Annotated in this window: 43 protein-coding genes and 1 pseudogene (2 of these 44 running past the window's edge); 29 read left to right on the top strand and 15 right to left on the bottom strand. The window is 72.5% G+C overall.

The window, feature by feature from the left end; all coding sequences use genetic code 11:
• The 4 genes from gatA to H297_RS0100715 form a co-directional block, all read left to right on the top strand.
• On the top strand, positions 1-665 hold the 3' portion of the coding sequence (gene gatA / locus H297_RS0100730; protein ID WP_027735482.1) for an Asp-tRNA(Asn)/Glu-tRNA(Gln) amidotransferase subunit GatA. It extends 832 nt beyond the left edge of the window; the window shows 665 of its 1,497 coding nt (coding positions 833-1,497); the start codon falls outside the window, past its left edge; it ends in the stop codon at positions 663-665.
• The gene (locus H297_RS0100725) at positions 662-904 is read left to right on the top strand and encodes a hypothetical protein (RefSeq protein ID WP_027735481.1); all 243 of its coding nucleotides are present in this window, start codon (positions 662-664) and stop codon (positions 902-904) included. The genes gatA and H297_RS0100725 overlap by 4 nt, the downstream gene beginning before the upstream one ends.
• A gap of 26 nt (positions 905-930) precedes the next feature.
• Positions 931-2,439: an Asp-tRNA(Asn)/Glu-tRNA(Gln) amidotransferase subunit GatB gene (gene gatB, locus H297_RS0100720; protein WP_027735480.1), complete on the top strand. Its 1,509-nt coding sequence runs from the start codon at positions 931-933 to the stop codon at positions 2,437-2,439.
• 239 nt (positions 2,440-2,678) lie between these two features.
• Positions 2,679-3,104 carry a YjdF family protein gene (locus tag H297_RS0100715; protein WP_027735479.1) on the top strand — a complete coding sequence of 142 codons (426 nt, stop codon included), beginning with the start codon at positions 2,679-2,681 and terminating at the stop codon, positions 3,102-3,104.
• A gap of 39 nt (positions 3,105-3,143) precedes the next feature.
• Here H297_RS0100715 and H297_RS0100710 read toward each other — a convergent pair whose 3' ends face one another.
• On the bottom strand, positions 3,144-4,115 hold the full coding sequence (locus tag H297_RS0100710; RefSeq protein ID WP_027735478.1) for an MBL fold metallo-hydrolase: 972 nt from the start codon (positions 4,113-4,115) through the stop codon (positions 3,144-3,146).
• A gap of 286 nt (positions 4,116-4,401) precedes the next feature.
• Here H297_RS0100710 and H297_RS0100705 point away from each other — a divergent pair, with 286 nt between their 5' ends.
• Entirely contained in the window at positions 4,402-5,718 is a 1,317-nt protein-coding gene (locus tag H297_RS0100705) for an AAA family ATPase (RefSeq protein ID WP_027735477.1), read from the top strand.
• Positions 5,715-6,371, top strand: coding sequence for a hypothetical protein (locus H297_RS0100700; RefSeq protein WP_027735476.1), 657 nt, complete (start codon positions 5,715-5,717; stop codon positions 6,369-6,371). The genes H297_RS0100705 and H297_RS0100700 overlap by 4 nt, the downstream gene beginning before the upstream one ends.
• Before the next feature lie 70 nt (positions 6,372-6,441).
• Here the strand turns inward: H297_RS0100700 and H297_RS0100695 are convergent, their stop codons facing one another.
• From H297_RS0100695 to H297_RS33730, 5 genes are all read right to left on the bottom strand, one after another.
• Positions 6,442-7,197, bottom strand: a complete 756-nt coding sequence (locus H297_RS0100695) for an AIM24 family protein (RefSeq protein ID WP_027735475.1) — start codon at positions 7,195-7,197, stop codon at positions 6,442-6,444.
• A gap of 18 nt (positions 7,198-7,215) precedes the next feature.
• Positions 7,216-7,902: an AIM24 family protein gene (locus H297_RS0100690; RefSeq protein WP_027735474.1), complete on the bottom strand. Its 687-nt coding sequence runs from the start codon at positions 7,900-7,902 to the stop codon at positions 7,216-7,218.
• 13 nt (positions 7,903-7,915) lie between these two features.
• Positions 7,916-9,826 carry a TerD family protein gene (locus tag H297_RS0100685; RefSeq protein ID WP_027735473.1) on the bottom strand — a complete coding sequence of 637 codons (1,911 nt, stop codon included), beginning with the start codon at positions 9,824-9,826 and terminating at the stop codon, positions 7,916-7,918.
• A gap of 184 nt (positions 9,827-10,010) precedes the next feature.
• Positions 10,011-11,522: a M81 family metallopeptidase gene (locus H297_RS0100680; protein ID WP_051351378.1), complete on the bottom strand. Its 1,512-nt coding sequence runs from the start codon at positions 11,520-11,522 to the stop codon at positions 10,011-10,013.
• Positions 11,519-12,721 carry an ROK family transcriptional regulator gene (locus tag H297_RS33730; protein ID WP_078513650.1) on the bottom strand — a complete coding sequence of 401 codons (1,203 nt, stop codon included), beginning with the start codon at positions 12,719-12,721 and terminating at the stop codon, positions 11,519-11,521. The genes H297_RS0100680 and H297_RS33730 overlap by 4 nt, the downstream gene beginning before the upstream one ends.
• A 270-nt stretch (positions 12,722-12,991) precedes the next feature.
• Here H297_RS33730 and H297_RS33725 point away from each other — a divergent pair, with 270 nt between their 5' ends.
• The 7 genes from H297_RS33725 to H297_RS33710 all read left to right on the top strand — a co-directional run bounded on the left by H297_RS33725 (position 12,992) and on the right by H297_RS33710 (position 25,115).
• The gene (locus tag H297_RS33725; RefSeq protein WP_486589358.1) at positions 12,992-14,881 is read left to right on the top strand and encodes a peptide ABC transporter substrate-binding protein; all 1,890 of its coding nucleotides are present in this window, start codon (positions 12,992-12,994) and stop codon (positions 14,879-14,881) included.
• A complete protein-coding gene (locus H297_RS0100665; protein ID WP_027735471.1) occupies positions 14,878-15,828 on the top strand; it encodes an ABC transporter permease in 951 nt (316 codons plus the stop codon). Before H297_RS33725 ends, H297_RS0100665 begins: the two co-directional genes overlap by 4 nt.
• A 74-nt stretch (positions 15,829-15,902) precedes the next feature.
• A complete protein-coding gene (locus H297_RS33720; protein ID WP_037792640.1) occupies positions 15,903-16,763 on the top strand; it encodes an ABC transporter permease in 861 nt (286 codons plus the stop codon).
• Positions 16,764-16,791: 28 nt separating this feature from the next.
• Positions 16,792-18,906, top strand: a complete 2,115-nt coding sequence (locus tag H297_RS0100655; protein ID WP_027735470.1) for an ABC transporter ATP-binding protein — start codon at positions 16,792-16,794, stop codon at positions 18,904-18,906.
• 312 nt (positions 18,907-19,218) lie between these two features.
• Positions 19,219-21,492, top strand: a complete 2,274-nt coding sequence (locus tag H297_RS33715) for an MMPL family transporter (protein ID WP_078513648.1) — start codon at positions 19,219-19,221, stop codon at positions 21,490-21,492.
• 193 nt (positions 21,493-21,685) lie between these two features.
• Positions 21,686-21,883 (top strand): hypothetical protein, encoded by a 198-nt coding sequence (locus tag H297_RS0100645; protein WP_027735469.1) that lies wholly within the window; start codon positions 21,686-21,688, stop codon positions 21,881-21,883.
• A gap of 31 nt (positions 21,884-21,914) precedes the next feature.
• Positions 21,915-25,115, top strand: coding sequence for a helix-turn-helix transcriptional regulator (locus H297_RS33710; RefSeq protein WP_078513646.1), 3,201 nt, complete (start codon positions 21,915-21,917; stop codon positions 25,113-25,115).
• Between the two features lie 132 nt (positions 25,116-25,247).
• On the opposite strand, the gene H297_RS0100635 is transcribed toward H297_RS33710, so the two are convergent.
• The 4 genes from H297_RS0100635 to H297_RS0100620 all read right to left on the bottom strand — a co-directional run bounded on the left by H297_RS0100635 (position 25,248) and on the right by H297_RS0100620 (position 28,071).
• A complete protein-coding gene (locus H297_RS0100635; protein ID WP_027735468.1) occupies positions 25,248-25,544 on the bottom strand; it encodes a DUF6191 domain-containing protein in 297 nt (98 codons plus the stop codon).
• A gap of 26 nt (positions 25,545-25,570) precedes the next feature.
• Entirely contained in the window at positions 25,571-26,743 is a 1,173-nt protein-coding gene (locus tag H297_RS0100630) for a PQQ-dependent sugar dehydrogenase (RefSeq protein WP_486589357.1), read from the bottom strand.
• Positions 26,744-26,861: 118 nt separating this feature from the next.
• Positions 26,862-26,996: a hypothetical protein gene (locus H297_RS43925; protein ID WP_486589356.1), complete on the bottom strand. Its 135-nt coding sequence runs from the start codon at positions 26,994-26,996 to the stop codon at positions 26,862-26,864.
• A gap of 79 nt (positions 26,997-27,075) precedes the next feature.
• A complete protein-coding gene (locus H297_RS0100620; RefSeq protein WP_027735466.1) occupies positions 27,076-28,071 on the bottom strand; it encodes an aldo/keto reductase in 996 nt (331 codons plus the stop codon).
• A 140-nt stretch (positions 28,072-28,211) separates the two neighbouring features.
• Here H297_RS0100620 and H297_RS0100610 point away from each other — a divergent pair, with 140 nt between their 5' ends.
• The 8 genes from H297_RS0100610 to H297_RS0100575 all read left to right on the top strand — a co-directional run bounded on the left by H297_RS0100610 (position 28,212) and on the right by H297_RS0100575 (position 40,075).
• Positions 28,212-29,189: a 2-hydroxyacid dehydrogenase gene (locus tag H297_RS0100610; RefSeq protein ID WP_027735465.1), complete on the top strand. Its 978-nt coding sequence runs from the start codon at positions 28,212-28,214 to the stop codon at positions 29,187-29,189.
• A gap of 350 nt (positions 29,190-29,539) precedes the next feature.
• Positions 29,540-32,806 (top strand): EAL domain-containing protein, encoded by a 3,267-nt coding sequence (locus H297_RS0100605; protein ID WP_027735464.1) that lies wholly within the window; start codon positions 29,540-29,542, stop codon positions 32,804-32,806.
• A 271-nt stretch (positions 32,807-33,077) separates the two neighbouring features.
• Positions 33,078-34,940 carry an acetolactate synthase large subunit gene (locus H297_RS0100600; RefSeq protein ID WP_027735463.1) on the top strand — a complete coding sequence of 621 codons (1,863 nt, stop codon included), beginning with the start codon at positions 33,078-33,080 and terminating at the stop codon, positions 34,938-34,940.
• Between the two features lie 31 nt (positions 34,941-34,971).
• The gene (gene ilvN / locus H297_RS0100595) at positions 34,972-35,496 is read left to right on the top strand and encodes an acetolactate synthase small subunit (RefSeq protein WP_027735462.1); all 525 of its coding nucleotides are present in this window, start codon (positions 34,972-34,974) and stop codon (positions 35,494-35,496) included.
• Positions 35,497-35,594: 98 nt separating this feature from the next.
• Positions 35,595-36,593, top strand: a complete 999-nt coding sequence (gene ilvC, locus H297_RS0100590) for a ketol-acid reductoisomerase (protein ID WP_027735461.1) — start codon at positions 35,595-35,597, stop codon at positions 36,591-36,593.
• Positions 36,594-36,809: 216 nt separating this feature from the next.
• Positions 36,810-38,399: a phosphoglycerate dehydrogenase gene (serA, locus tag H297_RS0100585; RefSeq protein ID WP_027735460.1), complete on the top strand. Its 1,590-nt coding sequence runs from the start codon at positions 36,810-36,812 to the stop codon at positions 38,397-38,399.
• A 177-nt stretch (positions 38,400-38,576) separates the two neighbouring features.
• The gene (locus H297_RS0100580; protein WP_027735459.1) at positions 38,577-39,296 is read left to right on the top strand and encodes a DNA polymerase beta superfamily protein; all 720 of its coding nucleotides are present in this window, start codon (positions 38,577-38,579) and stop codon (positions 39,294-39,296) included.
• Positions 39,293-40,075 carry a DNA polymerase beta superfamily protein gene (locus H297_RS0100575; RefSeq protein ID WP_027735458.1) on the top strand — a complete coding sequence of 261 codons (783 nt, stop codon included), beginning with the start codon at positions 39,293-39,295 and terminating at the stop codon, positions 40,073-40,075. Before H297_RS0100580 ends, H297_RS0100575 begins: the two co-directional genes overlap by 4 nt.
• A gap of 17 nt (positions 40,076-40,092) precedes the next feature.
• Here H297_RS0100575 and H297_RS0100570 read toward each other — a convergent pair whose 3' ends face one another.
• Positions 40,093-41,274, bottom strand: a complete 1,182-nt coding sequence (locus H297_RS0100570) for a helix-turn-helix domain-containing protein (RefSeq protein WP_027735457.1) — start codon at positions 41,272-41,274, stop codon at positions 40,093-40,095.
• Between the two features lie 252 nt (positions 41,275-41,526).
• Here H297_RS0100570 and H297_RS0100565 point away from each other — a divergent pair, with 252 nt between their 5' ends.
• The 7 genes from H297_RS0100565 to cimA all read left to right on the top strand — a co-directional run bounded on the left by H297_RS0100565 (position 41,527) and on the right by cimA (position 52,389).
• Positions 41,527-42,453 carry a proline dehydrogenase family protein gene (locus H297_RS0100565; protein WP_027735456.1) on the top strand — a complete coding sequence of 309 codons (927 nt, stop codon included), beginning with the start codon at positions 41,527-41,529 and terminating at the stop codon, positions 42,451-42,453.
• 78 nt (positions 42,454-42,531) lie between these two features.
• Entirely contained in the window at positions 42,532-44,163 is a 1,632-nt protein-coding gene (gene pruA, locus H297_RS0100560) for an L-glutamate gamma-semialdehyde dehydrogenase (RefSeq protein ID WP_027735455.1), read from the top strand.
• A 907-nt stretch (positions 44,164-45,070) separates the two neighbouring features.
• Positions 45,071-46,123: a 3-isopropylmalate dehydrogenase gene (locus H297_RS0100555; protein ID WP_037792446.1), complete on the top strand. Its 1,053-nt coding sequence runs from the start codon at positions 45,071-45,073 to the stop codon at positions 46,121-46,123.
• 334 nt (positions 46,124-46,457) lie between these two features.
• Positions 46,458-47,564, top strand: coding sequence for a branched-chain amino acid aminotransferase (locus H297_RS0100550; RefSeq protein ID WP_027735453.1), 1,107 nt, complete (start codon positions 46,458-46,460; stop codon positions 47,562-47,564).
• A 180-nt stretch (positions 47,565-47,744) separates the two neighbouring features.
• Positions 47,745-49,391, top strand: a complete 1,647-nt coding sequence (locus H297_RS0100545) for an alkaline phosphatase D family protein (RefSeq protein ID WP_027735452.1) — start codon at positions 47,745-47,747, stop codon at positions 49,389-49,391.
• Between the two features lie 103 nt (positions 49,392-49,494).
• A complete protein-coding gene (locus H297_RS0100540) occupies positions 49,495-50,397 on the top strand; it encodes an FkbM family methyltransferase (protein WP_037792444.1) in 903 nt (300 codons plus the stop codon).
• Positions 50,398-50,775: 378 nt separating this feature from the next.
• Positions 50,776-52,389, top strand: a complete 1,614-nt coding sequence (gene cimA, locus H297_RS0100535; RefSeq protein ID WP_027735450.1) for a citramalate synthase — start codon at positions 50,776-50,778, stop codon at positions 52,387-52,389.
• Between the two features lie 34 nt (positions 52,390-52,423).
• Here the strand turns inward: cimA and H297_RS0100530 are convergent, their stop codons facing one another.
• From H297_RS0100530 to ureA, 4 genes are read right to left on the bottom strand one after another with little or no spacing between them, the layout of a single operon-like run.
• On the bottom strand, positions 52,424-53,077 hold the full coding sequence (locus H297_RS0100530) for a TetR/AcrR family transcriptional regulator (protein WP_027735449.1): 654 nt from the start codon (positions 53,075-53,077) through the stop codon (positions 52,424-52,426).
• A 55-nt stretch (positions 53,078-53,132) separates the two neighbouring features.
• The gene (locus H297_RS0100525; RefSeq protein ID WP_027735448.1) at positions 53,133-54,167 is read right to left on the bottom strand and encodes an agmatine deiminase family protein; all 1,035 of its coding nucleotides are present in this window, start codon (positions 54,165-54,167) and stop codon (positions 53,133-53,135) included.
• A gap of 38 nt (positions 54,168-54,205) precedes the next feature.
• Positions 54,206-55,906, bottom strand: coding sequence for an urease subunit alpha (locus H297_RS0100520; protein ID WP_027735447.1), 1,701 nt, complete (start codon positions 55,904-55,906; stop codon positions 54,206-54,208).
• Positions 55,903-56,688, bottom strand: a complete 786-nt coding sequence (gene ureA, locus H297_RS0100515) for an urease subunit gamma (RefSeq protein WP_027735446.1) — start codon at positions 56,686-56,688, stop codon at positions 55,903-55,905. The genes H297_RS0100520 and ureA overlap by 4 nt, the downstream gene beginning before the upstream one ends.
• Positions 56,689-56,841: 153 nt before the next feature.
• On the opposite strand from ureA, the pseudogene H297_RS33705 reads away from it, so the two are divergent.
• A pseudogene (locus tag H297_RS33705) lies at positions 56,842-57,671 on the top strand (cytosine permease); it runs 630 nt beyond the window's last position.

The raw sequence follows: 57,671 nt of genomic DNA, 5'->3' as shown, positions 1-57,671 counted from the left end.
GGGTGATGCAGCGCTTCGACGAGTCCGTCGAGCTGCTCCGCGAGCTGGGCGCCGAGGTGGTGGAGCTGTCCTGCCCCTCGTTCACCAAGGCGCTGGCCGCCTACTACCTGATCGCGCCGTCCGAGTGCTCCTCGAACCTGGCCCGGTTCGATGCGATGCGTTACGGAATGCGTACGGGCGACGACGGTTCGCACTCCGCGGAGGAGGTCACGGCGCTGACCCGCGAGGCGGGCTTCGGTGACGAGGTCAAGCGGCGGGTGATGCTCGGGACGTACGCGCTCAGCTCGGGCTACTACGACGCCTACTACGGCTCGGCGCAGAAGGTGCGTACCCTGATCACCCGGGACTTCGAGAAGGCGTTCGAGCAGGTGGACGTCGTGGTCTCGCCGACCACGCCGACCACCGCCTTCCCGCTCGGCGAGCGCGTCGACGACCCGATGGCGATGTACCTCGCCGACGTATGCACGCTCCCGTCCAACCTGGCGGGCAACTCCGCCATGTCCGTCCCGTGCGGGCTCGCGCCGGAGGACGGGCTCCCCGTGGGGCTGCAGATCGTGGCCCCCGCCATGGCCGATGACAGGCTCTACCGTGTCGGTGCGGCCCTGGAGGCCGCCTTCCAGGCACGTTGGGGTCACCCGCTGCTAGAGGAGGCACCGTCGCTGTGAGTTCGAAGCTGCAGAAGGCCAAGGGTTTCAAGAAGTCCAGGACCGGGCTGTACTTCTCCATCGCCACGTCGCTCATCGGGGTCCCCGGCACCGTCAAGCGCGCCAAGGAGGCGAAGAAGGAAGGGGACACGCTGCAGCTCATCGATGTGGCGGTCTCCGCGGCCGGCATCGTCACCGGCGTCGTGCTGCTCGTGCGCGAGCTGCGCCGTCTGGACGTCGACGACATCCTCGACGACTGACGCGGGCAAGAAAGGTTTAGTTTTCCGTGACCGTCACCGAACTGGTGTCGTACGACGAGGCGCTGGCCTCCTACGACCCCGTCATGGGCCTTGAGGTCCACGTCGAGCTCGGCACCAGGACCAAGATGTTCTGCGGCTGCTCGACCGAGCTGGGCGCCGACGCCAACAGCCAGGTGTGCCCCACCTGCCTGGGCCTGCCCGGCGCGCTGCCCGTCGTCAACCGGACGGGCGTGGAGTCCGCCGTCCGTATCGGTCTGGCCCTCAACTGCCGGATCGCCGACTGGTGCCGCTTCGCCCGGAAGAACTACTTCTATCCGGACATGCCGAAGAACTTCCAGACCTCCCAGTACGACGAGCCGATCGCCTTCGACGGCTATCTGGACGTCCAGCTGGAGGACGGCGAGGTCTTCCGCGTGGAGATCGAGCGCGCCCACATGGAGGAGGACACCGGCAAGTCCACCCACGTCGGCGGGGCCACGGGGCGCATCCACGGCGCCTCGCACTCGCTGCTCGACTACAACCGGGCCGGCATCCCGCTCATCGAGATCGTCACCAAGCCCATCCAGGGCGCCGGTGAGCGGGCCCCCGAGGTCGCCAAGGCCTACGTGGCGGAGCTGCGCGAGCTGATCAAGGCGCTCGGCGTCTCCGAGGCCCGCATGGAGATGGGCCAGATGCGCTGCGACGTCAATCTCTCGCTGCGCCCCAAGGGCGTCGAGAAGTTCGGCACCCGCAGCGAGACGAAGAACGTCAACTCGCTGCGCAGCGTCGAGCGGGCGGCCCGGTTCGAGATCCAGCGGCATGCCGCGGTCCTCTCGTCCGGCGGCACCATCATCCAGGAGACCCGCCACTTCCACGAGGAGGACGGCTCCACCACCTCGGGCCGGGTCAAGGAGGAGGCGGAGGACTACCGCTACTTCCCCGAGCCCGACCTGGTGCCCGTCGCACCCTCGCGCGAGTGGGTCGAGGAGCTGCGCGGCACGCTGCCGGAGCTGCCGCGGGTGCGCCGGATGCGGCTGCGCGAGGAGTGGGGCATCTCCGAGCACGAGATGCAGTCGGTCCTCAACGCGGGTGCCGTCGATCCGATCGTCGCCACCGTGGACGCGGGCGCGCCCGCCGACCAGGCCCGCAAGTGGTGGATGGGGGAGTTGGCGCGCCGCGCCAACGAGGACGGCGCCGAGCTGACCGCGCTGCCCATCACCCCCGAGCACGTCGCCCGGGTCTGCGCGCTGGTCGCCGAGGGCTCGCTCAACGACAAGCTGGCCCGGCAGACCATCGAGGGCGTGCTGGCCGGCGAGGGCACCCCGGACGAGGTCGTCGACAAGCGCGGCCTGGCCGTCGTCTCCGACGAGGGGGCGCTGGGCGCGGCCGTGGACGAGGCGATCGCGGGCAACCCCGACATCGCCGAGAAGATCCGCGGCGGCAAGGTGCAGGCCGCCGGTGCCCTGGTGGGTGCCGTCATGAAGGCGACGCGCGGCCAGGCGGATGCCGGCCGCGCCCGTCAGATGATCCTGGAGCGGCTGGGCGTCGAGGGCTGAGGCGAACCTCCCCGGAAGGGGTGGGCCGCCGCCCGGAGGGGCGGGGCACGGTCGGGCGACCGTGCCCCGCCCCTTGCGCTGTCCGAGCCGCTACCCTGGCCGCGGGACGGACGAAAACACGGTCCGGTCGGTAGTCCGGGCGCCGTCCGCACCGCCCCGTGCGGTGCGGCGGTCAGTAACCTCCCCTCCCAGGGTGTCCGGTCCGTCCCGTTCGCAGCGGAACAACCATGGGAGGACCGATGCCGAGCACGTTCACCGTGTTCTTCGACGCCCCTTTCTGGGTCGGCGTCCTGGAGATCGCAGGCCCCGACGGCGTGCGGGCGGCGCGCCATGTCTTCGGCGCCGAACCGACCGGCCCCGAGCTGGCTCAGTTCGCGCGCGTCGAGTTCGGCGCGCTGCTGGAGCGCGCCATGGCCGCGCCTGCCGTGCCGGAGCAGGCCGTGCCGCGTCCCCGCGTCACCAACCCCAAGCGCCTCGCGCGCGCCGCCGCCCGCGCCCAGGCGGCGCGCCCCGTGAGCACGGCGGCGCAGGAAGCCCTGTCCCGCTCCTGGGAGGCGGCCAGGCGTGACGCCGGCGCGGCGGCGCGAACCGACCGGGAGGCGGAGGCGGCGCACCGCCGCGAGCGGGTTCGCGCGAAGGCGAAGGCCCGCCACCGGGGACGTTGACGGCCCAAGGCATCGGAAGCGTCCGCAGCGCTCGTCGTCTCAGGGCTTTCCGGAGGCGTCGAAGGCGGCCATGTCGGGGATGAGCTCGGCGAGGGGACGGGGCGGCGTGCCGTCCAGCGTGCGGTACTCGGTGCCGATGGTGATCACCAGCCGCTCGACCAGCCCGAGCTCGGGCCACCTCCCCTCCCGGGCCACGGTGCGGGCGGCTTCGAGCGCGGGAACGCCGGCGGCGTGCAGGGCGTGGGCGCGGTCCCGCAGATGGCTCAGGTAGTCCTGGTGGGCGCGGAGCCCCGCGCGGTCGAGCACCGGGCCGTGACCGGGCACGATGGTGCCGGCGCCGGTGTCGAGGACGGCTTGGCAGGCGTCGATGATGTTTCCCAGCGGTCCCGCCCAGTGCACGGCGTGGTCGCCGGGCTCCTGCGCGGTACTGCCGAAGACGATGTCACCGGTGAACACCACGCCGTGGTCGGGCAGATGGACGGTCAGGTCACCCGTGGTGTGCGCGGACGGCAGGCTGGTCAGCAGTACCGGATGCCCGCCCACGGTCAGCTCCAGCTCGCCCTCGAAGACGGTGCTGGGGCGGATCACCTGGGTGCGGGACCAGTCGAAGTGGCCGAAGTGCTCGGCGAGGTAGCTGCCCACCGTGGAGTCGGGGCCCGCGGACTCGATCAGCCCCCGCAACTGCTCCGGAGTGGGTTCGAGGTCGATGTGGTGCCGCGCCTCACGGGTGGCTATCACCTCGGCACCGGGCAGCACGTCGGCACCCCACAGATGGTCGCCGTTGGCGTGGGTGACCACGACGCGCCCGATCTCCGCCCCGCCCGTCACCTCGCGGGACGCGGCGAGGAACGCCTCGGCCATCGGCCGGTCGTACGGCGTGTCGATCCACAGCGCCTCCGCCGCACCGGCCAGCAGCCCGCAGTTGGCCAGCCCCCACCCCCTTCGCGGTGGGTTCCACAGGTGGAGGCCGTCGCCGAGGTCACGCAGGTGGGAGGGGGAGAGCATCGTCATGGGCGCGATTATGCGATGTCGCCCGCCCCCGGGTCACCTTCGTGATCACCCCGGACGCCACCGACGCGCGGCGCCGCGCCTCGGCCAGCGGCGGGTACGGGCTGTTGCGCTGCCGGTCGGTGCCTCCGCGTGCCGGTCGAGTACGGAGCGCCGCACGCTGCCGCGTACCGGCACCGTGCGTGCGGCGGTCCGAACTCTGCGCGGGGAGGCGGGCCTGGGCCGCGGGCGCCGTGCACGCCGCTAGTGTGGGCTCGCGCGGACCGTGTGCGCACGTCGGAGGGTGGAGATGATCACGCAGATCCGGGTGGACGGCTTCAAGTCGTTCGTGGGTTTCCAGCTCGACGTGCCACCGTCACTGATCATGCTGGGGGCGAACGGGGCGGGGAAGTCCAACCTGTTCGACGCGCTGCGACTGGCCGCCGGCACGGTGCTGAACGGATTCGAGGAGACTGTCGCAGGCGATCTCCGGCTTTCGCCGAAGGGGCTGTTCCACCGGGGCGGTGAAGAGGGGCAGGCGCAGTGGGACACGTTCACGATCGAGGTGGGAATGGTGGTTCCGTCCTCGGACGGGCCGTTGCCGCTGCGCCTGCGGTTGACCGTGGCGCGTGAGCAGCGGGAACCGGGGCTGCCGAGCGTGCCCGGTCTGGTGCGCGGCAAGAGCGCGGTGTGGGTCAGTGGCCTGCGGTCCACCGCATGGGTGCGGAACATCGGGCTGGGCGAGGACGTGCTGCCCGCCCTGCGCACGGCGCGGGAGCGGTTCCTGGCGCGTACGGGAACGGAGATCGCTCCCGTGGGGCACGGCTATCTCTCCGGGCCGGGCGAAGAGGCAGCAGGCCAGGACAGCCTGTTCGACGCCTTCCCGGGCGGCCGGGGCGCCGCCGCGCTGCTGGGACTCCTGGTCAACGAATGCCGTGGGTGGGAGCCGCTCCAGCTCCGGCCGGAGGTCATGCGGCAACTGTCGCCTGCCGGGCCCGAGGCCCCGCTGGGGGCCCACGGCGAGCACCTGGCGCTCGCCCTGGCACGGCTGGAGCGCGGCCACGCCGACACCTGGCGGCGGTTCGTCGCCGACTGCGCCGGGTTGGTCGAAGGGCTGCGGGACGTGCGCCCCTACCTCATCGAGCGACGGGACGAGTACGACTTCGAGGTGGAGTTCGAGCACACCGGATGGCTCGTGCCGTCGCTGCTGTCGGACGGTACCCTGCGGATGCTGGGGCTGCTCGCCGCCTCCATGGACCCGTTGCGGCCCGGCACGTTGTGTGTGGAGGAGCTGGAGAACGGGATGCACCCCGCGTACGTCGCCGACCTGGTGCGGCGGTTGCGGCGCCGGGTGGGAGTCTCCACCGGACCGCAGCGCAAGCGCGCCCCGTACCGGCAACTGATCGCGACGACACATTCGCCCGCGCTGCTGGCTGCTCTGCGCACGGATGTCAGCGGGAGTCTGGTCTTCCTGGAGCAGGCCCATCGCACGAACCCGGAGGACCGCACCGTCTCCCGGGTGACGCAGGCGCTGCCGCTGCGCGCCGGCGACGACGTTCCGGAGGCTTCGATCTCCCCCGAGCAGGTCGCGCGGATGCTGCGCCGGCTGGGGCAGGAGGCGGCGTGAAGGAGGAGTTTCTGCGGCCCGGCCTGCTGTGCGAGGGCAACAGCGACGAGAGGTACCTGTCCCATCTCATCCAGAAGCAGTTGGTGGACCTGCTGGACCGCAAGTCGGACCGGCAGATTCGTGTCCTGCGCTGTGAGGTCTCGGATGTGCCCACGACGAAGCCCGCCAAGGACGTGCTCGCGGAGGCCCGTTCTCTTGCCGTCGACTGTCAGGTGCTCTTCGTGCACTGTGACTGGGACGCGGAGGACAAGGCCCACGACTACGTCATGGAGCTGAGGAAGTGGCGTGAGGGGCACAAGCGCTGCGCGGAGCCCGTGGCACTGGTACCGGTGCTGATGACGGAGTCGTGGATGCTGGCGGACCATGCGGCTCTTGGGGAGGCTGTGCCGGGGCTGGACCTCAGCGGCTATCCCTACGGCTCCCCCGCCCAGGTCGAGAAGCGGGTGTCCCCTGCCGGGAAGGGTGGGAAAGGACGGAAACTCGGCCCGAAGCAGGTGTGGCAGCAGTTGCTCGGCAAGGACGCCCACAGTGTGCTCCAGGACGACGCCGACAGGCTGGTGGAGTGCACCAGCCTGACCGAACTGGACAAGGTGCCGTCCTATCGGGCGTGGCGGCAGGCGACCGAGAAGGCGCTCACCCCCCGCTACCTGTGACCGCGCCTCGGCACACGAGCCGGCCGCTTCCTCGGGCAGGGAGGGAGCGGCCGGTGCGGGGAAGGTGTGCTCAGCGGTTGGTGAAGATGTTGCCCTGGTTCTGGCCGTGGGCGCCCTGGGCGCCCATACCGTACTGGGCGCGCAGGCCGCCGCCGATCTCGGCGCCCTGGGGCGGGAGCAGCTCGCTGGGCTGGACGAGGGCGTAGCCCTGGCCGAGGAAGGACAGCTCCCAGCCCTCGCCGGTGCTGCCGCGGCGGCGCCAGACGCCCTGCGAGGAGGTCTGGGCCTGCATCTGGACGCGCAGTCCGCTGGACCAGGCGACGACGGCGTCCGCGTCGGCGTTGACGTAGGTGTCCGGGGTGACGTTCAGCAGCAGCGGCTGGCCCGAGGTCATCAGCGCGACCTTGCCCGAGCCGGTGATGCTGAGGTTGTAGGCGCCGGTGCCGGAGATGCCGAACTGGCTGTCCACGGAGATGATTTCGTGGTGCAGCGTGGAGTCCATGGCCAGCACGTAGCCGGCGTCCACGGTGAGGCCCTCGTGGTCGACGTCGACCACGTGGACGTACTGCGCCAGGTTGGCGAGGAACACCGTCCCCTGGCCCGAGCAGCGCATCAGCGGCAGGTGTTCGCGGGCGGGCCCGCGGCGCTGTCCGTGTGAGGCGTACTCGGCGTCGAACTCCAGCAGCCCCTGGTAGGCCACCATGGCGCCCTGCCGGGCCAGTACGTCGTCGTGCCCGGTCAGTTGGACCCGCAGCAGTTGCGGGTTCTGCACGGCGTAGCGGTCCTCGGTGGGGACCTCGGCGTATCCGAAGAGTGAGCTCTGCACGGTCGTTCTCCTTCCCCGTCAGCCCCGGATCCGGATGCGGTCGGTGCTGTCCTCGCTCGGCTGGACGACCACGAAGCCCTGCCCGGAGAAGGCGATCTGGTACGCCTCGCCGCTGCCCCGGCCGATCAGTGCGCCCGCCTTCATGCTGCGCTTGCCCTTCATCTTCAGGCCGCTGGACCAGGCCACCAGGGCGTCGGGGTCCACGTACGTCTCGTCCTCGCCGCGTCCGCAGTCCACGACCACGGGCGTGCCCCGCGAGGTCAGTGCGACCCAGCCGGTGCCGCGCACGGCGACGTTGAACAGGCCCTGGCCGGCGAACTTGGCCAGCCCCTTGACCCGCTCGACGCCCCACTGGAGGTGGGCGTCGAAGGCGAGCAGGTTGGTGCCGTTGACCGAGAGCGACTCCTCGTTGAGGTTGACGCACACCACGTCGGCGCCGTAGTCGGCCAGGTAGAGCAGGCCGTCGCCGCGGCAGAGCATCAGCGGATTCTGCTCGCCGGTCAGCCACTGGGAGGCCATCTGGCGGACGGCGGGCGGGTTGGCCTCGTACTGGACGAAGCCCTCGTAGGCGACCATCGACCCGGGCCGCGCGAACAGGTCCTGCCCGGACTGCATGGCGACCTTCACCATGTGGGCGCCGTGGTTCTGCATCCGTGCTGCCACGGGGGCGGGTGCGAAGCCCGCGAGTGCTGCTGGCTGGTTCATGACGGGCTCCCCCTCAGACCTCGTACGGCTGGACGACGATGAAGTTGCCGGGCGCGCCCCGGAACTGGAGGTTCACGGTCTCGCCGCTGTGCCCCGGGTAGGCGTTGCGCCGCAGCCGCACCTGGCTGGAGATGATGACCTGTGCCGCCGCCGACCAGGCGACCACGGCCTGCGCGTCGGCGAACGTGGTGGGCGTGACGGGCAGCACGACGGGCGTGCCCTGTGTCTTGACGACCACTGTTCCGGTGCCGGTGAACTGCATGGTGAACAGGGCGCCGCCGGGGATGCCGTGACCCTCGATGCGGCGCACCTCGTGCTGGAGCGACTCGTCGAAGGCCAGCACGTTCTCGGCGGAGACGCAGAGCGCGTCGCCTTGGAGTTCGACGGGGTGGACGTGCGCCCCGTTCTCCGCGAAGAAGACCTGTCCGTGCCCGCTGCACCGCATGAGCTGCATCTCCTGGCCGGTGGCGTTGCCGACCACCCGGCCGGCGAACCCGGCGCCCTTGTAGGAGAAGTCGACCTTCCCCTGGTAGAGCACCATGCTGCCCTGCTTGGCGAGCACCGGCCGGCCGTCGATGCCGATGTCGGCGCGGACGAGCGCCTGGTTCTGCAGCGTCCAGCGCTGTCCGGTGGGGACCTCGTGGAACTTCTGGAGCACGGCCCCGATGCCCGCCGCCGGGCCCTGCGGGATCTGCGGTGCCTGTCCGCCGCCGAAGCCGCCCTGGCCGCCGGGGACGCCCGGCTGCTGGGCGAACGGGTTGGACAGCTGCTGTCCGGCCGGCGGTGTCCCGTACTGCTGGGGCGGCTGCGGTGCCTGCGGGGCATGCGGTGCCTGCGGTGCGGCGGGGGCCCCGTACTGCTGCTGTCCGGGAGGGGGCCCGGGCGGTCCGGGCTGCTGCGGGGGCGGCGGCACCTGCCCCCCGTGCTGCGGCGGGAAGGGCGAGGGGCCGGCCATGGTGGGTGCCCCGTGCATGTCCGGCGTGGTCGGCTGCGGCTGCCCGTACTGCTGGGGCATTTGCGGCTGTTGTGGAGCCGGAGGCTGAGGCGGCTGCTGTGCCATCGGCGACGGCTGCGGGGCACTCGGTGGCTGTGCGGCGGGTGGCTGCTGGTCGGCCTGCGGCTGAGGGGACGCGGGCTGCGGCTGTTGCGGGGCGTGCGGGTTCTGCTGGGGCGCGGGCTGCGCCGGTCGAGACTGCGCCGGTTGCCCGGCCTGCGGCTGCGGAGCCGGGGCCTGCCGGGGCCCCGGTGCCTGGGGTGGGCCGCCCGTGGCGGGGGCCGCGCCCGCCGGGGGTGCGAAGCCCGGCGCGGGCTGCTGGGCGGCGGGCGGCCCGCCGGGCGGCGCGAAACCGGGGGCACCACCGGCCGGGGCGGCCTGCTGCTGGGGCTCTTGCTCCTCGGCGATCTCGCCGCCGAAGTTCTTCAGCAGCGCGTCCAGCCCGCCGTCGAACCCCTGGCCGATCGCGGCGAACCGCCAGACGTCGTTCTTGCGGTAGATGTCGCCGAGCATCACCGCCCGCTCGGTGGTGAACTCCGAGCCGTCGAAGGCGTACCGCGCCACCTCCTCGCCGCCCGCCACCAGGCGGATGTACCCGGGGCCGATCTGCGACATCTGCCCGGGGCCGTCGAGCGACGCCGTGAACGACAGCCGCTGCACCTGCTGCGGAATCCGCTCCAGCGTCACCCGGAAGGACTCGGTGTCCCCGGCCTGGGCGCCGAGCAACTGGAGCGACTCCTCGGGCGACTTGGGCTGGTTGAAGAAGATGAAGTAGCGGTCGTCGGAGAGCCGCTCCTGCTCGTCCAGCCCGAAGCAACTGATGTCGAAGCCGAGTGCGGCTCCGGCGATCTGTACGCCCACGTACAGATCGGTGCCCGCCGTCAGATCACTGATCCTGGCCTTGTGGCCGCGCTGCAATTCCCTGGGCATACGTAACGACCGTCCCCCATCCCGTGGTGGTGCGTGCTCCGGGCCGTTGCGGCCTGGTTGCGACTTCTGTGCCCCGCGGCGTTCCCGTCCGGTCGGCCGGCGCCGTCCCGCGGGGCCCGAAGGTGTCCACAGGCTAACGGGTGCCTCCGGCGCGGTGACCGGGGCGTACTGTCACGGCTGCGTCTCACAACAGCACGGGCGTCAGGGCGGGGTCGTGGAAGTCCTCGTCGTCGAACGGGTACAGGGGCCGGGTCACGCCGTGGTGACCGAGCCGGAGCAGGTCCTGGTCGACGCCGCCGGGGGTGAGGGCGAGGAGCCAGTCGGCTGCCATCTCGTAAAGCTCGGGCTCCAGGTAGCCGATCTTGACGACGACGAGGTCGTAGGCGTGCGGGTCCAGCTCGCCGAAGTCCGCCCGGGTGTGGAACGGTTTGCGGCGCTCGGTGAGCACGGCGGTGACGCCGCCGCTGCGCACAGCCGCCGCCCTCACCCCGTCGAGGGTCTGCAACGAGACGACGCGCCCGGTCAGTTCGCAGGGTTCGGCATGTGCCCCGGTACCCGCGCTGACGTGCCCGCCCACCCGGAGGGTGACCTTTGCTCCGGTGCCGGCGGCGAAGCAGGCGGCCACGCCGGCCGGGTCGTGGATGCCCGGGTGCAGCGCGGTCGCGCGGCCGGCCGCCAGGTCCTCGTTCGCCAGCAGCCGTCCCAGCATGTACGCCAGGTCGCCGGCGCCGCCCGCCGTGGGGTTGTCGCCGGAGTCGCTGATGAGGAACGGGCGGGCCGTGGAGGCCACGGCCCGGGCCACGCACACCTCGGCCTGCCCGGTCGGCCCCACGAAGGTGAAGTCACGGCGCGCCTCCCAGTAGCGGCGGGCCAGCGAGCCGGCCTGCTCCAGGGCGAGGCCGGCGTCGTCGCCGGTGACGACCACGGCGGCGCGGCAGCGGGGCTCGTCCGCCCAGGCGTAGCCGACCCACAGGGCCGCGTCGCAGATCCCGTCCATGGCCTCGATGCCCGCGAGCGAACCGTACAGCGACCGGGCGGGCTCCAGGCGGGTGCTGGTCTTCTCGCCGGGCAGCAGCACCGGGACCTGCACCCAGGCGCGGTGCGGCCGTCCCGCCCCCTCGGCCAGCCGCTCGACGAGCTTGCGGGCGGCACGCTCGCGGGTGTCCCAGGCGTCCTCGTGCGGGGCGAGCCGGTGGGCGGTGAGCAGGTCGAGCCGACGGGCGAAGTCGTAGGAGACGTTGCCGTGCAGGTCCATCGCCGCGGAGATGAGCGTGCCAGGACCGGTGGCCTCGCGGACGGCCGCGGTCAGTTCGGCCTCGGCGTCGGTGAGGCCCACCACGCTCATGGCACCGTGGATGTCGTAGACGAGTCCGTCGAGCGGGGCGGCGTCGCGGATGCGGTCGGTCAGCTCGTTCCGTATCCGGTCGAACGTCTCCCGCACCACGGGCCCGCCGGGCAGCGCGACCGCGTGCACCAGCGGCACCCACTCCACCAGGGGCGCCAGCGGGTCGTCGGGCCGCGTCCAGGTGTAGCGGGCCAGCAGGTCGGCGCCGCGGGTGACGCGGAAGTCCTCGTAGGAGGAGCGGTGCGGACAGAACTCGCTCGACTCGATCGCCATGCCGCCGATGCCGATGCGCAGACGGCGCCGTGGGCGCGGGGCGCCGGGGGAGTCAGGGGTGGCCGAGGTCGGCGTCATGGGGTGGAGTTCCTCTCTGTGCGCAGTTCGTGGGCCGTCTCCCGCAGCGCGGCGTGGCCGGCGCCGAGCAGCCCGGCGTCGGGCCCGGTGGTCGCGGCGGTGATCAGCAGGTCGCTGGTGGTCATGGGCAGGCAGCGCTCGTAGAGCATGCCGCGGACGGCGGCGACCAGCGGCTCGGCCTCGGCCAAGGCACCGGCGAGCACGACGGCCTGCGGGTTGAAGAAGTTGACGACGACCGAGAGCACGGTGCCGATGTGCCGCCCGGCCTGCCGTACCAGAGTGGTGGCCCGGGGCTCGCCGTCCCGGACCAGGCGCAGGACGTCGGCGGCGCCGTCCACCCGCAGCCCCCGCTCGCGGAGTGCGGTGATCAGGGCGGCGCCGCTGGCGCAGGTCTCCAGGCAGCCGATGTTGCCGCAGGAGCAGGGGCGTTCGGCCGCCGCCTCGACGCGGACGTGGCTGATGTCGCCGGCCGCGCCGCCCGCACCCCGGTAGAGCCCGCCGTGGCTGATGACGCCGGAGCCGATGCCGCGGCCCGCCTTGACCAGCACCAGGTGGTGCAGCGACGGCAGGGCGGCGCGGTGTTCGCCCAGCGCCATCACGTTGGCGTCGTTGTCGACGAGCACGGGCAGGCCGAGGGGGCCGGCGAGCCGGTCGCGCAGCTCGAACAGGTGCCACCCCGGCATCCGGGAGGGGGCCACCACCCGGCCCGCCGCGGTGTCCACGGGCCCGGGGAAGCCGACGCCGAGCGCCCGCACGGTGCGGCCCGCAGCGCGCTGCCGCTCCGCCAGCGCGCGCAAGCGGTCGACCAGCACGCCGAGCGTGGCGGCCGGGCCCTCGGCCAGGTCGAGGGCGTGCTCCTCCACGTCGAGGGCGCCGCCGGTCAGCCCGACGGCGCCCAGCCGCACATGGTGGCTGCCCAGGTCGGCGGCGAGCGCGACGGCCCCGTCCTGCGGTATCCGCAGCAGTTTGGGGCGCCGCCCGCCGCGCGAGGTGCCCTCGCCGACCTCCGTCAGCAGCCCCTGGTCGACCAGTTCCTGGACCCGTGCGGAGACGGTGGAGGCGGCCAGGCCCAGTTCGCGGACGAGGTCGGCGCGGGAGGCGACCGCGCCGCTCGCCACCAGGTCGAGTACGCGGGCCGCCGTGCCGGGCAGCGGCGCCGGGTCGGCCGGGGTGCTCGGCTGCTGCGGTGCGGAGGGCATAGACACCTTTTCTGGTCGTTCGGCGTGCAAAAGTCCGGCCACTTCCTTCGGTTGCCGAAGGAAGTGGCGGCCTCAACTGGCGTCAGTAGACACGATGTCCACGGATTCGGCCAACAGGTCTTGACCTTTTTTCGAAAGCTTCCGTACTTTGCTCGCTATCTTTGGCCGTTCCACCGGAGGCACAGCATGCGCGAGTCCAGGAGTCGAACGCGATCCGGGACGCGAACGCGTGCCAGGGCGCGCACCTGTGTCGGGGAGCGGCGGCCGCGGGTGCGGGCTCGCATACGCGCCGGTACCGCGCCCGTCCGCGGCCGTACCGCCCCGCTGCGCGGCCGGAGCGGGCGGCGTCCCGGCACGCTGCTCGCCGCGCTCGCTCTCCTGACCGTCACCGCGCTGCTGGCGGGCTGCGGTCCCCGGGTGGAGGCGGTCACCGATCTGCGGCCCGGTGAGGGGGTGCCCGTGCAGGGCGGCACGGCCGTGATGGCGCTGCCGCCCGCGGCGACTCCGAACTGGGTCTTCCCGATCGGTGCACCCGGGTACCTGGCGACCTACAACAGCGCCCTGCAGAACCTGCTCTACCCGCCGCTGTACACGGCCGAGCCGGACAAGAACGGCAAGCTGACGATGGACAGCCCCCGCAACGTCGCCGAGAAGCCCCGCTTCAGCGACGGCAACCGCACCGTCACCATCTCCCTGAAGAAGCGCTACCACTGGAACGACGGGAAGCCGGTCACCGCCGACGACGTGCGCTTCTGGTTCGAGCTGATCCGTGCCAACAAGGACGACTGGGGCGGCTACTCGCCCGGCCTGCTGCCCGACAACATCGACCGGTTCCAGGTCCTGGACGCGCACACCTTCCGGCTGCGGCTGGACCGTGCCTACAACCCTACCTGGTTCACCGCGGACCAGCTCGACTACCTCAAGGCCCTTCCCCGGCACGCCTGGAGCAAGAAGGGCGAGGGGCCGAAGAAGGTCTTCCAGCGGCTGCTCTCGCACGCCAAGCAGCTCTCCCACTTCGGCAGCGATCCGCTGTGGAAGACGACCATGGGCCCTTGGCGGATCGAGAAGTGGACCGCCTCCGGCCACGTCTCCCTCGTGCCCGAAAAGCACTACGGAGGACCCGACAAGCCGCATCTGGACCGGGTGGTGTTCAAACCGTTCACCACCGCGAGCAGCGAGTTCAACGTGCTGCGGGCCGGCGGGCTGGACTACGGCTACATCCCGCCGTCCGTGATGGCCCAGTCGCAGCACTTCAAGGAGACCGGCTACCGCATCGACCCGTGGGAGAGCTGGGGCATCACCTATCTCGTTCCCAACCTCAACCATCCACGGTCAGGACCGCTGTTCCGGCAGCGCTACCTGCGCCAGGCCCTCCAGTCCCTCATCGACCAGGAAGCGATCTCCGAGCACGTCTGGCACGGCAGCGCCGAACCCACCCTCGGCCCGGTGCCCGCCGCCCTCATGGAGCACAACCCGCTGCCCTACGACCCCAAGAAGGCCCGCGCGCTGCTGGCCGCGCACGGCTGGCGGTCCGGCGACGGCTCCACCCTGCGCTGCGCCGCACCGGGCACGGGCGAAGGGCACTGCGGCAAGGGCGTCGACAAGGGCCAGGAACTCGTCCTCGAACTCCTCTCCCAGTCCGGCTCGACGGAGACGTCCAACACCATGCAGGCGATCAAGTCGTCCTTCTCCCGCGCCGGCGTCCGGCTCGACATCCGGGAGCAGCCGCTGAACACCGTGCTGGGCACCACCGTGCCCTGCAAGCCGAAGGAGCCGGTCTGTTCCCGGTGGGAGCTGGGCTTCTTCGGCACCCAGGGAAGCTGGATCTTCCCCGCCGACCCGAGCGGCGAACAGCTCTTCGCCACCGGCGCCCCCTCCAACATGGGCAACTGGAGCGATCCGAGGACCGACCGCCTCATCAAACGCACCGAGTACTCCGACGACCCCGCGGCGCTGCGCCGGTACGCCGGCCACCTGGCCCGTGAGGCCCCGGTGCTGTGGACGCCCAACCCGGCCTACCAGGTCTCCGTCATCCGCAGCGATCTGCGCGGCATCGACCAGAACCCCTCGCTGACGCTGGCCCCGCAGGACTGGTACTTCGTCAAGAAGAACGGCAAGGGCGGCAACAGCGGCAACAGCGGGAAAGGGGCCCAGCGGTGACCCGCTTCCTCCTCAAACGCACGGGCCAGGCGGTGGTCGTGCTCTTCCTCGTCTCCCTCATCGTCTTCGTCCTGCTGCACCAGTTGCCCGGCGGCCCCGCCCGGGCCATCCTCGGCCCCACGGCCACCCCGGAGGCCATCACCCACTTCAACCACCTGAAGGGGTACGACCGTTCGCTGCCGGTGCAGTACGGGATGTATGTGAAGCAGGTGGCCACCGGCGATCTGGGGGAGTCCTACAAACTCAACCAGCCCGTGTTCACCCTGCTCACCGAACGGCTGCCCAGGACGCTGCTGCTGGCGGTGCTGGCCCTGGTGCTGGCCGCGCTGCTGGCGGTGCCGCTGGGCATCTGGCAGGCGGTGCGCCGCGGCAAGATCTCCGACTACGCGCTCACCGGTGCCGCCTTCGTCGCGTATGCCACCCCCGTCTTCTTCCTCGGGCTCGTCCTCATCCTCGGCTTCGCCCAGAGTTGGCCGCTCTTCCCCGCAGAGGCGCCGCAGGCCGACAGCGTCGGCGGCATCCTCGCCGAGCCGGCCGGGCTCGTGCTGCCGGTGGTCACCACGGCGCTGGGCATCGTCGCGATGTTCAGCCGCTACATGCGCTCGGCCGTCCTGGACAACCTCAGCGAGGACTACGTGCGCACCGCCCGCTCCAAGGGGCAGTCGCAGACCCGGGTGCTCGCCCGGCACGTGCTGCGCAACGCGCTGATCCCGCTGGCCGGCCTGCTCGGGCTCTACCTGCCCACCCTCTTCAGCGGCACCCTCGTCGTCGAGTCGATGTTCAACTACCCGGGGATGGGGCTGCTGTTCTGGAACGCCGCCCAGTCCAGCGACTTCCCCGTGCTGCTCGGCGTCACCCTCGTCGTCGCCGTCGCCACCGTCCTGGGCTCGCTGGTGACCGACATCGCCTACGCCGTTCTCGACCCCCGCATCCGGAGCGTCTCGTGACCGCAGAAGCCGCCTCCGCCTCCCCGGCCACGCCCCAGCCGGGGCCGTCCGCGCCGCAGCCGGCCGACGAGGGCATGGAAGCCACCCCGAGCCTGGCCGCCCGCACCGTCGCCGTCTTCGCCGCGAACAAGCTGGCGCTGCTCGGTGCCGGGCTGCTCGTCGCCCTGCTCGTCTTCTGCTTCCTCGGGCCGCTGTTCCACCCCACCGACCAGGTGCACACCGACCTGGACCAGTCCAGCCTCGCCCCCGGCTCCCACGGCCACCTGCTGGGCACCACCGACCTGGGCTACGACATGCTCGGCCGGCTCATGCACGGCGGCCAGACCTCCCTTCAGGTCGGCCTGGCCGCCGGGCTGCTGGCCACCCTCTTCGGCACCGTCTACGGCGCCGTCGCCGGGTACTTCGGCGGGTGGGTCGACGCGGTGCTGATGCGGATCACGGATGCGGCGCTCGCCATCCCGGCGCTCTTCCTGCTGGTCGTCGTCGCCACGATGGTCACCCCGAGCAAGCCGGTGCTCATCCTCGTCATCGCCTCCGTCGCCTGGCTCTCGCCGGCCCGGCTGATCCGCGGCGAGGCGCTCGCCCTGCGCAGTCGCGACTACGTGCACGCGATGCGGCTGATGGGCGGGGGGAGCGGGCGTGCCGTCTTCCGGCACATCGTGCCCAACGCCATCGGCACGGTCATCGTCAACGCCACGTTCCAGATCGCCGATGCCATCCTCTACGTCGCCTACCTGTCGTTCCTGGGCCTGTCCATCCCGCCCCCCGCCGCCGACTGGGGCTCCATGCTCAGCTCCGGCATCACCTACACGCAGGTCGGCTACTGGTGGCTGATCTTCCCGCCGGGCCTGCTGATCGTGCTCGTCGTCGCCGCGTTCAACTTCATCGGGGACGGCCTGCGGGACGCCTTCGACGTGCGCTTGCAGAAGAACTGATGTGCGGCTCCAGGAGAACTGAGGACACATGATGTCGACCGAGAAGCCGCTGCTGGCCATCGAGGACCTTCACCTGACGATCGCAGGGCGCGACCGTGCGGGCGGCCGGCGCTCCGTGCGCGCACTGGACGGCGTCAGTCTGAGCCTCGCGCCCGGTGAGGCGCTGGGCCTGGTGGGCGAGTCCGGCAGCGGCAAGACGATGACGGCGCTCTCCGTCCTCGGGCTGCTGCCGCCCCGCGCCCGCATCACCTCCGGACGCGTCCTGCTGGCGGGCACCGACCTGACCGCCGCGTCCGACCAGCAGCTGCGCCGGACGCGGGGTGACACCGTCGGCGTCGTCTTCCAGGACCCGCTCAGCTCCCTCAACCCGACCATGACCGTCGGCGCCCAGGTCGCCGAGCCGCTGCTGCTGCACCGCGACATCAGCCGCGCGGAGGCGCGGGAGCGGGCCGTGGAGACGCTGCGCCTGGTCGGCCTTCCGCAGCCGGGGGAGCGGATGAAGAGCTACCCGCACGAGCTCAGCGGCGGGATGCGGCAGCGCGTCGCCATCGCGATGGCGCTGGTGTGCGAGCCCCGGCTGTTGATCGCGGACGAGCCCACCACTGCCCTCGACGTCACCACCCAGCACCAGATCCTGGAGCTCATCGGCGAGCTGCGCGAACGGCTCGGCATGGCGCTCGTCCTGGTCAGCCACGATCTGGGCGTCATCTCCCGGCGGGTCGAGAGAGTGGCCGTGATGTATGCGGGCAAGGTCGCCGAACAGGCCCCCGTGCGGGAGCTGTTCACCTCGCCTCGGCACCGCTACACCCAGGCCCTGTTCGACGCGCTGCCCGAGCGCGCCGCCCACGCGGGCCGACCGCTGGCCACCATCCCCGGGCTGCCGCCCACGCTGACCGCCCCGCCGCCCGGATGCCGCTTCGCGCCCCGGTGTGCGTACGCCGACGACACCTGCCGCGCCCAGGAGCCGCCGCTGCTGACGGTGGAGACCGACGGCTCCGGCCCGCCCCTGCGCACCGGCGCCCACACCTACGCCTGCTTCCACCCCGCCGAGCCGGACACGCAGGCAGCAGCGGCCGACGAGTCCGCGCCCGTCACCGCTCCGGACGTTCCTGCACCGGGGGAAGCGGACGTGCTGCTGGAACTCGACGCGGTACGCAAGGACTACCCCCTGCACGGCGGGCCGTTCACCCGCCGCAAGGACCGCCGCACGGTGAGCGCCGTCGCCGGGGTCTCCCTGACCGTGCGGCGCGGTGAGACCTTCGGCGTCGTCGGCGAGTCCGGCTGCGGCAAGTCGACGCTGGGCCGCATGGCGGTCGGCATGGAGGAGGCCACCGGCGGCGCCGTACGGTTCGCGGGCCGCGACCTGGCGACGCTCGACCGCGCCGGGCTGCGCACCCATCGGCGGCGGGTGCAGCTGATGTTCCAGGACTCCTACGCCGCGATGGACCCCCGGATGCGGGTCGGCGCGATCCTGCGGGAGCCGCTGGTCGTCCAGGGCGTCGGCGACCGCGCGGCCCAGGAGGAGCGCGTGCGGGAGCTGCTGGACGAGGTGGGGCTGCCCCGCGGCGCCGTCCACCGCTACCCGCACGAGTTCAGCGGCGGCCAGCGCCAGCGGCTCGGCCTGGCCAGGGCGCTGGCGCTGGCCCCCTCACTGGTGGTCGCGGACGAGCCCGTCTCGGCGCTCGACGTCTCCGTACAGGCGCAGATCCTCAACCTGATGCGGGACCTGCAGCGCGAGAAGGGGCTCAGCTACCTGTTCATCTCCCACGACCTGGCGGTGGTGCGCTACCTGGCCGACCGGGTCGGCGTGATGTACCTGGGCTCGCTGGTGGAGACCGGCCCCGCCGCCGAGGTGTTCGCCCACCCCCTGCACCCCTACACCCGGGGTCTGCTGGAGACCGCCGAGAGCACCGAGGCGGACCGGTCCGACGGCGGCGAGGCGGCGCCTCTGACGGGTGAGACCCCCTCCGCCGCCGACCCGCCCTCCGGTTGCCGCTTCCGCACCCGCTGCCCGCTGGCCACCGAGCTGTGCGCCACCACCCCGCCCGAGCCGACGGCCCCTGCGGGGGAGGGCCATCTGGTCCGCTGTCACTTCCCGCTGGTGCCGGCCGCCGGAGCCGGGGTGCGGGACTCCGCCGGGTGACCCCCCGGCCGTTCCGGTTCCTCCGGCTCGGCCTGTGCGAGCGCTTCCGCCGATCCGCCCGGGCTCCGTCCGCCCTCCCGTGGCGGATCCGCGGGCCCGCGCCGGTGGCAGCCGGGCGTACGGCACCGAAAAGTTCCCGTGTGCGGGCTCGTTGTGGGTATCGCCACAAAGAGCGCAAAGGATCTTTTCCGGATGGCACGCTGCGAGGGCGACAGGAGCGGAGGGCAGCATTCCGTATTCCGTATCACGTGCTCCCTGTCCGTGCGCTCCGCGCCGCCCCGCCCGTGCCGAGACCCGAGACAGGCGACGCCCGTGACCGCTCTAGCCCGCTGGTGCCACAAGCGCCGCCTCCTCGTCCTGCTGCTGTGGCTGGCCGCGCTCGCCGGCGCGGTGAGCGCCTCCGCCGTGACCGGCAGCGCGTACTCGGACGACTACGGCGCGGCGGGCACCGAGTCGGCGCAGGCGGCCCAGCGCCTTCAGGAGGCCTTTCCGGACCGCGCCGGGGACAGCGACACCCTCGTGTGGCACACCGCGAAGGGCAGTGTGCGCGCCACCGCCGTCCAGGAACGGATGACCGACGCGCTGCGTGAGGTCGCCGACCTGCCCGGCGTCGCCTCCGTGCAGTCCCCCTACGCGCCCGGCGGCGAGGGCCGGATCAGCGACGACGGCCGCACCGCCTACGCCGCGCTCACCTTCGACGCGCCCTCCGGCGAACTGGGCGCACAGCAGGCGCAGCGGGTCCTCGACACCGCCCGGCACGCCGCGGGCGACGGCCTCCAGGTGGCGGCGGGCGGTGCCGGGATGGCCCTCACCCAGGCGCCGAAAGCGCAGCTCGCGGAGGGCATCGGGCTCGCCGCGGCGGCCGTCGTGCTCTTCCTCGCCTTCGGCTCCCTCGCGGCGACCGCGCTGCCGCTGATCACCGCCGTCGTCGCCGTCGGCACCGCGGCTGCCGGGATCGGGCTGCTCAGCCAGGTCATGACGGTCGCCGACTTCGCCCCCATGCTCGGCATGCTCATCGGGCTGGGCGTCGGCATCGACTACGCCCTGTTCATCGTCACCCGGCACCGCAGAGGGCTGCGCACCGGACTGTCCGTGCACGAGGCGGCGCAGCGGGCCGTGACGGTCTCCGGACGCGCCGTCGTCTTCGCCGGCGCCACGGTGTGCATCGCGCTGCTGGGCATGTTCATCCTGCGCCTCGACTTCCTCAACGGGGTGGCGCTCGCCGCCGGCCTGACCGTCGTCCTCAGCGTGGCCGCCTCCATCACCCTGCTGCCCGCCCTCCTCGGCATGATCGGCATGCGGGCGCTCAGCCGCCGGGAGCGCCGCAGGCTGACCGAGCACGGGCCCCGCCCGGACGCCCCGGCCGGCCTGGCGGTGCGCTGGTCCGCGTTCGTGGAACGCCGGCCCAAGCTGCTGGGGCTGCTGGCCGTCGTGCTGATGGCGGTGCTCGCGCTGCCCACGCTCGGCCTCCGCCTGGGCACGTCCGACCAGGGCAACGACCCGTCCGGCAGTACCACGCGCCAGGCGTACGACCTGCTGGCCGACGGCTTCGGGCCCGGCAGCAACGGCCCCCTGACGCTGGTGGGCGAACTGGACGGCGGCGCGGGCGACAAGCTGGCCTTCGACCACCTGCCCGACGCCCTGCGGGCCGTCCCGGGCGTCGCCCGGGTCGGCGGACCGCAGTTCAACGGCAGCGGTGACACCGGTGTGATCACCGTGGTGCCCGACAGTTCCCCGCAGTCCCGGGCCACCTCCGCCCTGGTGGACCGGCTCCGCGGCGACGTGCTGCCCGACGCCGAGGCCGGCTCGACGATGCGGGTCCTGGTCGGCGGCCCCACCGCCGGCTACGACGACTTCGCCGGCATCATCGTCGGCAAGCTGCCACTCTTCGGCGGCGTCGTCATCGGGCTGGGCTGTCTGCTGCTGTTGCTGGCCTTCCGCAGCATCGGCATCCCGCTGAAGGCCGCCGCCATGAACCTGGCGGCCGTCGCCGCGGCCTTCGGCATCGTCGTCGCCGTCTTCCAGTGGGGCTGGGGCAGTGAGCTGCTCGGCCTGGGGAGCGCGGGGCCCATCGAGCCGTTCCTGCCCGTCATCATGGTCTCGGTGCTGTTCGGGCTCTCGATGGACTACCAGGTCTTCCTCGTCAGCCGCATGTACGAGGAGTGGCGGCTGACCGGCGACAACCGGCGTGCCGTCCGCGTCGGCCTCGCCGAGACGGGACGGGTCATCAACTCCGCGGCCGTCATCATGATCGCCGTCTTCGGTGCCTTCGTGCTCAGCGGCGACCGGCTCATCGCCATGTTCGGTATCGCGCTGGCCGCCGCCGTCGCCCTGGACGCCTTCGTGCTGCGCACCCTCCTGGTGCCCGCCCTGATGCACCTGCTCGGCGGCGCCAACTGGTGGCTGCCCCACTGGCTGGACAGCCGCCTGCCCCGCGTCTCCATCGAACCGGCTCCCGAACCCGCACCCGAGCCCACCCCGCCCGCTCCTGCCGGAGCCGCCCACGGCGCAGCCCGCCGGTCCGCCGTCCCGCCCCAGGGGCCGCCGGCCCGCCCCTCCCGGGGCCCCGCCGAACCGAGCGCCTAGGCCCGGGGCGCGGCATCCCTACGCCTGCACGGAACACCCCTACGCACCCGTCGGGCCCCTTCTAGGACGAGCGGTCCCGCGCTCTAAGTCCCCCGGCCCGGCAGGACAGGGCAGTTGCCCGATGTGGCGGGGGCCCCGCCCAAAGGAGTGTGGACGCACACAGTCCGCACGACCTCACCAGGGGGCGACCCACATGCTGTACGACCTCGACCACACCGCCCACCGGCTCCGCATGGACGCCCTGCGCCGCGAGGCCGAGCACGAGCGGCTGGTCCGCCAGGCCCGCGGCGGCCGCCGGGAGCGGAACAGCGGAGCACCCCGCCGCTTCCGGCTGCACCGTGGAGGGCAACGGGGGGAGGGGGAGCAGACGGCGTGGGCCCAGGCCGCCTGAGACCGCGGCCCGCCCGAAAGACCGGTGCCCGATGTCCCTGCCGGATGCGATGCTGAACAGCGTGCCGCTCACCACCACCGTCAGCCCCGTCTTCGTCGGCCGCGCCGCCGAACTGTCCGCGCTCACCGAGGCCCTCGCGCGTGCCGGGGCGGGCACGCCGCAGGCGCTGCTGCTCGGTGGCGAGGCGGGCGTGGGCAAGACCCGGCTCCTTGAGGAGTTCCTGGAGCAGGCCCGCGCGGCCGGCGGCGTCACCACGCTGGGCGGCTGCCTCGAACTGGGCGCCGACGGCCTCCCCTTCGCGCCCTTCACCACGGCGCTGCGCGGCCTGCGCAGCGCCGTGGACCCGGCGGTGCTCGCGGCCGCCGCCGAGGGGCGGGAGCTGGAACTCGCCCGGCTGCTGCCCGACCTCGCCGTGCCCGCACCCGCCGCACCGCCCCGTGAGGAGTACGCCGAACTCGCCGACGGAGCCGACGGCGGCCGCGCCAGACTGTTCGAGGCGACGGCACAACTGCTGGAGCGGCTGGCCGCCGACCGCACGCTCGTCTTCGCCCTCGAAGACCTCCAGTGGGCCGACCGCTCCACCCGGGAGCTCCTCGGCTACCTCTTCCGCTCCACCCGCGCCTGCCGCCTCGTCCTGCTGGCCACCTACCGCAGCGACGACATCCACCGCCGCCATCCGCTGCGCCCCTTCCTCGCCGAGCAGGACCGGCTGCGTACCGTCCTCCATCTGGCGCTGCCCCGCCTCACCCGCGCCGAGGTCACCGCCCAGATCACCGGTATCAACGGCACCGCACCCGAGCGGGAACTGGCCGACGAGGTCTTCCGCCGCTCGGAGGGCATCCCCTTCTTCGTCGAGGAACTGACCGCCACCTGTGCCACCTGCACCATCAGCGACTCGCTCCGCGACCTGCTGCTGGTGCGCGTCGAGGCGCTGCCCGAGGAGGCGCAGCGCGTGGTGCGCCTCGCCGCGGGCGGCGGCTCGGCCGTCGAGCACGCGCTGCTGGCCGCGGTCGCCGGGCTCGGCGAGGAGACGCTGCTGGAGGCCCTGCGTGCCGCAGTCGGCGGCAAGGTGCTGCGGCCCACCGACGACGGCTTGGGCTACCACTTCCGGCACGCCCTGCTGCGCGAGGCCGTCCGGGAGGACCTCCTCCCCGGCGAGCTGGCCCGCATCAGCCGCCGCTACGCCGAGACGCTGCAGGCCGACCCCTCCCTCGTGCGCGCCGAGGAGCGCCTGGCCCGCCTCGCGCACTACTGGCACCGCGGCCGCGACGCCGCCAAGGCCCTTCCCGCCGCGCTCTCCGCCTCCGTCGAGGCCCGTCACCGGCACGCCTACGCCGAGGAACACCAACTCCTCGAACGCGTCGTCGAGCTGTGGGACGAGGTGTCGGAGGCGGACCGGAGCGATCTGCCCGCCCTCACGCTGCCCCGCACCTTCCCCGCCGAGCAACTGCCCGGCCGGCCCGACGGCACCGACCGCTGCCGTCGCCCGCCGCGCTTCATGGACGTCCTGGCCGAGGCCGTCGTGGCCGCCCGCACCAGCGGCGACGTGGCCCGGGCCAGGGCACTCACCCGCCGGGCGCTCTCCCGCCTCGACGAGAGGACGGAACCCCTCAGCTGCGCCTGGTTCCAGCTCAAACTCGGCCTGCTGACCGAGGAGGCCGGCGCCGGCGACGGCTGGGAGCAGATCGCCAAGGCGCAGGAGCTGGTGCGCGGACTGCCGCCCTCCGCCGTGCACGCGGAGGTCCTCTCGGCCGCCGCGAACTGGGGGATGGTGCACCGCCCCGGCCGCGAGGCGCTGGCCACCGCTGTCCGCGCCGTCGAACTCGCCCGCGTCGTCGGCGCCACCGCCATCGAGCTCGGTGCCCGCGTCACCCTGGGCACCCTGCTCGCCGGAGCCGGCGATCTGGAGGAGGGCCTGGCCGAGATGGCGCGCGCCCGCGACGAGGCGGAGCAGGCCGGCATCACCAGCGTGCTGGTCGACGCCGCCACCAACATCGCCGTCGAGCTGGAACTGGCGGGACGTTGGGAACAGGCCGCCGCCGAGGCCGCCCGCGCGGCCCGCGTCGCCCGCGAACGCGGCCGCCCCAACTCCTACGCCGGTGCCCTGGCCTCGCACGCCGAGGCGCTCCTCGCCACGGGCGAGTGGGACCGGGCGGCCGGCCTCCTCGACGACGCCCGAAGCGCCGCCCGCGCCGCCGACGTCCGCGCCTGGGAGGCCCTGCTCCGCGCCCAACTGGCCCTCGACCGCGGTGAACTGCCCGCGCTGGAGGCCGCCGTCGAGGACATGGTTGCCGCCCTGGGCTCCACTCCGCACGTCGAGCCGCAGAAGGCCGTCGCCCTGCGCCACTTCACGATGGTCCTCGCCGCCGAGCGCGGCGAGGTCGAGGCGGCCCGCGCCGAGCTCTCCCGCGCCCTCGAAGAGGGCTTCCGCCCCAGCAGCCACCCCCAGGCCTGGGCGCTGCTGACCGCCGCCGCCGGGTACGAGGCGAAGACCCGCGGCCTTCCCGGCGCCGACCAGCAACGCGCCTTCGTGCTGGAGAAGCTCCGCCACGCCGCCCGCCACCTGCCCCGCCCGGCACCGGTCTGGGAGGGGCACGCCCTCCTGCTGGAGGCGGAACTCGCGCGGGCGGACGGAGCGAGCGACCCGCACCGCTGGGAGGCCGCCGCCCTGGCGCTGGAACCCCTGGGACGCCCCTACCCGCTGGCTTACGCCCGGCTGCGCTGGGCGGAGTCCTTGATCGAGGGCGAGCCCGCGGGCCGGGAGGCACGGGAGCAGCCCGCCCCGCAGGGACCGGGCCACGCCTGGACGCCGCGACGGCTGCTGTGTGAAGCCCGCGCCACGGCCGACCGTCTGGGGGCCGCTCCGCTGCGCACCGAGATCGAACAGCTCGCGCGGCGCGCCCGTCTCTCCCTCGACGCGTCCCTGGCCGTGGAGCCGGCCCAGGCCCGCGCCGCCCTGCCTGCTGCCGCCGACCCCGCCGAGACGTTCGGCCTCACCCCACGGGAGCGGGGCGTCCTCGCACTCGTCGCCGAGGGGTTGAGCAACCGTCACATAGCCGAGCGCCTGTACATCTCCCCGAAGACGGCGAGCGTGCACGTCTCCCACATCCTGGCCAAACTCGGCGTCGCCACCCGCGGCGAGGCCGCCGCCATGGCCTTCCGCCTCCGCCTGGTCTCCCCGACGCAGACCGCCACCCCGGCCTCCACCTCGTCGACCTCGCCCGCCTCGTAGATCACGTAAGCCGTCAGGCGCCGCGCAGGCCCGCCACCCGCCGGCAGACCCACCACTTCGCGGCGAACACCTCCCGGGCCACGGATGGTGCCGGCCCGTTCGGCTCCGGGGCCGTCCCGGCGCGTGCGGGCCTCAGCCCTGAACGTGTCCGGGCTGCTCCCTCTCCGGGTCCGCCGCACTCTCCGGCCCCGGCACCGGCTCGGCGCCCCTCCCCGCCGTCCCCGTCCCTGTTTCCGTCCTCGCCTCCGCCTCCGCCTCCGCCTGCCGGGGAGCGGGCGGGCGGATGAGGACCTGCCCGGAGGCCAGGTCGATGGGGCCCGCCCCGGGGTCGGCGTTGCCCTCCTCGACGCGGGTGTGCTCCAGCCGCTGTCTCTCGTCCTCCTCGTGCTTGCGGCTCGGTGAGAACAGCTCCTCGATCAGGTTGAACACAGGATCACCGGGACCACCCGGACCTCTCAGCGCACCTCAAGCCGGAGAATGCGGTCGTCCCCCTTCTCCGGCGAGCCACGTCCGTCCGTCTCGCTCGTGACCAGCCAGAGCCCGCCGCCACCGGTGCCGGGGTCGGCGACGACCGTGCGGAGGCGGCCGTACTTGCCCTGGAGGAACGACTGGGGGGCGGCCACAGGTTCCCGGCCGTCCAGGGGGATGCGCCACAGCCGTTCGCCGCGCAGCCCCGCCATCCACACCGATCCCTTGACCACCGCGATCCCGCTGGGGGAGGCGTCGGCGGTGCGCCACTGCTCCACCGGGTCCGTGAACCGCTTCGCGTCGCTCTTGCCCTCCGCGTCCGGCCAGCCGTAGTTCTTGCCCGGTTCGATGAGGTTGAGCTCGTCCCAGGTGTCCTGGCCGAACTCGGAGGCCCACAACCGGCCGTCGCCGTCCCACGCCAGTCCCTGCACGTTGCGGTGGCCCCGGTCGTACACGACCGAGTCGGGCTCGGGGTTGCCGTGCCCGGCCGGCTCCCCCTCGGGGGTCATGCGCAGGATCTTGCCGCCGAGGGAGTCCTTGTCCTGGGCCAGCCGCCCGTCGCCGGACTCTCCCGTGCCCGCGTACAGCATCTTGTCGGGTCCGAACGCGATCCGCCCGCCGTTGTGCAGCTTGCCCTTCGGGATGCCCTTGAGCAGCACGTCCGGTGCGCCCAACTGGTCGCCGGACTCCTTCTTGTCGTCGTAGACCATGCGCACGATGCGGTTGTCCGTCTCGGAGGTGAAGTAGGCGTACACCCACTTCCCGGCCCCCTCGCCGTCGAACGGTACGGCGATGCCCAGCAGGCCGCCTTCCCCGCCGCCCTTCCCGCCGGGCTCGACGCCGGGGACGGTACCCACCTCGCTCTTCTTCCCGCTGTCCGCGTCGACGTGGAGGATCGTGCCGGTGTCCCGGGAGGAGACGAGCAGGTCCCCGCCGGGCAACGGCGCCAGCCCCCAGGGCGACTTGAGCCCGGTCGTCACCGTCTTGACGACCTTCACCGAGCCCTTGGCGGGCGGCGCGCTGTGCGAGGCGTCCGCGCTCGCACCGGACCGCCCCTCCTTCGAGGGCTCGGTCTTCGTCCCCCCGTCCCCGCCGGAACACCCGGCGGCCAGCACCATCACGCAGGCCAACCCGACACCCGCACCTGTCGTACGTCGCACGCTCCGGCTCCTCGCCCCTTGGACAACGCTCGCTCCCAGGGGACCACACGCAGCCGTCCCGCGGGGGCAACCCGGCACGACGGCGCTGCCCGCTGCAGGGGCGGGCCGGTGCCGGGGGTCAGCCCGGTGCCTGCCGGCTGAGGTGTTCCCAGGCGCGGTACTCCTCGGTCCTGGCCCGGATCATCTGCTGGACCATGTCGAAGGAGGGGGCCCTGAGCCCCGGCGGGCCGCCCTCACGGGCGCCGACTGCCACCTTCCGGTCCGCCCATCCCGGGGCGCGCCGCCGCGCCGACCGACACCTCCACGTGCGCTGCGCTCTCATGCAGCCGCTGTCAGTCCCACGACCCCCGCGCCGGAGGCAGGCCGGCGATCTCCGTCAGGTCCCTTTCGGCCAGGGCCAGTTCGGCCGCGCGGGTGTTCTCCGCGGCCCAGTGCGGCTTCTTCGTGCCGGGGACGGGGACGACGTGCCGGCCCTGCGCCAGAACCCAGGCCAGGGCGACCTGGGCGGGCGTCGCGTTGCCGTGCCCGCGGGCCACACGGCGCAGCCCGGCGACGATGGGCTGGTTGGCGGCCATCATCTCGGCCGTGAAGCGGGGGTGGCGGGCGCGGACGTCGTCGGGCTCGAAGCCGCCGCCGGTGGTGAGCGCGCCGGTGAGATAGCCGTTGCCCAGCGGCATGGCGGCCAGGAAGCCGATGCCGCGCGCCTCGCACCAGGGCAGCAGCCCGTCCAGCGCCTCCCGCGACCAGACGGAGAGTTCGGCCTGGACGGCGCCGACGGGGAAGACCTGCTGGACCCTTTCGAGCTGTCGTATGGTCCCGTCGTGGATACCGGCGCCCGCGCGCCGGTCCGCGCGGGCGCCGACGGCGCAGAAGCCCAGCGTGCGCACCTTGCCCGCCGTCACGAGGTCCGCCAGCGCACCCCAGGTCTCCTCGATCGGTACCTCCGGGTCGGCGCGGTGCAGTTGGTAGAGGTCGATCACGTCGGTCTGCAGCCGCCGCAGCGAGGCGTCGCAGGCGCGCCGCACGTAGCGGGGGCGGCCGTTGGCGACGATGTGCTGGTCGCCGACGAGCAGCCCGCACTTGGTGGAGACGAAGGCGTCCTCGCGGCGCTCCTTCAACACCCGCCCGACCAGCAGCTCGTTGGTGAAGGGCCCGTACATGTCGGCGGTGTCCAGCAGCGTGGCGCCGGCGTCCAGGGCGGTGTGCACGGTGCGCAGCGAGGTGTCGCCGTGCTGCTGCGAGGTGGAGTAGGCCCAGCTCATCGGCATGCAACCCAGCCCCACGGCGCCCACGCCCAGGGCTGCCGCACCGATCGTTCTGCGCTCCACCTGGCCTACCTGCTTCCTCCCGGACGGCCCCCAAACTAGCGGTTGCCTCCGGCGTCACACATGTTTACCCCGGTCACGTCCTTCTCGCCGGTCCGGGAGGCGCCCCACCCGTCCGCCCGGCCGGCCATTAGTCTCTCCCCATGGCTGATGCGACCGAGGTGTGGCTCTCGCTCCCGCCGGAGAGCGTCGAGGGCCTGCCCGACTCCCTGACGTACCGGTACTGGAACGGGGAGGAGGAGTATCCCGCGGACCCGGCGGACTGTGCCTTCTACGTCGTCCCCTATTACCAGGGTGCCGAGGTCGCCGTACGGCCGCTGGGCCGGATGACGGGCCTCAAGGTCGTCCAGACCCTCACCGCGGGCATCGACCACATCGCCTCCGCCGTCCCGCGCCTCCCCGCCGGCACGCAAGTGTGCAACGCCCGCGGGGTGCACGACGCGAGTACCGCCGAACTCGCCGTCGCACTCACGCTCGCCTCCCTGCGCGACCTGCCCGGATCGGTGCGCGCACAGGACCGCGGTGCGTGGCTGACCAGCTTCCGCACCTCGCTCGCGGACCGCTCGGTGCTGATCGTCGGTTACGGGTCGGTGGGGGAGGCCGTCGAGCGGCGGCTGCTCCCGTTCGAGGTCGCTGCCGTGCACCGCGTCGCCCGCTCGGCACGCACGGCGGCGCTGGGACAGGTGCGCCCGCTGAGCGAGATCGACGAGCTGCTCCCGCTCGCGGACGTCGTGATCCTGACGACTCCGCTCACCGAGGAGACCCGCGGCCTCGTGGACGCCGCGTTCCTGGCCCGGATGAAGGACGATGCGCTGCTGGTCAACGTCGCCCGCGGCGCCGTCGTCGACACCGAGGCGCTGCTGGCTCAGACGGGCAGACCCGCCTCCGCGCCCGGTGCGCAGGACGGCGTCCCCGGCCGGTTGCGGGCGGCGCTGGATGTGACGGATCCCGAACCACTGCCCGAGGACCACCCGTTGTGGCGGGCGCCCGGCGTGCTGATCACCCCGCACATCGGAGGGCCCTCCACCGCCTTCCACCCCCGGGCCAGGAGACTGCTCGGCGCACAGTTGAGGCGCTGGGCGGCCGGTGAGGAGCTGGCGAACACGGTGGCCGTGGCGTAGGGCCCGTAAACCCTCCCGGGCCGCGAGAGGCCACGCTACGGATCCGTACGACTGCACCCTGTACCGGACTTCCCTCTTGTGGTTACGGTCTGTATTGGGACTATGTCCCTGAGTGACGAACCTGGTGTATCGTCCCGATCGGGGGCGAAACCCGGACACGAGGGGGGCGACGGGCGAATGCACGAGCAACGGACGAACTGCCGCACGGGACGCGCACACGGCGTCCACGACCACCCCGACCGGCGGCCACGGAAACCGCGTTGTGCCGCACCGCCGCAGACCGCGGAACCCGAGCCGGCCGGTTCCACCGAGCGGCCCCGGCCGTGGCCTCCGTCCGGGCGGGTGGCGCGATGACCACCAACGAAGCGGCCCCACGCCGGACCCCGTACTGGACCACCAACCCCCGGACCCGCCCCGTCGGCACCCGGCCCGCAGGCGCCGGACGCGACCGGACGGTACCGCCCCAGGCGCGCCGGATCCCGCCCCAGCCACGCGGAGGGGGCTCGGGCGGGAGCGGACGCGCCGGACTCGTACCACATCTGGTGCTCGGTGCCGTCTGCGCAGGCTACGCCGTCGGCGCCGCGCTCGGCTGGGGGTCGAGGACCGTCGCCGTCTTCATGGGCGACTTCGGCCTCAGCGCCGCAGCGCTCCTGGCCTCCGCCTCCTGCCTGTGGTACGGGTACGTCCAGCGTCGCGACGCCACCCGGCCCGCCGCGGCGCACCTGCCGCCCGCCCAGCGCGCCCGGATGCGGGCCAGCCGCCCCGCCTGGGTGCTCTTCGGCATCTCCTCCCTGATGGCAGGGCTGGGCAACGGGGTGTGGGGCTGGTACGAACTGGTGCTCGACCAGCAGGTGCCGCGCCCCTCGCTCGCCGACTTCTGCTTCCTGCTCTTCGCGCCACCCGCCATCGTCGGGCTGCTGGTGCTGGCCAAACGCCCGGTGACCCGCGCCGGATGGGTGTGCCTGAGCCTCGACGCCTGGCTGATCGGCGGCTCGCTGCTGACCCTCTCCTGGTCGCTGGCGCTCGCCCACACCGCCTACTGGCAGGGCGAGTCGGTGGCCCGCGCCGCGCTCAACCTGGCCTACCCGCTGCTGGACATCGTGCTCGTCAGCATGGTCCTGGCCCTGCACTTCCGGCGGGCTGCGGCCCACCGCAGCGCCATCAACACGGCGGTCGGCGCGCTCGCGCTGACGGTGCTGTGCGACGCGCTGTTCACCTCGCCGATGCTCCGCGAGACCTACGCCTCCGGCCAGTTGCTGGACGCCGGCTGGTTCGCCGGCTCGCTGCTGCTGGCGTACGCGCCCTGGGTGAGCCGGACCCGCCCGGCCGCCCCCGCACCGCCGCAGCCGCAGCCGCTGGCCACCGACCGGGAGGCGGAGGCCAGGGCCACCCACCCCAGCCGGCCGCTCTCCGGCTCGCTCGGCGCCCTGACGCCGTACCTGGCAGCGGCCGTGTGCACCCTGGGCATCCTCTACAACTCGGTGGACGGCCGCGAGTTGGACCGCGTCGTCCTCTACACCGGCTGCACGGTCGTGCTCGCGCTGGTGCTCCGCCAGGGCATCATGCTGCTGGACAACATCACCCTCACCCGGGAACTGGCCCAGAAGGAGAACCACTTCCGCTCCCTGGTCCAGGGCTCCAGCGACGTCATCATGATCACCGCCGCCACCGGCAGCCTGCGGTACGTCTCGCCCGCGGCGGCCGGGGTGTACGGGCGCGACGCCGAGGACCTGGTGGGCGCCGAACTCTCCAGCCTCGTCCACCCCGAGGACCTCGGCCAGGTGCTGCACGAGCTGCGCCGCTTCCTGGCCACCTCCAGCGACCAGGAGTCCTGCACGAGAATCGAGTGCCGCATCCGGCACGGCGACGGCCACTGGCTCAACGTCGAGTCCACGGTCAACCGTTACCAGGGCGGCCTCATCTTCAACAGCCGCGACGTGACCGAACGCGTACGGCTCCAGGCCCAGTTGCAGCACAACGCCTCGCACGACGCGCTCACCGACCTGCCCAACCGGGCCCTGTTCACCGAGCGGGTCCGGCAGGCCATCGGCGGCCGCCGGGGCGGCGACTGCGGGACGGCCGTGCTCTTCATCGACCTGGACGGCTTCAAGGCGGTCAACGACACCGTCGGCCACCAGGCGGGCGACGAGCTGCTGGTGCAGGCGGCACGGCGGCTGCACGAGTCGGTGCGCTCCGGCGACACCGCGGCGCGGCTGGGCGGCGACGAGTTCGCCGTGCTCATCCGCGGCGACGGCGAGCCGGGACGGATGCCGGACGCCGAGCGGGAGCTGCGCATCCACGACATCGCCGACCGGCTGCGGCTCACCCTCTCCGACCCGTACCGCGTCGAGGGCACCCAGGTGCGGGTGGCCGCCTCCATCGGCATCGCGTTCGCCGAGCCGGGCATCACCCCCGGCTCCCTGATGCGCAACGCCGACCTGGCGATGTACCGCGCCAAGCAGGCGGGCAAGGGCCGCGTGGAGCTGTACGCGCCGCAGATGCAGGCCGAGGTCGTCAAGCGTGCCGAGCTGGCGGCGCGGCTGCGCAGCGCGCTGCACGACGGCGAGTTCGCGCTGCTGCACCAGCCGATCGTGGAGCTGGCCAGCGGCAAGATCACCGCCATCGCGGCGGAGGCCCGCTGGCGCTCGGAGCAGGGCATCCTGTTCACCCCGGCGGAGTTCCTGCGCACCGAGGGCGCCTCGGCGCGGGAGGCGCGCGGAATGAGCGGGGAGCGGGCCGCCGAGGTGAGCCGCTGGCTGCTGGAGGAGGCGGTGCAGCAGGCCGCCGCCCGCCAGCGCGCCGGATACGGCGCCCCGGTGACCGTACGGCTGCCCGCGCGGCGGTTGACCGAGCCGGGCATGGAGCCGCACAGCGTCGGCGCCCTGCTGGCCCGGCACGGGCTGGCCGCGGCCCCCGGTCCCACCGGTGGTACGGCCCTGGGCGCACCCGCCGCCAACGCGGGGGTGCCGGGGGCGCCGGGCGCACTGATCCTGGAGCTGTCCGACAGCGACCCGCGCATTCCGCTGGACGAACTGGAGCGGCGGCTCTCGGCGCTCCGCCGGCTCGGGGTGCTCATCTCGCTGGACGGCTTCGGCAGCGGCTATGCGGCGATCTCGGCGCTGCGCAAGCTGCCGGTGGACATCCTGCGCCTCGACCGGGGGCTGACGGACGGGCTCGTGGAGTCCTCCCGGCAGCGCAAGATCACCGCGGGGCTGCTGCGGATCGCGGGGGACCTCGGGCTGACCACGGTCGCCGAGGGCGTGGACGCGCCGGAGCAGGCGACGCTGCTGCGCGAGATGGGGTGCACCCACGGCCAGGGTGCCGTCTTCTCCGGCCCGCTGGACGAGCACCGGCTGCGCTCCGCGCTGGCCCGCGGGGTCTACGCGGTGCCCGAGTCCAGCCGCAGCGGTGGTGTCTCGGGGTACGGGGAGGAGCACCCGGAGGGCCGCGCGTCCGCGGTGACGGTCGCCACGGCGCTGCCGGTGCGGCGCGGGGCACACGGGGGGCCGGTGGACACGGCGTCGGGCCCGCTGACCGTACGGCAGCAGGGCCCCCAGGAGGCGCTGACGCATCCGGTGGTCCGCCCGAATACTGAGACGCCCGTCCCACCCACTTGACACTCGGGGGTTGACGGGGAGAGGGTTGTCACCATGCGCACCCGAATTCTCGTACTTGGAAAGCGCGTCGGCTGACCGGGGTTCCCGCACCCCGCGACCTTCCCGGCGCGCTCCCCTCGCTTGCCTGACGGCACGGGGGGTTTTTTGTTGCACCAGCACCTGAGCACACAGCAGCGGTGGCCCGGTATCCCGGATATTCCCGGTATCGGCAGCCCAGCCCGGGCCGCCGCCCGATGAGCGTCAACCCTCACTCTCCGAGAAGAGACAAGCGATGACCGAACAGGCCACCGGGGCCCCCAAGCCGCAGCCGCGGGCCCGCAGCGGCGGACAGCAGCCGACTCCCGTTCCGGCCCAGGCGCCCCGCATCACCGGCGCCCAGTCCCTCATCCGTGCTCTTGAGGAAGTCGGCGCCGACACCGTATTCGGCATCCCGGGCGGCTGCATCCTGCCCGCCTACGACCCGATGATGGACTCCGCCCGGGTCCGGCACGTCCTGGTCCGCCACGAGCAGGGAGCGGGACACGCGGCGACCGGGTACGCGCAGGCCACCGGCAAGGTCGGCGTCTGCATGGCCACCTCGGGCCCCGGCGCCACCAACCTGGTCACCCCGCTCGCCGACGCGCACATGGACTCCGTGCCGATCGTCGCCATCACCGGTCAGGTGGCCTCCGGCGCGATCGGTACCGACGCCTTCCAGGAAGCCGACATCTGCGGTATCTCCATGCCGGTCACCAAGCACAACTTCCTGGTCAAGGACCCCGACGAGATCCCCCGCACGATCGCCGAGGCCTTCCACATCGCCGCCACGGGCCGCCCCGGCCCGGTGCTGGTCGACATCGCCAAGGATGCCCTCCAGCACGAGACCACCTTCCAGTGGCCGCCCACCACCGAGCTGCCCGGCTACCGTCCGGTGACCAAGCCGCACGGCAAGCAGATCCGTGAGGCCGCCAAGATGATCACCGAGGCCCACCGCCCGGTCCTCTACGTCGGCGGCGGTGTCCTCAAGGCCGGCGCCACGGCCGAGCTGAAGGTCCTGGCCGAGCTGACCGGCGCCCCGGTGACCACCACCCTCATGGGCATCGGCGCCTTCCCCGACCGCCACCCGCAGCACCTGGGGATGCCCGGCATGCACGGCACCGTCGCCGCGGTGACCGCGCTGCAGAAGGCCGACCTGATCGTCGCTCTGGGCGCCCGGTTCGACGACCGGGTCACCGGCAAGCTGGACTCCTTCGCGCCGTACGCCAAGATCGTCCACGCCGACATCGACCCCGCCGAGATCGGCAAGAACCGCGCCGCCGACGTGCCGATCGTCGGGGACGCCCGCGAGGTCCTGGCGGACCTGGTGGTCGCGCTCCAGGGCGAGCAGTCCGAGCGCCCGGGCGAGCCGGGTGACCGCTACGCCGACTGGTGGGCGATGCTCGACCGCTGGCGGGAGACCTACCCGCTCGGTTACGACAAGCCGGAGGACGGCTCGCTGGCCCCGCAGCAGGTCATCAAGCGGATCGGCGAGCTGGCGCCGGAGGGCACCATCGTCGCGGCGGGTGTCGGCCAGCACCAGATGTGGGCCGCCCACTTCATCGACTACGACCGGCCCGCCACCTGGCTCAACTCCGGCGGCCTGGGCACCATGGGCTACGCCGTGCCCGCCGCGCTCGGCGCCAAGGTCGGTATGCCGGAGCGTGCCGTGTGGGCCGTCGACGGCGACGGCTGCTTCCAGATGACCAACCAGGAACTGGTCACGGCCGCCCTCAACGGCGCCCCCATCAAGGTCGCCATCATCAACAACGGCGCGCTGGGCATGGTCCGCCAGTGGCAGACGCTCTTCTACAACCAGCGCTACTCCAACACCGTGCTGCACGACGGTCAGGAGGGCGAGCCGGGGCGCGGCACCCGTGTGCCCGACTTCGTCAAGCTGGCGGAGGCCATGGGTTGCGTCGGCATCCGCTGCGAGGACCCCGACGAGCTCGACGCGGTCATCGAGAAGGCCAACGCGATCAACGACCGGCCCGTGGTCGTCGACTTCATCGTGCACGAGGACGCCATGGTCTGGCCGATGGTCGCGGCCGGCACCTCCAACGACGAGGTCATGGCGGCGCGCGGCGTGCGCCCCGACTTCGGCGACAGCGACGACTGACGGCCACCGGCACAAGGAAGGCATGACACCGATGTCCAAGCACACGCTCTCCGTGCTGGTGGAGAACACCCCCGGCATCCTGGCCAGGATCGCCTCGCTCTTCTCCCGCCGCGGCTTCAACATCGACTCGCTCGCCGTCGGCGTCACCGAGCACCCCGACATCTCGCGGATCACCATCGTGGTGAACGTCGAGGACCTGCCGCTGGAGCAGGTCACCAAGCAGCTCAACAAGCTGGTCAACGTTCTCAAGATCGTCGAGCTGGAGCCCTCGTCCGCCGTCCAGCGCGAACTCGTCCTGGTGAAGGTCCGCGCCGACAACGACACCCGCTCCCAGATCGTGGAGATCGTCCAGCTCTTCCGCGCCAAGACGGTCGACGTCTCCCCGGAGGCCGTCACCGTCGAGGCCACCGGCAGCGCCGACAAGCTGGAGGCGATGCTGAAGATGCTGGAGCCGTACGGCATCAAGGAACTGGTGCAGTCCGGCACCATCGCCATAGGGCGTGGCGCCCGCTCCATCACCGACCGGAGCCTGCGCGCGCTGGAGCGTTCCGCCTGACCCACCCGGGAGCGTGACCCTCCGCCCCTGAGACACCCCGCCTCGCCCTCCCGTCATAGGTTGGGCGGCACCATTCATCGCACAAGGAGAAACCCCAAGTGGCCGAGCTGTTCTACGACGACGACGCCGATCTGTCCATCATCCAGAACCGCAAGGTCGCGGTCCTCGGATACGGCAGCCAGGGCCACGCCCACGCGCTGTCCCTGCGCGACTCGGGCGTCGACGTCCGGGTCGGCCTGCACGAGGGCTCGAAGTCCCGCGCCAAGGCCGAGGAGCAGGGCCTGCGCGTGGTGACGCCGGCCGAGGCGGTCCAGGAAGCAACCGTCATCATGATCCTGGTGCCGGACCCGGTCCAGGCCAAGGTCTACGAGGAGTCCGTCGCCCCCAACCTCAAGGACGGCGACGCCCTCTTCTTCGGGCACGGCCTGAACATCCGCTACGACTTCATCAAGCCCCCGGCCTCCGCCGACGTGTGCATGGTCGCTCCCAAGGGCCCGGGCCACCTGGTGCGCCGCCAGTACGAGGAGGGGCGCGGCGTGCCGTGCGTCGCGGCCGTCGAGCAGGACGCCACCGGCAACGCCTTCGCGCTGGCGCTCTCCTACGCCAAGGCCATCGGCGGCACCCGCGCCGGTGTCATCAAGACCACCTTCACCGAGGAGACCGAGACCGACCTCTTCGGTGAGCAGGCCGTGCTCTGCGGTGGTACGTCTGCGCTCGTCAAGGCGGGCTTCGACACCCTCGTCGAGGCCGGCTACCAGCCGGAGATCGCCTACTTCGAGTGCCTCCACGAGCTGAAGCTGATCGTGGACCTGATGTACGAGGGCGGCCTGGAGAAGATGCGCTGGTCGGTCTCCGAGACCGCCGAGTGGGGCGACTACGTCTCCGGCCCGCGCGTCGTCAACGAGCAGACCCGCGCCGAGATGAAGAAGATCCTCGGGGAGATCCAGAACGGCTCCTTCGCCAAGAACTGGATGGCCGAGTACAACGCGGGCCTGCCCAAGTACAACGAGTACAAGAAGGCCGACGAGGGCAGCCTGCTGGCCACCACGGGGCAGAAGCTGCGTTCCCTGATGAGCTGGGTCGACGAGGACAAGTAAGAGCCCCTTCTTCCTCCGTTCGCGGGCCCGGTACACCCGGTCGCGGGCGCCCTCCCCGGTCCGAGGGGAGGGCGCCCGCACCATCGGTGTGGGGTGCACGGATCACCCACATCGAGGGCGGGCCCCTCGATAGACTGCGGGGACACAGGCTCACAGCGTCGTGCGTCTGCCCTCCCGCCCCGCAGGGACCCGCGCTGTCCAGGACTTGGAGACCACGTGAGCAAGCCCGTAGTACTCATCGCCGAGGAGCTTTCGCCCGCCACCGTCGACGCGTTGGGCCCGGATTTCGAGATCCGGCACTGTGACGGTGCGAACCGGGACGAACTCCTTCCCGCTCTCGCCGATGTGGACGCCGTCCTCGTCCGTTCCGCCACCAAGATCGACGCCGAGGCCGTGGCCGCGGCCACCAAGCTGAAGGTGGTCGCCCGCGCGGGCGTCGGGCTCGACAACGTCGACGTGCCCGCCGCCACGAAGGCGGGCGTGATGGTCGTCAACGCGCCGACCTCCAACATCGTCACCGCTGCCGAGCTCGCCTGCGGCCTGCTCATCGCGACCGCCCGCAACATCCCGCAGGCCACCGCCGCCCTCAAGGACGGCGAGTGGAAGCGCAGCAAGTACACCGGTGTGGAGCTGAGCGAGAAGACCCTCGGCGTCGTCGGCCTGGGCCGGATCGGCGTGCTGGTGGCGCAGCGCATGTCGGCGTTCGGCATGAAGGTGGTGGCCTACGACCCGTTCGTGCAGCCCGCCCGTGCCGCACAGATGGGCGTCAAGCTGCTGTCCCTGGACGAGCTGCTCCAGGTGGCGGACTTCATCACCGTCCACCTGCCCAAGACCCCCGAGACGCTCGGCCTGATCGGGGACGAGGCGCTGCACAAGGTCAAGCCGGACGTGCGCCTCGTCAACGCGGCGCGCGGCGGGATCGTCGACGAGGAGGCGCTGGCGGCCGCCCTCAAGGAGGGCCGGGTCGCGGGCGCGGGCCTGGACGTGTACGCGTCCGAGCCGTGCACCGACTCGCCGCTGTTCTCCTTCGACCAGGTGGTGTGTACCCCGCACCTGGGCGCCTCCACCGGTGAGGCGCAGGAGAAGGCGGGCATCGCGGTGGCCAAGTCGGTGCGGCTGGCGCTGGCGGGCGAGCTGGTGCCCGACGCCGTCAACGTGCAGGGCGGCGTCATCGCCGAGGATGTGCGTCCGGCGCTGCCGCTGGCGGAGAAGCTGGGCCGGATCTTCACCGCGCTGGCCGGCGAGGTCGCCGTCCGGCTCGATGTCGAGGTGTACGGCGAGATCACGCAGCACGACGTGAAGGTGCTCGAACTCTCCGCCCTCAAGGGCGTGTTCGAGGACGTGGTGGACGAGACGGTCTCCTACGTCAACGCGCCGCTGTTCGCGCAGGAGCGGGGCGTGGAGGTGCGGCTGACCACCTCCAGCGAGTCGGCCGAGCACCGCAACGTCGTCACCGTGCGCGGCACCCTCTCAGGTGGCGAGGAGGTCTCCGCCTCCGGCACCCTGGCGGGACCCAAGCACCTGCAGAAGCTCGTCGCCATCAACGAGCACGGCGTGGACCTCGCCGTCGCCGACCACATGGCGTTCTTCCGCTACGGCGACCGCCCCGGCGTCGTCGGCACGGTCGGCCGGATCCTCGGCGAGGCGGGCATCAACATCGCGGGCATGCAGGTCTCCCGCGCGGAGGAGGGCGGCGAGGCGCTGGTCGCCCTGACGGTGGACGACACGATCGCTGCCCCCGTCCTGTCCGAGATCACTGCCGAGATCGGCGCCACCCATGCGCGGGCGGTCGACCTGGCGGAGTGACACCGCACCGACGAGGCGGAGCCGGGCGGAGCGCACCGGCGAGCCGGGCGGGCCGGTCGCGAGGGCGTACCGGCCCGCTTCTCCTGTGCGGTACCGGGTGGCGACCCAGGAGCACGACGCCGGCCGGCCGGCGAAAACGGCTGGCCGCCCGGGGAGCGGCCCGCCAGGATGAAGGGCATGACACAGGACGCCTCCCCGCTGGTCGAGCGGCACACGATCCTCTCCGTGATCGTGGGTTCGCGTGCCTTCGGGCTGGCGACGGCGGACTCCGACACCGACCGGCGCGGTGTGTACGCCGCGCCGACCGAGGACTTCTGGCTGCTGGACAAGCCGCCGGCCCATCTGGACGGGCCGCGGCCCGAGCAGTTCAGCTGGGAGGCCGAGCGCTTCTGCACCCTGGCGCTGGCCGGCAACCCGGGCATCCTCGAAGCCCTGCACAGCCCGCTCGTGGAGCGCCTCACCCCGCTCGGCGAGGAACTGCGTGACCTGTCCGGCGCCTTCCTCTCCCGCCAGGTGCACCGCACCTACGGCCGGTACGCCGCGGCCCAGCTCGCCAAGGCCGAGGTGCGCCGCCGCCGGGGCGCCGGCGTCCGCGGGAAGCCCCTGATGCACCTCCTCCGGCTGCTGATCAGCGGCGCAGGACTGCTGGAGACCGGCAGCCTCACGCTCGACGTGGGGGAGCACCGCGACCGGCTGCTGGCCGTCCGGCGCGGCGAGGTCCCCTGGGAGGAGATCACCGCGTGGGCCGGCCGGCTGGAGAGCCGCCTGGACGCCGCGTACGCCGCAGGACCCCCGCTCCCCGACCGACCCGACCGTGCCCGGGTGGAACGATGGCTGGTGTCCGTACGCCGCCGCTGCCTGACGGGCGAAGCCACGAAGGCAGGTTCTGCGCCATGACTGGTTCCGCGACCGAACTGCCCGATCTGGCACCGCCGCTCGCCGACCATCCGCACGCCCTGCTGTTCGCCACCGTCTCCGGCGCGCACCTGTACGGCTTCCCCTCCCGCGACTCGGACGCCGACCTGCGCGGCGTCCACCTGCTGCCGGTGCGCGACCTGCTCGGGCTGGGCCGCCGGGATGAGACGCACGAGCGCACCTGGTACCAGGACGGCCTGGAGCTCGACCTGGTCACCCACGATCTGGCCAAGTTCGCCCGGCTGCTGCTCCGCCCCAACGGGTACGTGCTCGAACAGCTCCTCTCCCCGCTGGTCGTGCGCACCACCCCGGCGCACACCGCACTGGCCGGACTCGCCCCCGGGCTGCTGACCCGTCACCACGCGCGCCACTACCGGGGCTTCGCCGGTACGCAGTGGCGGCTGTTCCACAAGACGGGGCAGCTCAAGCCGCTGCTGTACACCTTCCGCGTGCTTCTGACCGGCGTGCACCTGATGCGCTCGCAGCAAGTGCTCGCGCACCTGCCCCGGTTGGCGGAGCAGGTGGCCGAGGCGCCCCGCTACCTGCCCGACCTCGTCGCGGCCAAGGCGGACGCGGAGCACGGCCTGTTGTCCGAGGCGCCCGGCGCCCCGGACACCGCGCGCCTCCAACGGGACGTCGAGGCCCTGCACGCGGTGCTGGACGAGGCCGAGGCAGCCACCCTGCTGCCGGCGGAACCGGGAGCTGCCGCGCAACTGGAGGAGCTGGTGATCGACACCCGGCTCGCTGCCGGCCGGCCCTAGCCGGTCCCGCGCCTCGCCTACAGCCGTGCGGCCTTCAGCGCCATGTGCAGCAGCAGGCGGTCCTCGCCCTCGTCCAGGTCCAGGCCGGTCAGCCGCTCCACCCGGGTCAGCCGGTAGTAGAGGGTCTGCCGGTGGACGCCCAGCGCGGCGGCGGCGCGGCCCGCCTGGCCCGCACAGTCCAGGAACACCTCGGCGGTGCGGGCCAGCGCGCCGTTGGCGGGGCGCAGCAGCTCCCGCACCGCGGGGTCGGGCACCGGGTGCGACCGGGGTACGCCCGTGAGCAGCCGGTAGGGCCCGATGGAGTCCCACTCGGCGACCGCGCCGGGCAGCGCCTGCGCGGCAGCCGCCCGCGCGGCGCCGCGGGCCTGACGCCAGGCGTCGGGTAGCTCAGCCAGCCCGACGCGGGGGCTGCTCACCCCGGCAGTGGCGTCCGCCGGACGACCGGCCGACCGCAGCAGTTTCTCCGCCGTCGTCCGGGCCGCGTCCAGCCCGTGCGGCGTCCGCAGCCGCACCAGCGCGGCCAGCGCGCCGTCCCGTACGCAGTGCGCGGCGAGCCGGGGGAGGGAGGCGGGCAGCGGGCCGCGGCCCGCACCGCCGGGGCGCTCCTGCTCCGGCCAGGGCGCCACGGCCACCAGGGCGAGCGGCCCGGTGGCCGTCTCGTCCAGCGCCGTGGCCAGCTCTCCCACCGCCTCCTCCCGGGCGGCGCCGCCCCGCTCGGCCAGCGCGGCGCGCAGCAGCTCCCCGGTGTGCTCCTCGGTGCGGAAGTGGGCCGCGAGCTGGGCGCCGGTGCGGTCGGCGACGGCCATCGCGGCGGCCAGCCGGGGATCGGTCAGCTCCAGCGCGCCGTCGTCCAGCAGCCAGATGTAGCCGTGCACGACGCCGCGGTCGCGTACCGGCAGGCAGATCCGGCCGTGCACCACGCCGGCGGCCGGATCGGGAGGGATGCGGACCGGGCCGGTGGCGTGGGTGATCCCGTAGCTCTCGAAGAACGTGCGGACGGCCGGGGCCGAGCGGCGCTGCAGGATGGTGCGGGTACGGACCGCGTCCAGGGCCAGGTCGGCGCCCTGGCCCCCCTCGCTCTCCTCGTCGCTGCCGTGCGCGCCGAAGGCGATCAGCGAGAAGTCCCGGCCCTCCAGGGTGGCCGGGGTGCCCAGAAGCTGGGAGACCTCGTCGATCAGCGTCTGGTAGTCCTCGCGCATGCCGCTGCGGCCTCCGTACCTGTGTCCTGCCTCGTGCGGGCCCCGGCCGGGGCCTGGTCCCCCATTCTCGCCCCTCGTCATACATCTGTATGAGATCGGGTGCACGGATGCGTGACACCTGTCGATGGTCGGGCCCGTGGCGCAGTCCTTACCTTCTGAGTGGCTCCGCGCACACACCGTCCGGAAGGCGACCGCATCCGGACCGCACCGCGCCTGCGAGCCACCCACAAGAAGACTCCGTGGAGGTGCCCCGTGCTGGGACCCGTGCTCCTCGCCGCCGCGCGCAGCGACAGCATCCGCCGCCTCGTCTCGGCCGCGCCGGTGACCCGCCCCATGGTGGACCGGTTCGTGGCGGGTGAGCAGGTGGAGCAGTGCCTCACCAACATCACGTCGCTCACCGGCCGCGGCCTGGAGGTCACCGTCGACCACCTGGGCGAGGACATCACCGACCGGTCGGAGGCCCTGCGCAACCGCGACGCCTACCTGGCGCTGACCGAGCAGCTCGCCGCCACCGGCCTCGCCGAGCACGCCGAGATGTCGGTCAAGCTGTCCGCCTTCGGGCAGGCGCTGGCAGGCGGCCACGACCTCGCCTACGAGAACGTGCTGCCCGTCGTGGAGGCCGCCACGGCCGCCGGGACGACCGTCACGCTCGACATGGAGGACCACACCACGGTCGACTCCACCCTGGCCGTCCTCGGACAGTTGCGCGAACGCTTCCCGCGCACCGGCGCCGTCGTCCAGTCCTACCTCTTCCGCACCGAGGACGACTGTCACGCGCTGGCCGCGGAGGGCTCCCGCGTCCGCCTGGTCAAGGGCGCCTACAACGAGCCGGCCGAGGTCGCCTTCCAGCGCAAGCACGAGGTCGACAAGGCGTACGTGCGCTGCCTGAAGATCCTCATGGCGGGCCAGGGCTATCCGATGGTGGGCTCCCACGACCCCCGCATGGTGACCATCGCCCAGAACCTCGCGGAGCGTTACGGTCGGAAGAAGGACGAGTACGAGTTCCAGATGCTGTACGGCATCCGCGAGGCCGAGCAGGAGCGACTGGTCGCGCAGGGTCACCGCATGCGCGTCTACATTCCGTACGGCACCGACTGGTACGGCTACTTCATGCGGCGCCTCGCCGAGCGCCCGGCCAACATGGGCTTCTTCCTGCGGTCCCTCGCCAGCAGGGGCTGAGCCTGCGGCGCCCGTACCCCGCCGGCCCCACGTGTCCCCACACTCGACGCCCGAAAACCACGACCACAAGGAGCAACCGTGGACGCTGTGACCCAGGTTCCCGCCCCGTACAACGAGCCGGTGCACACCTACGCGCCCGGCAGCCCCGAGCGCGCCCGCCTGGAGGCGAAGCTCAAGGAGCTGGGCGACAACCCGCGCGAGCTGCCGATGACGATCAACGGCGTCAAGCGCATGGGTGGCGGTGCACGCGTCGACGTCGTACAGCCGCACAACCACCACAAGGTGCTCGGCACCTACGCCACCGCGACCCGCCAGGACGCGCAGGACGCCATCGACGCGGCGCTCGCCGCGGCCCCCGCCTGGCGCGCCATGTCCTTCGACGACCGTGCCGCGATCATCCTCAAGGCCGCCGAGCTGCTCTCCGGCCCCTGGCGCGAGACCATCGCGGCCTCCACCATGCTGGGCCAGTCCAAGACCGCCCAGCAGGCCGAGATCGACGCCCCCTGCGAGCTCGTCGACTTCTGGCGCTTCAACGTGCACTTCGCCCGTGAGCTGATCACCGAGCAGCCGCTGATCCAGCCGAACGGTATCTGGAACCGCATGGACCACCGCCCGCTGGAGGGCTTCGTCTACGCGATCACGCCGTTCAACTTCACCGCCATCGCCGGCAACCTGCCGACCGCGCCCGCGCTGATGGGCAACGTCGTGGTCTGGAAGCCGTCCCCCACCCAGACCCACGCGGCCGTGCTGCTGATGGAGCTGCTGGAGGAGGCCGGGCTGCCCAAGGGCGTGATCAACCTGGTCACCGGCGACGGCAAGGACGTCTCCGAGGTCGCCATCCCGCACCCGGACCTGGCCGGCATCCACTTCACCGGCTCCACCGCCACCTTCCAGCACCTGTGGAAGAGCGTCGGTGAGAACATCTCGGGCTACAAGTCCTACCCGCGCATCGTCGGCGAGACCGGTGGCAAGGACTTCATCGTCGCCCACCCCTCCGCCGACCAGGCCGTCCTCAAGACCGCCATCACCCGCGGCGCCTTCGAGTACCAGGGCCAGAAGTGCTCCGCCGCCTCCCGCGCCTACCTGCCCCGCTCCCTGTGGGAGGGCGGCTTCAAGGACGAGCTCGTCACCGAGGTCCAGGGCCTGGCCATGGGCGACGTGACGGACCTGTCGAACTTCATCGGCGCCGTCATCGACGAGCGCGCCTTCGCCAAGAACAAGGCCGCCATCGACCGGGCCGCCACCGACCCGTCCTGCGAGATCGTCGTCGGCGGCACCTACGACGACAGCGTCGGCTACTTCGTCGCGCCGACCGTCATCGTCTGCTCCGACCCGGAGAACGAGGTCTTCACGACCGAGTACTTCGGCCCGGTCATCGCCGTCCACGTCTACGAGGACGAGAACTGGGACGCGATGCTGGAGCAGATGGAGTCGGCCTCGGCGTACGCGCTGACCGGCGCCGTCCTCGCCAAGGACCGCGCTGTTCTGGCCGACGCCTCGGAGAAGCTGCGGTTCGCCGCCGGCAACTTCTACCTCAACGACCGGCCCACCGGCTCCATCGTCGGCCAGCAGCCGTTCGGCGGTGCGCGGGCCTCCGGCACCAACGACAAGGCCGGGTCGAAGTTCAACCTCATCCGCTGGTCGTCGCCGCGGGCCATCAAGGAGACGCAGGTCGCGCCGACGGACTACCGCTACCCGCACATGGGCTGACCACCCCCCCCCGCCCCCCACCCCGGAAGCCCGGCCCGTCGAGGGCCGGGCTTCCGGCGTCCGTGGCCGAATCCATGTGGCTCTCGTCTCAGATAGTAGGAAGGCCAACTAATTGGGGGGACATCACGGCTCCTGGCTTCTATCTTTGTAGGGAGCCGATCGTTCCGCTCGACCGAGCGCAACGCGGATGAGGCGCCCGTGCGTGGTGCAGGTGATCCCTGCCGCACCGGTTCCCCCGCGCCTTTGGCTGTCCGGCACCTCTCTCCTTGTCTTCCTTCACGCTCTCCGCCGTGCAGAAGGAGTTGCATACCCATGGCTGCTGTTACGTCCGGTACACAGGTTCCCGCGTCTCGGGTTCGGCGTTCGCGGGTTGCCGCGAGGCTTCGTGAAGAGGAGCGGCGTAATGCTGCGGAGGCCCTCCAGAGGGCCTTCGATCGCCGCTGACCCTCACTGGGGGCTTCGGCCCCTGTGACCCCGCTCTCCATCGGCTGGGGCCTCGGCCCCTGTGGCCTCTCATTCCTGGGGCTTCGCCCCAGACCCCTTTGTCCTCGCCGGACGGGCGTTGGGGCGGCTCCTCCCCCAGGGGGACCCCACCCCAACGGCCCCCCGCTACGGGGGCTTCTCCCCCCGGACTCCGTCCGGGGGGACCCCCACACCCCCAGGAGCCCCCTTCCGAAAGAGCTCCAGCTCGTTTACTTCGTGGGAACGCCCCTGGGGCAGACCACCCCAGACCGTCCGGCGGCTTTCGCGCGGCTTTGTGGTGCGTTCTGACCGGCGCGGAAGTCGGCGGGCGGTCTGGGGACCCGGTGCCAGTGAGCAGGAGTGCACGAGAAGGGGGCAGGGGACTGAGGGTCCGGAATGCGGACCGGGCGTGTCAGGGGGTGGGACAGCCGTTAGGGTGCGCGGCATGTCACCAGTAACCCCTCGCAGCATCGACCTCGCCGTGATCCGGGGCGACGGAATCGGCCCGGAGGTCGTCTCCCAGGGCCTCAAAGCCCTCACCGCCGCCCTCCCGCAGGACGTGAAACTGGAGACGCACGAGTACGATCTCGGCGCCGCCCGCTGGCACGCGACGGGCGAGACCCTCACCGACGGCGAGCTGGAAGCGCTCAAGCGCCACGACGCCATCCTGCTGGGAGCCATCGGCGACCCGGCCGTCCCCTCGGGCGTACTGGAACGCGGCCTGCTGCTCAAGCTCCGGTTCGCCTTCGACCACTTCGTCAACCTGCGCCCCTCGAAGCTGTTCCCGAACACGGCCTCGCCGCTGGCCGGCCGCCCTCAGATCGACTTCGTGGTGGTCCGCGAGGGGACCGAGGGCCCGTACGTCGGCAACGGCGGCACCATCCGCAAGGGCACTGCGCAGGAGGTCGCCAACGAGGTGAGCGTCAACACCGCGTACGGCGTGGAGCGGGTCGTGCGCGACGCGTACGCGCGGGCGCAGGCGCGTCCGCGCAAGAAGCTGACGCTGGTGCACAAGAACAACGTGCTGGTGCACGCGGGCCACCTGTGGAAGGACACCTTCGACCGGGTGGGCCGGGAGTTCCCCGAGGTGACGACCGACTACCTGCACGTGGACGCGGCCACGATCTTCCTGGTGACGGACCCGGCGCGGTTCGACGTGATCGTCACGGACAACCTGTTCGGTGACATCATCACCGACCTCGCGGCGGCCGTCAGCGGCGGCATCGGCCTGGCGGCGTCCGGGAACGTCAACCCGACCCGCGAGTTCCCCTCCATGTTCGAGCCGGTGCACGGATCCGCGCCGGACATCGCGGGGACCGGCAAGGCCGACCCGACAGCCACCGTGCTCTCCGTCGGGCTGCTGCTGCGCCACCTGGGTTTCGAGGCGGAGGCCGACCGCATCGACGCGGCCGTCACCGCGGATCTGGCCGAGCGGGGCGGGACGTCCCGCACCACCGACGAGATCGGCGACGCGCTCGCCGCCCGCGTGGCCGCCTGACCGACCCGGCATGGATGACCTCGCGCGATGGGGACCGTCGGCGCTCCGGCGGGCATCGGCGGTCCTCAAGGGTGTGCCCGCCCTCGCCGAGGGGTCCGGCGCCCGCGGGGGAGCGTGGCGGCGGCCTCCGGGCGAGCGGCGTGGGCGCGGGGTCGTACCCGCGTCCGAGAACGGTTGACCCCCGCGCGATAATCGGGGGTGAGGGACCGCCCCATGAGGGAGTACTCAGACGTCCGAGCAGTACGCGCCGCAGCCAGGGGAGCGACCGGGAGAGCGGGCGCTCTCCCGGGTCGTCGGGGCAGGTCCGCAACACGTACGAGCGAAGGACGCGGACATGACGACGCCCCGTATCGAATTCGACCTCAAGCCCGCCGCGCAGCTGCTCGGTGACGCCGAGCGCGAGGCCGTGCTGGCGAACCCGGGTTTCGGCCGGTACTTCACCGACCACATGGTGACCATCCAGTGGACCGAGGGCCGCGGCTGGCACGACGCACGGCTGGAGCCGTACGCGCCGCTGCAGATCGACCCGGCGAACATGACGCTGCACTACGCGCAGTCGATCTTCGAGGGGCTCAAGGCGTACCAGCAGCCGGACGGCTCCGTGAAGGTCTTCCGCCCCGACGCCAACGCGCGCCGTTTCCAGCGCAGCGCCCGTCGGCTGGCGATGCCCGAGCTGCCGGTGGAGACGTTCATCGAGGCGTGCGACCTGCTGGTGGGCCAGGACAAGGCGTGGGTGCCGGGTGAGGGCGAGGCGTCGCTGTACCTGCGGCCGTTCATGTTCGCCACCGAGGTGGGGCTGGGCGTCAAGCCGGCGAGCCAGTACACGTTCATGGTGATCGCCTCCCCGGCGGGCTCCTACTTCCCCGGCGGCGTCGAGCCGGTCTCGGTGTGGCTGTCGGAGGAGTACGTGCGTGCGGCGCCCGGCGGTACGGGGGAGGCCAAGTGCGCGGGCAACTACGCGGCCTCGCTGGTGGCCCAGGCCGAGGCCGCCGAGCACGGCTGCGACCAGGTGGTCTGGCTGGATGCGGTGGAGCGCCGGCACATCGAGGAGATGGGCGGCATGAACCTCTACTTCGTCTACGGCTCGGGCGCGGACGCGCGGATCGTGACCCCGGCCCTCACGGGCACCCTGCTGCCGGGCATCACACGGGACTCGCTGCTGACGATCGCCGCCGACATGGGGTACGAGACGGGGGAGGCCCGGATCACCACCGACGAGTGGCGGGCGGGGAACGCCGACGGTTCGATCACCGAGGTGTTCGCCTGCGGGACGGCGGCCGTGATCACGCCCGTCGGCGAGGTGAAGTCCACGAGCGCCGGGTGGCAGGTCGCCGACGGTTCGGCGGGGGAGATCACCTTGAAGCTGCGTGAGGCCCTGCTGGCTGTCCAGACCGGCCGGGCGGAGGACACCCACGGCTGGATGCACACACTCGGTTCCTGAGCGGGTACTGCTGCCGGGCGTGCCGGGGGCCGGCCGGGCGGCGTGTCACGGTACGTCCGGAACCGCTTCTGTGTACATGTACCTGACATGCCGGAGTCGTGCTTCCGTGGCTGCGGGGCCTCTCGGCCCGGCTGGGATCGGCGGTGTCATCGATCGCCTCCCGGAAGGCCGAGATCCCCGATGCCGCACCTCCAGGTGTCTTCGCAGGAGCAGGCAAGCCAGCAGGAGAGGAGAAGGGCGGCGGCCGCACTCGGCCGCCGCCGCTTCCTGACCGTCACATCGGCCGCGGCCGCGCTGGCCTTCGCCACCGACCTGCCGGGCAGCGCCCGGGCTTCCGAGGCGGACGCGCGGACGGCGGTGAAGTCCGACCCGTTCACGCTGGGTGTCGCCTCGGGCGACCCGCTGCCCGGTGCCGTCGTGCTGTGGACCCGGCTGGCGCCCGAGCCCTACGAGACGGGCGGCGGACTGCCCACGGCCCGTCTCGCTGTCGAGTGGGAGATCGCGCACGACCGCCGCTTCCGCCGCGCCGCCCGCCGGGGCCGGGCCACCGCGCACCCCGAGCTGAACCACTCGGTGCACGTGGAGGCCGAGGGTCTGGGCCCCGACCGCGTGTACTACTACCGCTTCCGGGCCGGACGCTGGACCAGCCCCGTCGGCCGCACCCGCACCGCGCCCGCCGCCGGTGCCGACCTGAACGAGCTGCGGCTTGCCGCCGTCTCCTGCCAGGCGTACCACGACGGCTACTACACGGCCCACCGCCACCTCGCCGAGGAGGACGTGGACCTGGTCTTCCACCTGGGCGACTACCTGTACGAGTACGCCGTCGACGCGCACGGCGGCGCCCGCAAGTACACCGACCGCACCGTGCCGGCGCTCTTCGACCGCGAGACGGTGACGCTGGAGGACTACCGGCTGCGGTACGCGCTCTACAAGTCCGACCCGGACCTGCGCGCCGCCCACGCCGCCCACCCGTTCCTGGTCACCTGGGACGACCACGAGACGGAGAACAACTACGCGGGGGACACCCCCGAGAAGGGTGGCTCCTCCACGGACTTCCTGGTCCGCCGGGCCGCCGCCTACCGTGCGTACTGGGAGAACCAGCCGCTGCGCCGCCCGCAGCGCCCGCACGGCTCCGACATGCGTCTCTACCGCAGGCTGCGCTTCGGGAAGCTGGCCCAGTTCGACATCCTCGACACCCGCCAGTACCGCTCGGACCAGGCCTACGGCGACGGCGCCCAGCGCCCCGGACCCGAGTCCGAGGACCCCCGGCGCACCATGACGGGCGCCGCCCAGGAGCGCTGGCTGATCGACGGCTGGCGGGTGTCGGACACCCTGTGGAACGTGGTGCCGCAGCAGGTGACGTTCTGCGAGCGCCGTACCGACGACACCCCTGGATACAAGGTCAGCATGGATGCCTGGGACGGCTACCCGGCCTCTCGCGAGCGGCTGCTGGCGGGCGCCGAGTCGGCCGGCGTGGAGAACCTGATGGTGCTCACCGGGGACGTGCACAAGGGGTACGCGTACGACATCAAGCGCGACTTCGGCGACCAGAAGTCCCGCACGATGGGCACCGAGATCGTCGCCACCTCGGTCACCAGTGGCAAGGACGGCGAGGACAAGCCCGCCGACCACGACGCCTACACAGGCGCGAACCCGCACATGAGGTTCTACAACGGCCGCCGCGGCTATGTGACCGTGCGGCTGGACAAGCGCCAGGGGCGGGCCGACTTCCGTACGGTCTCCGCCGTGACGGAACCCGGAGCACCGGTCGGCACCGCCGCCTCCTTCGTCACCGAGGTGGGCGCGCAGGGACTGCGGGAGGTGTGAGGAGGATCCGTCCGGAGGCCCGGTAGGGGAGCCCCCGCGGCGGCCCGGCTGAGGGGGGCCGGAAGGTTGACAGGGGCGAAAGCGACGTAGGTAGCGTCTGAACATGGCAACGCTGTTCAGGAAGGTGCTCGCCACGCTGCCCCGGCTCGGTGTGCAGGTCCTCGACCTGGGCCCGGGAGCTGCCGTGATCTCCCGGCGTGGCGGCTGGACCGCGAGAAGGGCCGGTGCGGGGGCGTGGCTGGTCGGCAGGGAGCGGGCGGCCACCTCCGCTGGGCGGCCGGACGCTCCGGCGGGCACGTGGGGCCTGCCCCAGGCGGCCGCGGGCAGTTCGTGCGCCCGGCATGTGGCCGGGCTGCTGGCCCGCTACGGGGTGAACTGCGTCTTCGACGTCGGCGCCAACAAGGGGCAGTACGGCACCCGGCTGCGGCGGCACGGGTACCGGGGCAGGATCGTCTCCTTCGAGCCGGTCCCGGAAGCCCTGGAGCGACTGCGCGAGGTCGCCGAGCAGGACCACGACTGGCGGGTCCACCCCTGCGCGCTGGGCCGTGAGGAGTCGGTCGAGAGCATGCATCTGGGCTGGAAGACCATGAACTCTCTGCTGGAGCCCAGTGCGTACGGGCGGCAGCGCTACAAGCGGTTCGCCGACACCGGCCCCACCACACAGGTGCGGGTCCGGCGGCTGGATCAGGTCATGGACGAGGCGCTGGAAGGTCTCGCGGAACCGCGCCCCTTCCTGAAGATGGACACGCAGGGCTACGACATGGAGGTCTTCGCGGGTGCCGGGGACCGTATCGACGCGTTCGTCGGGATGCAGTCGGAGGTCGCCGCGCTGCGGCTGTACGAGGGCGGTCCGGGCATGGCCGAGGCCCTGGCCGCGTACGAGGACGCCGGCTTCGGGGTCACCGGAATGTATCCCGTGACGCGCGAGGAGACCACGGGGCGGGTCGTCGAGTTCGACTGCGTCATGGCGCGGGCGGAGCAGGCCGCCGCGGCTCCCGGAACGTGAGACGGCTCCAGGGCGGGATGCCGGTGCCCGCCGCCACCGGGGAAAGGCCGGCGCCGGGGCGGCCCGCGCTCGTCCCACGGGGTTCCGTATCGTGAGACGCGTTGGGGCGTGGCGGTGCGTTCGTGCCACACTGCGCTCGTGCCCTCGTTCGTCATGATTATTGGCAGCAGGCGCGCCGGTCCGCAGTGACCGACTGCCGTGGAATGACCCGCACGGCGGCGGCCACCGAGCCCCAGACCCGCGCGCAGACCTCTCGCACCCGCGAGAGGTTTTTTCGTTTTCCGGCCCACCCGGCAGGAGGCGGACGCCGCGAGGGATGATGGGGGCAAGTGGAGCGCTTCCTTCCGCAACCACTGAACCCAGCAGGAGCCACCAGCCATGACACTCCGGACCCCTGACGACAGCTTCCACGTCTTCGACACCACCCTGCGTGACGGAGCGCAGCGCGAGGGCATCAACCTGACCGTCGCCGACAAGCTGACCATCGCCCGCCACCTGGACGAGTACGGCGTCGGCTTCATCGAAGGGGGCTGGCCGGGCGCCAACCCGCGGGACACCGAGTTCTTCGCCCGCGCCCCGCAGGAGATCGACTTCCACAACGCGCAGCTCGTCGCGTTCGGCTCCACCCGCAGGGCGGGCGTCCCCGCGCAGATCGACCCGCAGGTCAAGGGACTCCTCGAATCCAAGGCACCGGTGGTCACGCTGGTGGCCAAGGCACACGACAGGCACGTCGAGTTGGCTTTGCGCACCACCCTGGAGGAGAACCTGTCGATGATCGCCGACACCGTCGGCCACCTGCGGGAGAAAGGCCGCCGGGTCTTCGTCGACTGCGAGCACTTCTTCGACGGCTACCAGGACAACCCGGAGTACGCGAAGCAGGTCGTACGCACCGCGCACGAGGCCGGCGCCGACGTCGTGGTGCTGTGCGACACCAACGGCGGCATGATCCCCGCCCGCATCCAGGCGGTCGTACGCACCGTCGCCGCCGACACCGGCGCCCGGCTGGGCATCCACGCGCAGGACGACACCGGCTGCGCCGTCGCCAACACCCTCGCCGCGGTGGACGGCGGGGCCACCCACGTCCAGTGCACCGCCAACGGGTACGGCGAGCGCGTCGGCAACGCCAACCTCTTCCCCGTGGTGGCCGCCCTGGAGCTCAAGTACGGCAAGCGCGTGCTGCCCGAGGGCGCGCTGGCAGAGACCACGCGCGTCTCGCACGCTGTCGCCGAGGTCGTCAATCTCACCCCCTCCACGCACGAGCCCTACGTCGGCACCTCCGCGTTCGCCCACAAGGGCGGCCTGCACGCCTCCGCGATCAAGGTCGATCCGGACCTCTACCAGCACATCGACCCCGAACTGGTCGGCAACACCATGCGGATGCTGGTCTCCGACATGGCCGGCCGCGCCTCCGTGGAGCTCAAGGGCAAGGAGCTGGGCTACGACCTGAGCGGCGACCGCGAACTGGTGGGCAGGGTGGTCGAGCGCGTCAAGGAGCAGGAGCTCAAGGGCTACACGTACGAGGCCGCCGACGCCTCCTTCGAACTGCTGCTCCGCGACGAGGTGCACGGCGGCGCCGCCGGCAGCGCGCCCCGTTTCTTCCGCGCGGAGTCCTGGCGCACCATCGTCGAGCAGCGGCCCGACGGGGAGCAGGTCAACGAGGCGACGGTGAAGCTGTGGGCCAAGGGCGAGCGGATCGTCGTCACCGGTGAGGGCAACGGCCCCGTCGACGCGCTGGACCGGGCGTTGCGGGCCGGCCTGGAGCGCATCCACCCGGAGCTGGCGCGGCTGGACCTGGTCGACTACAAGGTCCGCATCCTGGAGGGCACCCACGGCGCCGCCTCCACCACGCGGGTGCTGCTGTCCATGAGCGACGGCAGCACGGAGTGGACCACCGTCGGCGTCGGGGACAACGTGATCGCCGCCTCCTGGCAGGCGCTGGACGACGGGTACACCTACGGCCTGCTGCGCGCCGGTGTGAGGGCACACGACTGAGCGCCCCTCCAGCGGTACGGAGCGGGGTGCCGGATCAGGTGCGCGGCGGCGTCAGGGACTGGTCGAAGTGGTCGCGCACGTGGCCCAGCACCACGTCCCGGGCCACACCCGGCAGCCCCACCACCAGGTGGGTGCCGAAGCCGTCGAGGAGGGCGCGGGTGCGGGTGGCGAACCGGTCGGCGTCCACCGCGGCGAACTCCCCGGCGGCCGCGCCCTCGACCAGCAGCGCCACCAGGTCCCGGTGCCAGCTCAGCTCCAGCTCCAGCTGGCGGGCGCGTACCTCGTCGTCGCCCGACTGCGAGCGGTTCCACACCTCCAGCCACAGCGCCCAGTGCGGGTCGCGGTGGCCGTGCGGAAGGTAGAGCTCCACCAGCGCGTCCAGCCGCTCGCGGACCGGCGTCCGGCGGGCGAGCGCGGCCCGCCGTTCGGCCCCGAGCTGCTCCTCGCTCCACTGCAGGGTCTGCAGCAGCAGCTCGTCCTTGGTCTTGAAGTAGTAGACGAGGTGGCCGCTGCTCATGCCGACCTCGCGGCCGAGCGCGGCCATCGTCAACCGGTCCAGGCCGCGCTCGGCGATCATCTCCATGGCGGTGGCCAGCAGTTGTTCGCGCGGCTGCGCGGCACGCCTGCGGCCGCCCCGGGGACGCGCACCGTCGCGCGCCGGGCGTGTGCTCCCCGTCTCTGTGGCCACTGCCGCGCTCCTCAGCTGTCCCTTCGGCCCGGCCTGCCAGCCTAACCGGGGCGGTTCACGGCCGCGGCTGCTGCTGGGTGATGCAGTGGATGCCCCCGCCCGCGGCGAACACGGTACGGGCGTCCACCAGCGTGACCGTCCGCTGCGGGAAGAGGCGGCGGAAGATCCCGGCGGCGTGCTCGTCGCGCGGGTCGGCGAAGCCGCACAGCACGACACCGCCGTTGCACAGGTAGTGGTTGACGTAGGAGTAGTCGACCGGCTCGCCGTCCTCGGTGTGGGTCACCGTGGGGGCGGGCAGCTCCACGACCTCCAGCTCCCGGCCGCGCGCGTCGGTGGCGGAGCGCAGCAGCCCGACCGTCTCCTTGCACAGGTCGTGGTCGGGGTGGTCGGGGTCGGGCTGGGTGTGGGCCACTACGACGCCGGGCGCGACGAACGCGGCCACCAGGTCGACGTGGCCGCGGGTGCCGAAGGGGCCGTAGTCGGCGGTCAGCCCGCGCGGCAGCCAGATCGCCTTCGCGGTGCCGAGCCGCGCGTGCACCTCGGCCTCCACCTCCTGGTGCGTCCAGCCCGGGTTGCGCTCGGGGCCGAGCTGCACGGTCTCGGTCAGCAGCACGGTGCCCTGGCCGTCCACATGGATGCCGCCGCCCTCGTTGACCAGCGGGGAGGAGCAGATGGGCGCGCCCGCCTGCTGGGCGACGAACGCGCCGATCAGCCGGTCCTGCTCCCAGCGGGCCCACTCCTGGGCGCCCCAGCCGTTGAAGGTCCAGTCCACGGCCGCCAGCCTGCCGCCCTCGGTGACGAAGGTGGGGCCGATGTCGCGCATCCACGCGTCGTCCAGCCGGCGGCCGACCACCTCGATGCCCGGGCCGAGCTGCTCGCGCGCCCCGGCCGCGTCGCCGGGGCGGGCGACCATGGTGACCGGCTCGAACCGGTGGACGGCGCGGGCCACCCGCGCCCACGCGGCGCGGGCCTCGGCCAGCGCCTGTGCGTCCTCGAAGGTGGGGTTGGGTCCCGGCCAGGCCATCCAGGTGCGCTCGTGCGGCGCCCACTCGGCAGGCATGTACGGGGCGGCGGGCGTGGCGGTGCTCATGGCAGGGCGTTCCTTGGAGTGCTCGAAGGAGACGGGGGTCAGAGGAAGTAGAGGCGGTTGAGGGAGACACTCTCGGCGGGCTCGGAGCGCAGCGGCGCGCCGTCCAGCGTGACCAGACCGGTCAGCTGGTCCACGTCGACCGTGCCCAGCCTCGTGTTGTGCACCAGGTCGGCGGGGCCGATGCCGCGGGTGCCCCGGACGGCGCTACGGCGCCGCCGCGTCGGCAGCGTGTCGCCGCCCTGCTCGACGGCCGCCCGGGAGACGAACGCCACCGACAGCTCGGCCGGCGCGGCTCCGTGGCCGCCGAACAGCGGGCCCAGCACCAGCGGTTCGCTGGTGTCGGTCGCCGCGTTGGGGTCGCCTGTGACACCCCAGGCGGGGAAGCCGGACTTGAGGACCATCTGCGGCTTGGCCCCGAAGTAGGCGGGATGCCACAGCACGATGTCCGCCATCTTGCCGGGCTCGATGGAGCCGATCTCGTGCGCGAGGCCGTGCGCGAGGGCCGGGTTGAGAGTGAGCTTGGCGATGTAGCGCAGCACCCGCGCGTTGTCGTCCCCCGCGCCGGTGCTGCTGTCGGTGCCGTCCGCATCGCCCAGTTCCGCCTTGAGCTTGGCCGCCATCTGGAAGGTGCGCCGCACCGTCTCGCCCGCGCGGCCCATCCCCTGCGCGTCGGAGGAGGTGATGCCGATGGCGCCCAGGTCGTGCAGCACGTCCTCGGCGCCCATGGTGCCTGCGCGGATGCGGTCGCGGGCCATCGCGGCGTCGCCGGGCAGGTCGGTCTTCAGGTCGTGCACCGAGACGATCATTCCGTAGTGCTCGGCGACCGCGTCCCGCCCGAACGGCAGCGTCGGATTGGTGGAGGAGCCGATGACGTTGGGCACGCCCGCCATCCGCAGCACGTTGGGGACGTGGCCGCCGCCGCAGCCCTCGATGTGGAAGGCGTGGATGGTCCGACCCTCCAGCACGGCGAGGGTGTCCTCCACGGCGAGGGCCTCGTTCAGCCCGTCGCTGTGCAGCGCGACCTGGACGTCGTGCTCCTCGGCCACCCGCAGCGCGGTGTCCAGGGCGCGGTGGTGGGCGCCCATGTCCTCGTGCACCTTGAAGCCGCAGGCCCCGCCCTCGGCCAGCGCCTCCACCAGGGGTGCGGGGTGCGAGGAGGAGCCGCGGCCCAGGAAGCCGATGTTGACCGGCCAGGCGTCGAACGCGGAGAACGCGTGCCCCAGCGCCCACGGCGAGTTGACGCCCACGCCCCACACGGGTCCGAACTCCTGGCCGATGATGGTGGTGGTACCGGAGGACAGCGAGGCCTCCATGATGCGCGGCGAGAGCAGGTGGACGTGGGTGTCCACGGCGCCGGCCGTGGCGATGAGGCCCTCACCGGAGACGATCGAGGTGCCGGTGCCGACCACGACGTCCACCCCGTCGACCGTGTCCGGGTTGCCCGCCCGGCCGATCGCGTGGATGCGGCCCCCGCGGATGCCGACGGACACCTTGCGGATGCCCTGCACCGCGTCGATGACCAGCACGTTGCTGATGACCACGTCGCAGGTCTCGCGGACGGCGGCCGCCTTCAGGTGCAGCCCGTCGCGGGCGGTCTTGCCGAATCCGGCCAGGAACTCCTCGCCGGGGCGCTGGGAGTCCGACTCGACGCGGACGACGAGTCCGGTGTCGCCCAGCGCGACCCGGTCGCCCGCGCGGGGCCCGTGTACCGCCGCGTACTCGCGCGGGTCCGCGCTCATGCTTCGTCCTCCTCGGGATGCGGGGGGTGGGCAGCGGGCCCGGCGCCCAGGTAGCCGCAGGCCGCGGCGCGGCGCAGTGCCTCCGCACGGGCGCCGGGCGCGTCCAGCGGGCCGTCCACCAGCCCGGCGAAGCCGATCGCGATCCTCTCGCCGCCCAGCGGGAGGAGACCGACCTCGCAGACTCCGCCGGGGTCGAAGCGGACCGACGAGCCCGCCGGGACCGCGAGCCGCATGCCGTAGGCGGCGGCGCGGTCGAAGTCGAGGCGCGGGTTGGCCTCGAAGAAGTGGAAGTGCGAGGTGACGCTGACCGGCACGTCGGCGGTGTTGCGCACGCTCAGCGTCACCTCGGGCGGCGCCGGGGCATACGCCGCGTCGGTGCCCTCCCCGGGTGCGGCGGGCAGTATGGCGCCGGGCACCTCTTCTGTGGCTTCCGTGGCTTCCGTGGCTTCTGTGGCTTCCGTGCTGGATTCCGTGCTGGCGGCACCGATGGGGGAGGGGACGACGGCGAGCCGGGAGCCGTCGTCGAAGACGGCTTCCACCTGGATCTCGCCCAGGACCGCGGCCACGCCGGGCAGCACGTCGTCGGGGCCGAGCACGGCCCGTCCGGCCGCGACGGCGTCGGCGAGGCGCAGCCCGTCGCGGGCCGCCTCGCAGACGGTGTCGGCGATCAGCGCCGTGGCCTCCGGCACGTTCAGCCGAAGACCCCTGGCCCTTCTGGCGCGTGCCAGTTCGGCGGTGCCGAAGATCAGCAGGCGGTCTCTCTCGGTCGGCCCCAGCCGCACGTCCGTCCACCTTCCGTGTGCCTTGCGGATGCCCGACCAGCATTTAGAGCAGCACTCAAATAGTCAAGTCTTCGTTGCCCCCATTGACCCGACGGTTGAGCATGCTTCAGATTGAGCGCTCCTCAAACAAGTGCCGGACTCTCAGGGAGCACCATGCAGATCGAGCAGCACGGCGTCGACGTCATCCCCGAAGCCGAGCGCACGAGCCGACCCCGCGACATCGTGAGCTTCCTCCTCGGCTCCAACCTCGCGCTCGGTGTCGTCATCTTCGGCTGGCTGCCGGTCTCCTTCGGGCTCGGCTTTCGGGCCGCCGCCTCCGCGATGGTCCTGGGTACCCTCGTCGGCACCCTGCGGTCGCCCCGCTCGCCCTGGTCTCGCTGCGTACCGCGACCAACCTGTCCACCAGCAGCGGCGCCCAGTTCGGCGTCCGCGGCAGGCTGCTGGGCTCCGCCCTCGGCCTGCTGCTCTCGCTCGGTTACACCGCCCTGACCCTGTGGGTGGGCGGGGATGCGATGGTCGGCTCCCTGGCACGGCTGTCCGGGCTGCCCGACTCGGCCGCCGCCTACGCGCTCGTCTACGCCGTGCTCGCCGTGTGCACGGCCGTGTGCGCCGTCTACGGCTACCGGCTGCTGCTGAGGCTCAGCCGTGTGCTGGCCATCGGGATGACGGCGCTGCTGGCCGTCGGACTGATCGCCTACGCACCGCAGTTCACGACCCGGCCCCCCACCGGGAGCAGTTACCTGCTGGGCGACTTCTGGACGACATGGCTGCTGGCCGTGGTCGCCGCCGGGCTCAGCGGCCCGATGGCCTTCATCACGCTGCTGGGCGACTACACCCGCTACATCTCGCCGTCCCGCCACTCCGGCCGCCGGGTCTACCTGACGACCTGCGGCGGACTGGTCCTGGGCCTGCTCGTCCCGCAGCTCTTCGGCACCTTCACCGCCGTCGCCGTGGACGCCGCGACCGACTACGCGGGCCCCCTC

The organism is Streptomyces sp. CNT360, from assembly GCF_000424785.1.
Note: the sequence above shows the minus strand (reverse complement) of the source record. Positions and strands in the feature narration are given on the sequence as shown.

What these genes read in the sequence shown, in the direction of transcription:
- H297_RS0100715 (WP_027735479.1), top strand. Translation starts at nt 2,679, where the DNA reads ATGCCGAGCACGTTCACCGTGTTCTTCGACGCCCCTTTCTGGGTCGGC.
- H297_RS0100710 (WP_027735478.1), bottom strand. Translation starts at nt 4,115, where the DNA reads ATGACGATGCTCTCCCCCTCCCACCTGCGTGACCTCGGCGACGGCCTC.
- H297_RS0100705 (WP_027735477.1), top strand. Translation starts at nt 4,402, where the DNA reads ATGATCACGCAGATCCGGGTGGACGGCTTCAAGTCGTTCGTGGGTTTC.
- H297_RS0100690 (WP_027735474.1), bottom strand. Translation starts at nt 7,902, where the DNA reads ATGAACCAGCCAGCAGCACTCGCGGGCTTCGCACCCGCCCCCGTGGCA.
- H297_RS0100685 (WP_027735473.1), bottom strand. Translation starts at nt 9,826, where the DNA reads ATGCCCAGGGAATTGCAGCGCGGCCACAAGGCCAGGATCAGTGATCTG.
- H297_RS0100680 (WP_051351378.1), bottom strand. Translation starts at nt 11,522, where the DNA reads ATGACGCCGACCTCGGCCACCCCTGACTCCCCCGGCGCCCCGCGCCCA.
- H297_RS33730 (WP_078513650.1), bottom strand. Translation starts at nt 12,721, where the DNA reads ATGCCCTCCGCACCGCAGCAGCCGAGCACCCCGGCCGACCCGGCGCCG.
- H297_RS33720 (WP_037792640.1), top strand. Translation starts at nt 15,903, where the DNA reads ATGGAAGCCACCCCGAGCCTGGCCGCCCGCACCGTCGCCGTCTTCGCC.
- H297_RS0100655 (WP_027735470.1), top strand. Translation starts at nt 16,792, where the DNA reads ATGATGTCGACCGAGAAGCCGCTGCTGGCCATCGAGGACCTTCACCTG.
- H297_RS0100645 (WP_027735469.1), top strand. Translation starts at nt 21,686, where the DNA reads ATGCTGTACGACCTCGACCACACCGCCCACCGGCTCCGCATGGACGCC.
- H297_RS33710 (WP_078513646.1), top strand. Translation starts at nt 21,915, where the DNA reads ATGTCCCTGCCGGATGCGATGCTGAACAGCGTGCCGCTCACCACCACC.
- H297_RS0100610 (WP_027735465.1), top strand. Translation starts at nt 28,212, where the DNA reads ATGGCTGATGCGACCGAGGTGTGGCTCTCGCTCCCGCCGGAGAGCGTC.
- H297_RS0100605 (WP_027735464.1), top strand. Translation starts at nt 29,540, where the DNA reads ATGACCACCAACGAAGCGGCCCCACGCCGGACCCCGTACTGGACCACC.
- H297_RS0100600 (WP_027735463.1), top strand. Translation starts at nt 33,078, where the DNA reads ATGACCGAACAGGCCACCGGGGCCCCCAAGCCGCAGCCGCGGGCCCGC.
- ilvN (WP_027735462.1), top strand. Translation starts at nt 34,972, where the DNA reads ATGTCCAAGCACACGCTCTCCGTGCTGGTGGAGAACACCCCCGGCATC.
- H297_RS0100580 (WP_027735459.1), top strand. Translation starts at nt 38,577, where the DNA reads ATGACACAGGACGCCTCCCCGCTGGTCGAGCGGCACACGATCCTCTCC.
- H297_RS0100575 (WP_027735458.1), top strand. Translation starts at nt 39,293, where the DNA reads ATGACTGGTTCCGCGACCGAACTGCCCGATCTGGCACCGCCGCTCGCC.
- H297_RS0100570 (WP_027735457.1), bottom strand. Translation starts at nt 41,274, where the DNA reads ATGCGCGAGGACTACCAGACGCTGATCGACGAGGTCTCCCAGCTTCTG.
- H297_RS0100555 (WP_037792446.1), top strand. Translation starts at nt 45,071, where the DNA reads ATGTCACCAGTAACCCCTCGCAGCATCGACCTCGCCGTGATCCGGGGC.
- H297_RS0100550 (WP_027735453.1), top strand. Translation starts at nt 46,458, where the DNA reads ATGACGACGCCCCGTATCGAATTCGACCTCAAGCCCGCCGCGCAGCTG.
- H297_RS0100545 (WP_027735452.1), top strand. Translation starts at nt 47,745, where the DNA reads ATGCCGCACCTCCAGGTGTCTTCGCAGGAGCAGGCAAGCCAGCAGGAG.
- H297_RS0100540 (WP_037792444.1), top strand. Translation starts at nt 49,495, where the DNA reads ATGGCAACGCTGTTCAGGAAGGTGCTCGCCACGCTGCCCCGGCTCGGT.
- cimA (WP_027735450.1), top strand. Translation starts at nt 50,776, where the DNA reads ATGACACTCCGGACCCCTGACGACAGCTTCCACGTCTTCGACACCACC.
- H297_RS0100525 (WP_027735448.1), bottom strand. Translation starts at nt 54,167, where the DNA reads ATGAGCACCGCCACGCCCGCCGCCCCGTACATGCCTGCCGAGTGGGCG.
- H297_RS0100520 (WP_027735447.1), bottom strand. Translation starts at nt 55,906, where the DNA reads ATGAGCGCGGACCCGCGCGAGTACGCGGCGGTACACGGGCCCCGCGCG.